Source organism: Peribacillus asahii (assembly GCF_003570725.1).
Classification (GTDB): Bacteria; Bacillota; Bacilli; order Bacillales; family DSM-1321; genus Peribacillus; species Peribacillus asahii.
Genome location: NZ_QWVS01000028.1, coordinates 1 through 57,671, shown reverse-complemented (window position 1 = coordinate 57,671; position 57,671 = coordinate 1). Strand labels below are relative to the sequence as shown.

Annotated in this window: 52 protein-coding genes, 1 pseudogene and 2 riboswitches (1 of these 55 running past the window's edge); of the genes and pseudogenes, 50 read left to right on the top strand and 3 right to left on the bottom strand. The window is 36.3% G+C overall.

Translation table 11 applies throughout. The features are described from left to right. The 25 genes and pseudogenes from D1953_RS14530 to D1953_RS14405 form a co-directional block, all read left to right on the top strand. Nucleotides 1-520: the 3' portion of a substrate-binding domain-containing protein gene (locus D1953_RS14530; RefSeq protein ID WP_119117910.1), read on the top strand. 689 nt of this gene lie to the left of the window's left edge; only the last 520 of its 1,209 coding nucleotides appear in the window; its start codon lies off the left edge, out of view; its stop codon occupies nucleotides 518-520. 91 nt (nucleotides 521-611) lie between these two features. Beyond that, complete coding sequence (locus D1953_RS14525; RefSeq protein ID WP_119117909.1) at nucleotides 612-1,385, top strand: ABC transporter ATP-binding protein; 774 nt, start codon at nucleotides 612-614, stop codon at nucleotides 1,383-1,385. After that, a complete protein-coding gene (locus D1953_RS14520) occupies nucleotides 1,363-2,070 on the top strand; it encodes an ABC transporter ATP-binding protein (protein WP_119117908.1) in 708 nt (235 codons plus the stop codon). Before D1953_RS14525 ends, D1953_RS14520 begins: the two co-directional genes overlap by 23 nt. A 10-nt stretch (nucleotides 2,071-2,080) precedes the next feature. Next, complete coding sequence (locus tag D1953_RS14515; protein ID WP_119117907.1) at nucleotides 2,081-2,941, top strand: branched-chain amino acid ABC transporter permease; 861 nt, start codon at nucleotides 2,081-2,083, stop codon at nucleotides 2,939-2,941. 4 nt (nucleotides 2,942-2,945) lie between these two features. Further along, nucleotides 2,946-3,953 (top strand): branched-chain amino acid ABC transporter permease, encoded by a 1,008-nt coding sequence (locus D1953_RS14510; protein ID WP_245980163.1) that lies wholly within the window; start codon nucleotides 2,946-2,948, stop codon nucleotides 3,951-3,953. Between the two features lies 1 nt (nucleotide 3,954). Further along, a complete protein-coding gene (locus D1953_RS14505; protein ID WP_119117906.1) occupies nucleotides 3,955-4,134 on the top strand; it encodes a hypothetical protein in 180 nt (59 codons plus the stop codon). Between the two features lie 54 nt (nucleotides 4,135-4,188). After that, entirely contained in the window at nucleotides 4,189-5,079 is an 891-nt protein-coding gene (gene phaZ / locus D1953_RS14500; protein WP_119117905.1) for an intracellular short-chain-length polyhydroxyalkanoate depolymerase, read from the top strand. 70 nt (nucleotides 5,080-5,149) lie between these two features. Next, a riboswitch (TPP riboswitch) is annotated at nucleotides 5,150-5,264 on the top strand. A 123-nt stretch (nucleotides 5,265-5,387) separates the two neighbouring features. Further along, nucleotides 5,388-7,121, top strand: a complete 1,734-nt coding sequence (gene thiC, locus D1953_RS14495) for a phosphomethylpyrimidine synthase ThiC (RefSeq protein WP_119117904.1) — start codon at nucleotides 5,388-5,390, stop codon at nucleotides 7,119-7,121. Nucleotides 7,122-7,379: 258 nt separating this feature from the next. Further along, complete coding sequence (locus tag D1953_RS14485; RefSeq protein ID WP_119117902.1) at nucleotides 7,380-7,760, top strand: hypothetical protein; 381 nt, start codon at nucleotides 7,380-7,382, stop codon at nucleotides 7,758-7,760. Between the two features lie 5 nt (nucleotides 7,761-7,765). Further along, entirely contained in the window at nucleotides 7,766-8,047 is a 282-nt protein-coding gene (locus D1953_RS14480) for a YwqI/YxiC family protein (protein ID WP_119117901.1), read from the top strand. Next, entirely contained in the window at nucleotides 8,047-9,378 is a 1,332-nt protein-coding gene (locus tag D1953_RS14475; protein ID WP_119117900.1) for a ribonuclease YeeF family protein, read from the top strand. Before D1953_RS14480 ends, D1953_RS14475 begins: the two co-directional genes overlap by 1 nt. A gap of 27 nt (nucleotides 9,379-9,405) precedes the next feature. Next, a complete protein-coding gene (locus D1953_RS14470) occupies nucleotides 9,406-10,113 on the top strand; it encodes a hypothetical protein (protein WP_119117899.1) in 708 nt (235 codons plus the stop codon). 50 nt (nucleotides 10,114-10,163) lie between these two features. Next, the gene (locus D1953_RS14465) at nucleotides 10,164-10,439 is read left to right on the top strand and encodes a DUF4176 domain-containing protein (RefSeq protein WP_119117898.1); all 276 of its coding nucleotides are present in this window, start codon (nucleotides 10,164-10,166) and stop codon (nucleotides 10,437-10,439) included. An 83-nt stretch (nucleotides 10,440-10,522) separates the two neighbouring features. Beyond that, nucleotides 10,523-11,230: a hypothetical protein gene (locus tag D1953_RS14460; protein ID WP_119117897.1), complete on the top strand. Its 708-nt coding sequence runs from the start codon at nucleotides 10,523-10,525 to the stop codon at nucleotides 11,228-11,230. 180 nt (nucleotides 11,231-11,410) lie between these two features. Further along, a complete protein-coding gene (locus D1953_RS14455) occupies nucleotides 11,411-11,884 on the top strand; it encodes a PCYCGC domain-containing protein (protein WP_245980161.1) in 474 nt (157 codons plus the stop codon). Nucleotides 11,885-12,194: 310 nt separating this feature from the next. After that, nucleotides 12,195-13,418, top strand: coding sequence for an MFS transporter (locus D1953_RS14450; protein WP_119117895.1), 1,224 nt, complete (start codon nucleotides 12,195-12,197; stop codon nucleotides 13,416-13,418). A gap of 62 nt (nucleotides 13,419-13,480) precedes the next feature. Then, nucleotides 13,481-13,659, top strand: a riboswitch (cobalamin riboswitch). A gap of 66 nt (nucleotides 13,660-13,725) precedes the next feature. Further along, complete coding sequence (gene bluB, locus D1953_RS14445) at nucleotides 13,726-14,382, top strand: 5,6-dimethylbenzimidazole synthase (RefSeq protein ID WP_119117894.1); 657 nt, start codon at nucleotides 13,726-13,728, stop codon at nucleotides 14,380-14,382. A 150-nt stretch (nucleotides 14,383-14,532) separates the two neighbouring features. Continuing rightward, nucleotides 14,533-15,297 carry a 3-hydroxyacyl-CoA dehydrogenase gene (locus D1953_RS14440; protein WP_119117893.1) on the top strand — a complete coding sequence of 255 codons (765 nt, stop codon included), beginning with the start codon at nucleotides 14,533-14,535 and terminating at the stop codon, nucleotides 15,295-15,297. A gap of 37 nt (nucleotides 15,298-15,334) precedes the next feature. Then, nucleotides 15,335-16,480 carry an acyl-CoA dehydrogenase family protein gene (locus D1953_RS14435; protein ID WP_119117892.1) on the top strand — a complete coding sequence of 382 codons (1,146 nt, stop codon included), beginning with the start codon at nucleotides 15,335-15,337 and terminating at the stop codon, nucleotides 16,478-16,480. A 21-nt stretch (nucleotides 16,481-16,501) separates the two neighbouring features. After that, nucleotides 16,502-17,653, top strand: coding sequence for a thiolase family protein (locus D1953_RS14430; RefSeq protein WP_119117891.1), 1,152 nt, complete (start codon nucleotides 16,502-16,504; stop codon nucleotides 17,651-17,653). A 33-nt stretch (nucleotides 17,654-17,686) separates the two neighbouring features. Beyond that, nucleotides 17,687-19,246, top strand: coding sequence for a fatty acid--CoA ligase (locus D1953_RS14425; RefSeq protein WP_119117890.1), 1,560 nt, complete (start codon nucleotides 17,687-17,689; stop codon nucleotides 19,244-19,246). A gap of 418 nt (nucleotides 19,247-19,664) precedes the next feature. Continuing rightward, nucleotides 19,665-19,826, top strand: a pseudogene (locus D1953_RS22200) (transposase); the annotation flags it as partial. Nucleotides 19,827-19,845: 19 nt separating this feature from the next. Then, nucleotides 19,846-21,294: a transposase gene (locus D1953_RS14415; RefSeq protein ID WP_119117889.1), complete on the top strand. Its 1,449-nt coding sequence runs from the start codon at nucleotides 19,846-19,848 to the stop codon at nucleotides 21,292-21,294. Between the two features lie 204 nt (nucleotides 21,295-21,498). Continuing rightward, entirely contained in the window at nucleotides 21,499-22,095 is a 597-nt protein-coding gene (locus D1953_RS14410; RefSeq protein ID WP_119117888.1) for a DedA family protein, read from the top strand. Nucleotides 22,096-22,265: 170 nt separating this feature from the next. Then, nucleotides 22,266-23,150: a fumarylacetoacetate hydrolase family protein gene (locus D1953_RS14405; protein ID WP_119117887.1), complete on the top strand. Its 885-nt coding sequence runs from the start codon at nucleotides 22,266-22,268 to the stop codon at nucleotides 23,148-23,150. Between the two features lie 104 nt (nucleotides 23,151-23,254). Here the strand turns inward: D1953_RS14405 and D1953_RS14400 are convergent, their stop codons facing one another. After that, nucleotides 23,255-24,577 (bottom strand): UDP-glucose dehydrogenase family protein, encoded by a 1,323-nt coding sequence (locus D1953_RS14400; RefSeq protein WP_119117886.1) that lies wholly within the window; start codon nucleotides 24,575-24,577, stop codon nucleotides 23,255-23,257. A gap of 463 nt (nucleotides 24,578-25,040) precedes the next feature. Here D1953_RS14400 and D1953_RS14395 point away from each other — a divergent pair, with 463 nt between their 5' ends. The 9 genes from D1953_RS14395 to D1953_RS14355 all read left to right on the top strand — a co-directional run bounded on the left by D1953_RS14395 (nucleotide 25,041) and on the right by D1953_RS14355 (nucleotide 35,501). Further along, nucleotides 25,041-26,228, top strand: coding sequence for a hypothetical protein (locus D1953_RS14395; RefSeq protein ID WP_119117885.1), 1,188 nt, complete (start codon nucleotides 25,041-25,043; stop codon nucleotides 26,226-26,228). A gap of 121 nt (nucleotides 26,229-26,349) precedes the next feature. Then, on the top strand, nucleotides 26,350-27,297 hold the full coding sequence (locus D1953_RS14390) for an SDR family NAD(P)-dependent oxidoreductase (RefSeq protein WP_119117884.1): 948 nt from the start codon (nucleotides 26,350-26,352) through the stop codon (nucleotides 27,295-27,297). Continuing rightward, nucleotides 27,281-28,222, top strand: a complete 942-nt coding sequence (locus tag D1953_RS14385; protein WP_119117883.1) for a lysylphosphatidylglycerol synthase transmembrane domain-containing protein — start codon at nucleotides 27,281-27,283, stop codon at nucleotides 28,220-28,222. The genes D1953_RS14390 and D1953_RS14385 overlap by 17 nt, the downstream gene beginning before the upstream one ends. After that, the gene (locus D1953_RS14380) at nucleotides 28,219-29,679 is read left to right on the top strand and encodes an alkaline phosphatase family protein (RefSeq protein ID WP_119117882.1); all 1,461 of its coding nucleotides are present in this window, start codon (nucleotides 28,219-28,221) and stop codon (nucleotides 29,677-29,679) included. Before D1953_RS14385 ends, D1953_RS14380 begins: the two co-directional genes overlap by 4 nt. 5 nt (nucleotides 29,680-29,684) lie before the next feature. Continuing rightward, nucleotides 29,685-30,482, top strand: a complete 798-nt coding sequence (locus tag D1953_RS14375) for a glycosyltransferase family 2 protein (RefSeq protein WP_119117881.1) — start codon at nucleotides 29,685-29,687, stop codon at nucleotides 30,480-30,482. Between the two features lie 39 nt (nucleotides 30,483-30,521). Continuing rightward, nucleotides 30,522-31,277, top strand: a complete 756-nt coding sequence (locus D1953_RS14370) for a hypothetical protein (RefSeq protein ID WP_119117880.1) — start codon at nucleotides 30,522-30,524, stop codon at nucleotides 31,275-31,277. Between the two features lie 45 nt (nucleotides 31,278-31,322). Further along, the gene (locus D1953_RS14365) at nucleotides 31,323-32,225 is read left to right on the top strand and encodes an FTR1 family iron permease (protein WP_119117879.1); all 903 of its coding nucleotides are present in this window, start codon (nucleotides 31,323-31,325) and stop codon (nucleotides 32,223-32,225) included. 95 nt (nucleotides 32,226-32,320) lie between these two features. After that, on the top strand, nucleotides 32,321-33,787 hold the full coding sequence (locus D1953_RS14360; protein ID WP_119117878.1) for a glycosyltransferase family protein: 1,467 nt from the start codon (nucleotides 32,321-32,323) through the stop codon (nucleotides 33,785-33,787). 166 nt (nucleotides 33,788-33,953) lie between these two features. Then, nucleotides 33,954-35,501, top strand: coding sequence for a phosphodiester glycosidase family protein (locus D1953_RS14355; protein ID WP_119117877.1), 1,548 nt, complete (start codon nucleotides 33,954-33,956; stop codon nucleotides 35,499-35,501). Nucleotides 35,502-35,606: 105 nt separating this feature from the next. On the opposite strand, the gene D1953_RS14350 is transcribed toward D1953_RS14355, so the two are convergent. Beyond that, nucleotides 35,607-36,968 (bottom strand): S1C family serine protease, encoded by a 1,362-nt coding sequence (locus D1953_RS14350; RefSeq protein ID WP_245980158.1) that lies wholly within the window; start codon nucleotides 36,966-36,968, stop codon nucleotides 35,607-35,609. 673 nt (nucleotides 36,969-37,641) lie between these two features. Between D1953_RS14350 and D1953_RS14345 the strand changes: the two genes are divergently transcribed. The 5 genes from D1953_RS14345 to brnQ all read left to right on the top strand — a co-directional run bounded on the left by D1953_RS14345 (nucleotide 37,642) and on the right by brnQ (nucleotide 44,884). Continuing rightward, complete coding sequence (locus D1953_RS14345; protein WP_119117876.1) at nucleotides 37,642-39,720, top strand: sigma 54-interacting transcriptional regulator; 2,079 nt, start codon at nucleotides 37,642-37,644, stop codon at nucleotides 39,718-39,720. A gap of 520 nt (nucleotides 39,721-40,240) precedes the next feature. After that, nucleotides 40,241-41,611, top strand: a complete 1,371-nt coding sequence (locus D1953_RS14340) for a CoA-binding protein (protein WP_119117875.1) — start codon at nucleotides 40,241-40,243, stop codon at nucleotides 41,609-41,611. A gap of 31 nt (nucleotides 41,612-41,642) precedes the next feature. Beyond that, complete coding sequence (locus D1953_RS21990; protein WP_281271559.1) at nucleotides 41,643-41,765, top strand: hypothetical protein; 123 nt, start codon at nucleotides 41,643-41,645, stop codon at nucleotides 41,763-41,765. Nucleotides 41,766-41,830: 65 nt separating this feature from the next. Next, nucleotides 41,831-43,102, top strand: a complete 1,272-nt coding sequence (locus D1953_RS14335) for an MFS transporter (protein ID WP_245980155.1) — start codon at nucleotides 41,831-41,833, stop codon at nucleotides 43,100-43,102. Nucleotides 43,103-43,534: 432 nt separating this feature from the next. After that, the gene (brnQ, locus tag D1953_RS14330; RefSeq protein ID WP_119117874.1) at nucleotides 43,535-44,884 is read left to right on the top strand and encodes a branched-chain amino acid transport system II carrier protein; all 1,350 of its coding nucleotides are present in this window, start codon (nucleotides 43,535-43,537) and stop codon (nucleotides 44,882-44,884) included. Between the two features lie 141 nt (nucleotides 44,885-45,025). On the opposite strand, the gene D1953_RS21735 is transcribed toward brnQ, so the two are convergent. Then, entirely contained in the window at nucleotides 45,026-45,220 is a 195-nt protein-coding gene (locus D1953_RS21735; protein WP_245980153.1) for a hypothetical protein, read from the bottom strand. 341 nt (nucleotides 45,221-45,561) lie between these two features. On the opposite strand from D1953_RS21735, the gene D1953_RS14320 reads away from it, so the two are divergent. The 11 genes from D1953_RS14320 to D1953_RS14270 all read left to right on the top strand — a co-directional run bounded on the left by D1953_RS14320 (nucleotide 45,562) and on the right by D1953_RS14270 (nucleotide 57,459). Beyond that, nucleotides 45,562-46,335 (top strand): alpha/beta fold hydrolase, encoded by a 774-nt coding sequence (locus D1953_RS14320; RefSeq protein WP_119117873.1) that lies wholly within the window; start codon nucleotides 45,562-45,564, stop codon nucleotides 46,333-46,335. A gap of 255 nt (nucleotides 46,336-46,590) precedes the next feature. Further along, nucleotides 46,591-49,122: a putative bifunctional diguanylate cyclase/phosphodiesterase gene (locus D1953_RS14315; protein WP_119117872.1), complete on the top strand. Its 2,532-nt coding sequence runs from the start codon at nucleotides 46,591-46,593 to the stop codon at nucleotides 49,120-49,122. A gap of 212 nt (nucleotides 49,123-49,334) precedes the next feature. Next, nucleotides 49,335-49,988, top strand: coding sequence for a GTP cyclohydrolase I FolE (gene folE / locus D1953_RS14310; protein ID WP_119117871.1), 654 nt, complete (start codon nucleotides 49,335-49,337; stop codon nucleotides 49,986-49,988). Nucleotides 49,989-50,058: 70 nt separating this feature from the next. Beyond that, on the top strand, nucleotides 50,059-50,607 hold the full coding sequence (locus tag D1953_RS14305; protein ID WP_119117870.1) for a 5' nucleotidase, NT5C type: 549 nt from the start codon (nucleotides 50,059-50,061) through the stop codon (nucleotides 50,605-50,607). After that, nucleotides 50,604-51,572: an NAD(P)/FAD-dependent oxidoreductase gene (locus D1953_RS14300; RefSeq protein WP_119117869.1), complete on the top strand. Its 969-nt coding sequence runs from the start codon at nucleotides 50,604-50,606 to the stop codon at nucleotides 51,570-51,572. The genes D1953_RS14305 and D1953_RS14300 overlap by 4 nt, the downstream gene beginning before the upstream one ends. A 151-nt stretch (nucleotides 51,573-51,723) precedes the next feature. Then, on the top strand, nucleotides 51,724-52,509 hold the full coding sequence (locus D1953_RS14295) for a CPBP family glutamic-type intramembrane protease (protein ID WP_119117868.1): 786 nt from the start codon (nucleotides 51,724-51,726) through the stop codon (nucleotides 52,507-52,509). A gap of 111 nt (nucleotides 52,510-52,620) precedes the next feature. After that, nucleotides 52,621-53,388: a CPBP family glutamic-type intramembrane protease gene (locus D1953_RS14290; RefSeq protein ID WP_119117867.1), complete on the top strand. Its 768-nt coding sequence runs from the start codon at nucleotides 52,621-52,623 to the stop codon at nucleotides 53,386-53,388. Nucleotides 53,389-53,508: 120 nt separating this feature from the next. Next, complete coding sequence (locus D1953_RS14285; RefSeq protein ID WP_119117866.1) at nucleotides 53,509-53,850, top strand: metal-sensing transcriptional repressor; 342 nt, start codon at nucleotides 53,509-53,511, stop codon at nucleotides 53,848-53,850. Nucleotides 53,851-53,864: 14 nt separating this feature from the next. After that, complete coding sequence (gene copZ, locus D1953_RS14280) at nucleotides 53,865-54,071, top strand: copper chaperone CopZ (RefSeq protein WP_119117865.1); 207 nt, start codon at nucleotides 53,865-53,867, stop codon at nucleotides 54,069-54,071. A gap of 89 nt (nucleotides 54,072-54,160) precedes the next feature. Continuing rightward, a complete protein-coding gene (locus D1953_RS14275; protein ID WP_119117864.1) occupies nucleotides 54,161-56,602 on the top strand; it encodes a heavy metal translocating P-type ATPase in 2,442 nt (813 codons plus the stop codon). After that, nucleotides 56,599-57,459 carry a hypothetical protein gene (locus D1953_RS14270; protein ID WP_119117863.1) on the top strand — a complete coding sequence of 287 codons (861 nt, stop codon included), beginning with the start codon at nucleotides 56,599-56,601 and terminating at the stop codon, nucleotides 57,457-57,459. Before D1953_RS14275 ends, D1953_RS14270 begins: the two co-directional genes overlap by 4 nt. Nucleotides 57,460-57,671: the final 212 nt, after the last annotated feature.

Genomic DNA, 57,671 nt, shown 5'->3' with positions numbered 1-57,671 from the left:
CTATTTATTTGTTGTGTGGGCGGGTGCTAATTCTCCTTGGAATCAAATCTCTGATATGAAAGTACAAGACAAAGGAATTACTATTTCGACTGGTGCTCCAGATATTGCTGCGTTAAAAACAATGAAGCCATTAGTAGGAATGGAAGGATTTAGCGTATACTATCACGATCTGCCCAACAATGAAGTCAATGATTGGTTAGTAAAAGAGCATAAAGATCGTTTTAATGGTGAGCTTCCTGATTTGTTTACACCAGGCGGGATGAGTGCGGCTATTTCGATTGTCGAAGCTTTGAAGAAAACAGAGAATAGTACGGATTCTGATAAGCTGATTGAGGCGATGGAAGGAATGAGTTTTGAAACACCGAAAGGAATGATGACTTTCCGTAAAGAAGATCATCAAGCCCTTCAAACTCTTTATTCTATTAAATTAGAGAATAAGAAGGGCGTGGATTATCCAGTGCCTGTTTTAATTAGAGAATTAAGTCCTAAAGAAACAGCGCCGCCAATCCGGAATAAGTAAATGTAGTTGTACTCCCCTTACGCCTTTGGACCAGAATGTGAAGGTGTAGGGGAGTTTTTTAATAAAACATTTTTAAAAGGATGGTGAGTGGGTGGTGGCGATTCTTGAAACAAAAAATCTTGGCATTACATTTGGAACACACCAAGCTGTACAGGATGTTAGTTTTTCGGTTGAGAAAAATGAATTTAAATCGATTATCGGTCCAAATGGAGCGGGGAAAACGACTTTGTTCAATCTCTTAAGTGGACAATTGAAGCCAACAAAAGGAGAAATATATCTGAAGGGTCAACAAATAACGGGGAGCTCTGTCGTTGAACGAACACGATTAGGAATAGGACGTTCTTTTCAGATTACAAATGTTTTCCCTAATTTAACTGTATTAGAAAATGTAAGATTGGCTGTCCAGTCACAAGCTAAATTGCGCTATCAAGCTTTTACGCATTATCGCAGCTATCAAAAGTTTGAAGAAAAAGCATTGCATTGGCTGCATGTAGCTTTACTAGATCATAAAGAAAACACATTAGCCATTAATCTTGCTCATGGAGAGAAACGAAAGCTAGAAATGGCCATGTTGCTTGCACTTGAACCAGAGTTACTTTTATTAGATGAACCGACAGCAGGAATGTCATTGGAGGATGTACCGGCTATTCTGCAAGTGATTAAAAAAATTAAAGAAGAAGGAGATAAAACGATTTTATTGATTGAACACAAAATGGATATGATTATGGACTTGTCCGATCGAATTATGGTGTTATTTAATGGGAAACTTCTGGCGGAAGGAACACCGAGGGAAATCATGGACAATGAACTGGTGCAGTCCGCTTATTTAGGAGGTTTGTACGATGAATTCACTTCTCAGTCTTAAAAATGTTGAAACGTATATTGACCAATATCATATTCTTCAAGATGTTTCATTTGAAGTACCAGCTGGAGAAGTAACGGTGCTATTAGGTAGAAATGGAGCGGGGAAGACGACAACTTTACGAACGATTATGGGCTTAAATCCTCCGAAAAAGGGAGAGGTAGCCTTTAAAGGAGCAATCATGAACGGTTTGCCTCCGCATGACATTGCCAACAGAGGGATTGGGTATGTGCCAGAAGACCAAGGAATCTTTGGAGCGTTAACAGTTGAAGAAAATATGAAAGTAGCGATGAAAAAAGAAAGCGATGATGTGATGGAGAGAATGGAATGGATTCTCAATCTTTTTCCAGACTTAAAAACATTTTGGAAAAAGCCAGGCGGACTATTAAGCGGCGGGCAAAAGCAAATGCTTTCTATTGCCAGAGCTTATGTCAATGAAACCGAATTGTTACTGATTGACGAACCAAGTAAAGGATTAGCGCCCATTGTTGTGGAGAAAGTTATGCATTCTATTCAAGAAATGAAGCAAAAAACAACGATTATTCTAGTTGAACAAAACTTTTTGATGGCCAGTCAAATAGGAGACTATTTTTATATTATTGACGACGGCAGAACGGTATTTAATGGACGGATGCAGCTTCTTCGTGAAGATGAAAGTCTTCGTCGGAAATATTTAGGAATCGCTTAGGGGGCATAATATGGAGCTATTCATTAATTTAACGATTAATGGTCTTGCAACAGGAATGTTAATTTTCCTTCTAGCTGCAGGTTTAACATTAATTTTCGGTTTAATGAGTGTTTTGAATTTTGCTCATGGGGGCCTTTTTGCTTGGGGATCATATGCCGGTGTCTGGCTGTATCTATTAACAAATAGTTTTATAGCAGGAATAATAGGAGCTATTTTCATAGGTATCCTTCTCGGTTTTATAACGGAAAAGTGGATTATTCAGCCTGTGTATGGAAATCATGTTCAGCAAATATTGATTACACTCGGTTTTATGATTGTTCTCTCGGAATTGTTGAAAGTAATCTGGGGACCTAATCAAATTGCCGTTACACCTCCAGCTTATTTAACAGGAAGCTGGGAAATCGGGAATATTTTAATTATTAAATATCGAGCCTTTATTATTGTGGTCGGCCTCCTTATGTATGGCTTGATTTATTATATGTTAAAACATACGAAGATTGGGCTGATTGTACGTGCAGGAGTAATTAATAAAGAAATGGTTCAGTCATTAGGTATTAATATTAAGCGGATTTTTTTATATGTGTTTATGGCTGGAGCGGCTATGGCAGCATTAAGTGGCATGTTGATTGCTCCATATGCGGGAGTGATTCATGGAAATATGGGGATGGAATATGCGATTCTCGCTTTTATCGTTGTTGTCATTGGCGGGATGGGAAATATTACGGGTTCAATCTTAGCAGCTACGCTTGTTGGAATTATTGGTTCCTTTATGGCTTATTATGTCCCTGAGCTTTCGCTAGCCGTTAATATGCTGATTATGGCTGTTGTTTTACTATTTAGGCCGCAAGGATTATTTGCGCTAAAGGGGTGATGAGGTGAGAAGGAACAGATTTACTGATAAAGAGTCTTTGTTATTTTTGATTATAGGTATCGCTTTGTTCGTATTTCCATTTATTTATGAAGATCGAAGCATGTTAATCCTTTTTACACAAATTTTTATCTTTGCGATTTTTGCGATGAGTTATGATATTTTACTTGGTTTTACCGGCATTGTTTCTTTTGGGCATGCAATGTTTTTTGGCATTGGAGCTTACTGTGTCAGTGTAATGTTAAAGCATCATGAACCAACGATGCTTCTTGTTACTGGAGCGATTAGTTTGGGTGTTTTGTTTTCTCTAATTATCAGTTTTGTTGTAGGGTTGATGACGCTTCGTTTAAAAAGTCATTATTATGCGATGTTGACGCTGGCTCTTGCTGGTTTATTTCTTGTCGCTGCAGAAAAATGGCGGACCCTTACGTACGGAAATGATGGATTTACGTTTCAAGTTCCTGAGTTTTTCCATGATCGACTTCACTTTTATCTTGTTTGTCTTGTGCTAATGGTCATTGTCTATTTCGGATTAAAACGATTTATTCAGTCTCCATTAGGAAGAATATTGCTAGCTATTAAGGATAATGAACAACGGGCAGAATCGCTTGGCTATCAAGTTTTGCATTATAAAATCATTGCTAGTATCGTAGCTGGCGGAATTGCGAGTTTAAGTGGTTCTTTATATGCTTTATCGCTGCGGTTTGTCAATACGAGTGTATTTACGATGGACATTACGCTTGATGCTTTATTAATGACGATTATTGGTGGAGTGGGTACATTAATTGGTCCTGTTCTAGGGGCGGCTATTATTGAATTGGCTCACCATTGGCTGACAGGGCTTGCAAAGGTGCATTGGATTTTTGAGCGTTGGCTTATTTTGTTTGGCATTGTGTATATCCTTGCAGTAATGTTCTTTCCAAATGGGATTGTCGGTAGTGTCCGAAAACTTGTTTCAAAAAAAGAAAAGAAGGAAGATGTATCGACTTCAGAGAATATAGTGAAGGAGGGGTGAGATGAGCGGGCAAACAATCGTTTCATTTATCTTCCGCTTCCATCTCGTAAACACGGAAATATGGACAGAGGAGAAGCAGTGGAGGATTAAAGTGACCCATATTCAAGACGATGATGAAATGACCTTCGAAAATCTAGATGATGCCGTAAATTTTGTAAGACAATCGCTTACGAAACGATAGAGAAAAGAAGTCGAGGGGGATGTTTAGCAAATAGTAGATGAGGAGATGAAGTGAATGAATAAAGTGGGAGTGGAATTGAAAAGAACAACTTTAGCAAATGGAGAAACATTAGGATACCGTGAAAGGGCAGGCGGAGATAAAGTGTTACTCCTTGTTCATGGAAATATGACCTCGTCTAAGCATTGGGATCTTTTAATCGATGTTATTCCTTCCTCTTATAAAATATTAGCTGTGGATTTACGAGGTTTCAGTCATTCGACGTATATACGTCCGGTTGAAAGCATCAAAGATTTTTCAGATGATCTCAAACTTTTTGTGGATCAGTTACAGCTGTCCAAGTTTAGTATGATTGGCTGGTCGACTGGCGGTGCAGTTGCAATGCAGTTTTGTGCGGATTACCCAGGGTTATGCGAGCAATTAATTTTATTAGCCTCTGTCTCAACAAGGGGCTATCCAATGTTCGGAAGCCCGGACTTGACGAAACGACTGCAAACTCAGGAAGAAGTCAGAAATGATGCTAAAACAATGGCTGTGCAACAAGCATATGATACGAATAATCGAGACTTTTTGAAGTCTGTATGGAATACTTTAATTTATACAAAGAAGCGGCCTAATGACAAGAAGTATGAGGAATATGTGGACGATATGCTTACACAGCGTAATCTTGCCGAAGTCTATCATACTTTAAATATTTTTAATATAAGTGATCAACATAATGGATTGCTTCAAGGTAGAAATCAAGTAAAGGATATTCAAATACCTGTCCTTATTTTACGAGGAAGTGATGATTTAGTCATTTCTAAACAAATGGCTGATGAAATCATGGAGGATTTCCATGGTCGAGCAGTTTTTAAAGAATTGCCGGATTGCGGTCATTCTCTATTAATCGATAATCTGGATTTGTTATGTGATGAAATTGTTCAGTTTTTAGATAATAAGGTTTAATAGACAAAATTTTCAATATTCTCTTTACATGTCTATAAGTTTATTTTATAGTGTAGTAGAAAAGTTAATATTTTCATACTAGGGGTGTCCAATAAGTTGGGCTGAGAGAGAAACACGATAAAGTTTCTTAACCCTCAGGACCTGATCTGGCTCATACCAGCGTGGGGAAGTTGCTATCTGCTTTTTTAATGGCTTTATGCTGTTTAAAAAACTGACTACTACCGGGTTCTGTTTATACAGAGTCCGGTTTTTTCATGCCGCTTGGGAATCGGATTTCGTCCTGTAACTAAAGGAGGAGGAAATGGATAATGAGTGAACAAAAGAATGTTGTAATGACAAGTTTTCCAGCTAGTAAAAAAGTGTTTGTAGAAGGATCACAACCAAGTATAAGAGTGCCTTTTCGTGAGATTGAACAGTCTCCAACTGTGACAGCACGAGGGGAAGAAGTAAATCCGCCTATCCGTGTCTATGATACGAGTGGTTCTTACACAGATCCACAAGTGAAGATTGATATTGAAAAAGGTCTTCCATCTGTACGAAGTGAGTGGATTCGTAATCGTGAGGATACCGAGGAGTATAGCGGGCGTGAAGTAAAGCCTGAAGATAATGGTTATAAAAATCCAGATCAGGGAAAAGAATTTGTATTTCCTGGATTAAAAAGAAAGCCGCTTCGCGCGAAAAAAGGGAAAAATGTAACGCAAATGCATTATGCTCGTCAAGGAATCATTACACCTGAAATGGAATATATCGCATTGCGAGAAAATATGGACCCAGAATTTGTTCGGAAAGAAGTAGCAGAAGGGCGAGCGATTATTCCTGCTAATATTAATCATCCAGAAAGTGAACCAATGATTATTGGACGTAATTTCTTAGTAAAAATCAATGCCAACATCGGCAATTCTGCGGTTACTTCGTCGATTGATGAAGAGGTAGAGAAAATGACGTGGGCTATTCGTTGGGGAGCCGACACGATGATGGATCTCTCTACAGGGAAAAACATTCATACAACGCGAGAGTGGATTATCCGCAATTGTCCTGTTCCAGTTGGGACGGTTCCTATTTATCAAGCGCTTGAAAAAGTGAATGGTATTGCCGAAGATTTAACATGGGAAGTGTTCCGGGATACGTTAATTGAACAAGCGGAACAAGGGGTGGATTACTTTACGATTCATGCGGGAGTACGCCTTCCATATATTCCACTAACAGCGAAACGCACGACTGGCATTGTGTCTCGGGGCGGCTCGATTATGGCGCAATGGTGTTTAGCTCATCATCAAGAAAGCTTCTTATATACACATTTTGAAGAAATATGTGAAATTATGAAAGCATACGATGTTGCTTTTTCATTAGGAGATGGGCTTCGTCCAGGTTCGATTGCTGATGCGAATGATGATGCCCAATTTGCGGAGCTGGAAACGCTTGGTGAATTAACGAAAATCGCCTGGAAACATGATGTGCAAGTGATGATTGAAGGGCCAGGTCATGTGCCGATGCATAAAATTAAAGAAAATATGGATAAGCAATTAGATATTTGTATGGAAGCGCCCTTCTATACGCTTGGACCATTAACGACTGATATTGCACCAGGCTATGACCATATTACGTCAGCCATTGGCGCAGCGATGATTGCTTCATACGGAACAGCTATGCTTTGCTATGTAACACCGAAAGAACATTTAGGCTTGCCAAATAAAGACGATGTGCGCGATGGGGTTATTACGTATAAAATTGCCGCTCATGCAGCCGATCTTGCCAAAGGACATCCTGGAGCAGAACTTCGCGATAACGCTCTTTCAAAAGCACGATTTGAATTCCGTTGGCGTGATCAATTTAATTTATCACTTGATCCAGAGCGAGCGATGGAATACCATGATGAAACGTTGCCAGCAGAAGGAGCTAAAACCGCTCATTTCTGTTCAATGTGCGGACCAAAATTTTGCAGTATGAAGATTTCTCATAACATTCGTGATATGGAAATAGATAAAGCGCTAGAAGAGAAAGCGGAGGAGTTCCGTCAGAGTGGTTCAAAGATTTATCAATAATAGCAGCAAGCTTCTTTCTTTTGAAGGGAGCTTGTTTTTTTATAATGAATCGTTTCATAGATTTGGAGCAATTTTCCGATTCTATAAAAAAACAGCTTGGTTCTTTATTCCTGTAAAAAAAATTTACTCTAATAGGGAATATGACTCATTTTTGGTATATCCTTCAGCAATGGCATTGAGACTTCTAAATTTTTTATGATTTAATAGATTTGTGAGAAAAATTAATTATAGGATTTAATAGGTGAGGTGCTTGATGCCGTGTTCGATTCTTCGCTTTCCTCCTTATATAGTAAACTTGCTAAAAAGCAGGAGGAGCTTCGACGATTACAGGAAATAATCCCAGAGCTAGAACAACTGTTTAGTGATTTTGTCTTAAATTCGGCGGTTTGTTTAGAGCCGAGTTTAGCTGCTGATGCTTGGAAAGGGGACATAGCCAGTGATTTTGATGAATTTCGAAATAAGGAAGTGTATGATTCTTATAAACAAATTTTAGATGAGCAATTTCCACAACTTTTCTTGATGATTCAGACAAAGATAGAAAGTTTGTTGGAGAAAATTAGTGATTTACATAGCGCGATTGCCGCAGCAGAGGCAGCGGATCTGGAAGAAAAAGAAGCTAAGGCCTTACGAGGGAAGTGACGCAGGTGAGTAAGGAAATCAAAATTCGTTATGATGAAGTGGAAAAAGCACTGAATAAGGTAAAAACATCAACTGGTCTTATTGGGCTTACAGCACCATCTATTGAGGGCAGCAATGAATTAAATGCTGTAACAAAGATCATCGATATCAATAAGGATTTGGTGACATTGGCTCAAAGCTATCAAGCTCTTTTACTGGCAAATATCGAAGCTACTCAATCGTCGGTGGAAACGATGAAAGAAACGGATGAGGCCATTTCAGCGAGTATCAAAAGGGGTCATGCTTGATGAAAGTATTAGATGTGGAGTCATTGGTTAGTGGAATGGAGGCAACAGTCAAAGGGATAGATGACCAACAAGAAAACATCACGCAATTATCAAAAGATGTGAATGACGTGATTAGCTTAGGTGAGGCTTTTAGTGGAAAAGGTGCGGAAGCGATTAAATCCTTTTATCAAGATTGTCATGTCCCCTTTTTACTCTATTACAGCGAGTTTCTGAAAAAATACCGCCGTGTCCTGAAAGAAGCGGATGAGGCCTATTCGACAGTAGAACCAAATAAAAAAGGGTTCGTTCGAGAAAGTTTTTTGGACGGTGAATTGAAGCAGGGTTTACGAAAAGTTAAAAATATAACGATTGATTTGGTAGATGAAGTCAATACACTAACAGCAAGAGTAGATGATATTGTGAACCTGCCTCAACTGCGTGATGATAACGTCATCATCGGAGTTGAAGATTCACAAAAGAAAATAGAAAAAACGATTGAGAACTTGAACACATTTGATGAAGAACAAACAAAAGCGCTGAAGGAAGTAGAAGAAGAACTGAAGCTTCTCATTGCATATGTAAAAGAACTAGAATCGAAGTTTAAGAGTGGAAAAATCTCCATCGACAGCTTCAATAGCAAGCAATTAGAAAAAATGGACAGTTATCGTGATATGAAGAAAGAAATGGAAAAAGTAGACTGGAACGCTCTATCTACACCTTTTGGGGAACATGTCGTATGGGATGCTACAGCACCTTTTGCTTCCAAAGGGGCTACATTTGGAACGGTTTCAGAAATCCAAGCATTTGCAGAAACCGCTTATAAGGTGAAAAAACATGGAGTGGGCATCGAAAAGTATGATAGTGGTTTTAAAGTTATAAATGGAAAGCATCTAGATATGTCCGGTAAAGATTATAAAAATAGCTATATTGATTCTCAGGTTAAATTAGGGAATGGTCATAAATTAAAAATTGCTGAGCATGTGCGACCTTCGGCTGCCGTGAAAAGTACGTTTATGAGTAAGTCAGGAATCATAGGGATTGTCTTATCAACGGGAGAGAATGTTGTGAATAATGTTCAGGTGAATGCTTCTGCCGAGAAAATTGTTGGAGATGCAGTTGTGGATGCAGGTATTGGGGCTGCGACATTAGCTGGCGGTGCTGTAGTTGTTTCCGCAGTTGTCGCAGGCGGTGTTCCTTTACTTGGAGCAGCTGTAATAGGATTTGGATTTTCTATAGCTAGTACCTATGTGTTGGACGGAATTAAGATTGGAAAAGATGAAAAGAACGTTTCTGATAGTTTAAAAGATGGGGTTCAAAAGGGAATCAAAACAGTTGCAGGGTGGCTGAAGTAATAGAATGGAAAATAGGTGATTTAGTACATGTTAACAATCAGCAAAGATATAAAACGAAGAGATTTACCCGATCATATTCAGGAAGGATTAACCCCTTTTTCTACAGTGCAAATTAAAGGAATGATTTTTGCTTATACCTTCCTTCTTCTTGATTTTCTTATTATCATGCCACTTCTTTTTCCGGTTATCAAACCGATTCTTTATGTAACATTTCCTTTAATGGCCATGATTAATATTTGGGCAATCGCGCTTCTGATTAGAAAACCAGAAAAAACCGAAATGGCATCCCTTTTATTTATAGGTGGTTTAGGCATCATCGGATCATTTTGTTACTTTATGTTAATTCTTAAGTATTCGTATATGTTAGGATTTGCATCACCAATTTATTATGTAATCTGGTTTATGATTTATGCAGTGTTGATTTATTTTTTTGTGCGTCAACAAATAAAAAAATATTCGTCTTTGGAAAAACAATCAGAGAAGAAAACACCGGCTTGGCAGTATACCTTGGTAAGTATATCAGTACCAGCAGGATATATTGTGGCACAATATGTAATGAGCTTTTCTCAATCAATCCTCCTTTCGATTATGATGTTGGTCTATTGGGTTTTTTGCATCTTTTTTATTTTTATAATGGCTAGGTCGTTTCATAAATATTTTTTTATTAAGAAAAACATGCATGTAGCGTACTTTGCCAACAAAGAACTGTATCGGAAAGTAAGAGGATTGGATTGAGAGAATGAAAATGTAGGTTGAAAAATGTGAATAAAAAGTGAGGATATAACATGAAGCAGAAATTATTACCTAATGGTTCGATTGTAGTACTAGAAGGTGGGAATATAAAGTTAATGATTTATGGGAGAAAACAAATTCTGATTACGGAAGATAATGAACAAGGAACGATGTATGATTATTTAGCTGTCCCTTATCCAGAAGGCTATATATCACCAGAGTATACGTATGTGTTTAATCATGCTAATATCGCGGAAGTCATCTTTGAAGGTTTTTCTAATGAAGAAGAGGAAGAATTCCAAACTGTATTGGAGCAGGTTAAACAATAGTATCCATTCGATATAAAACGAAAAGGTGAGTTACAACTCGCCTTTTTATTTTGATAATACTTTAAAAATTAGGTAGTTTATATATGTTGAAAATACCACAACATAAAAGATTTAATCAGTTACCAGAACATATTCAAGACCAGTTACAGCCTTTACCTGTTTATCAGATTAAATTTGTTATTGCAGGTGGTACATTTTTATTGCTGGATGCTTTTGTTCTTATCCCTTTGCTTTTTCCGTATATGAAGGCTTTCCTGTATGTCATTTTACCTTTATTAGCAGGAATAAGTATATGGGCGATCTGGCTTTTGTGTAAGAAAGTAGAAGATATAGAATTAGATTCTGTATTATTTAGTGGATATTTAGGTGTAGTTGGTGCCATTAGCTATTTTCTCATGGGTCTAAAGTACTCCTATATAGGTGGAATCCAATCACCCATCTATTATATTGTGATGTGTGTATTATTTCTCGCGACAGTCTATTTTTCTATTCTTCAGCAATATAAAAAATATGATTCGATTGAAAAACGACCAAAGAAGAACACACCAGCTTGGCAATATACATTGGTCCGTGTTTCCGTTCCTGTAGGATATATTATTGCTCAATACATAATGGGACTTTCTCCAACCTTAGTTCTTGTTGTCATGACTATTGTTTGGTATGGTTTTTCTTATCTTTTTATTTGGATACTAGCGAAATCTTTTCATAAATACTTTTTTATAAAAGAAAATATTCACCTTGTTTATTTTGTTAATAAGAAATTGGGGAGAAAAGCAAGAGGAGCGGATTGAAGGAATGGAAGGCAATCAAAATTCATTCCTGTGCCCATTTTCGATAAAGGAATCCTATCAATTGAATGTTGATAAATTCGCTTCAAGAAAACATTAACTTTGAAGAAACACCTCTTTTTCTAGTAAAATAAGAAAAACCAAATTTTTCTAGAGGTGTATATGATGAGATGGAGAAAAGCAATGCTAACATTAGGAATTTGTTCCACCTTATTACTTGGAGCTTGTTCTAGTAAAGAAGAAAGTCATGATAATCATTCAAATCATACGGAACATACAGATTCAGGTGATATTCGTGAAGAAACAAGCGGGATCGAACAAATCCCTGAATTTCTAGCAGATAAATCAGAAGATATGCAGACAATCTATGTAGCTGCTGCTAAACATCAAAAGCTATTAGAACAAATTCCTTGTTACTGTGGATGCGGAGAATCGGCCAATCACAAAAACAATTATGACTGTTTTGTGTTTGAAAACAAAGAAAGCGGAGCGGTTGTCTGGGATGACCATGGGACTAAATGTGGTGTCTGTTTAGAAATTGCCGCTCAGGCAGTAGTTGATTTTAACAACGGAAAAAAGGTAAAAGAAATACGAGGGGCGATTGATCAGCAATATGAGAAAGGATATGCAAAGCCAACGAATACTCCGGAAGTGTAAAATTTTATTGGTAATTTAATGAAAAAATGTATTGAAAAAGAAGAAAAAACAATGTAACATAGGTACATCATAAATCGAAAGGGTGACCATAGGGCGATGATTAACTAATCCTGTTTTAAAGAATAGATTCGTTATACAATACGAAGTTATTTTTGAATGGGATTAGTCTGTACTTTTAAAAAATCATCGAAGTTGTAGTACATGATGTACTACGTCTTTTTCCATGGTTTTAGACGACCTCCTATCCAAAAATAACGGATGGGAGGTTTTTTGCTGTCTCTCATAATCATAAATCGAAAAGGGGAATGTTATGTCACAATTATTGAAAAGTCGATTTGTTCAAGCCATTTTTCTATCCGCTTTGTTTCTTCAAATAGGCATCTGGGTGAGGAATTTTGCGATTTTGTTATTTATTATGGAAAAAACAAATGGAAATGCTTTTGCTGTTTCCATGATCTCTGTCGCTGAGTTTGCTCCGATTTTTATTTTTTCTTTTATTGGCGGGACATTTGCGGATCGTTGGCGGCCAAAAAGAACGATGGTATGGTGTGATATATTAAGTGCTATTTCGGTTTTTGCGGTAGTACTCACGCTGGTGTTTGGTTCTTGGCATATTGTCTTTTTTGCTACATTGATTTCGTCGATTTTATCGCAGTTTTCTCAGCCATCTGGGATGAAGCTATTTAAGATGCATTTAAGCCCGGAATTGCTGCAGTCAGCGATGTCGATTTACCAAACCATTTTTGCGGTCTTTATGGTGCTTGGGCCTGTTCTTGGTACGATGATTTTTCAACAATTTGGAATTGTTGTATCGATGATTGTTACAGGAATAGCCTTTCTTCTTTCTGCAGTGATGCTTCTATTCATTCCAGCTGACCATAAAACAGAGAATAAACAGAAAGCTACAACCTTACTTGAAGAGATGGAAAGCGGCATTCGTTATGTTCTTGCTAAAAAGGAATTGAAGCTACTTGGAATTTGTTTTATGGCTGCAGGACTTGCAATTGGACTTATTCAACCTTTAGTCGTTTTTCTTGTAACAGAACGATTAGAGTTAGCAAAAGAAAATTTACAATGGCTGTTAATGGTGAATGGAATCGGAATGATTTTGGGAGGAGCGGCTTCTGTTATATTCTCTAAATCTCTTCTTCCGCAAAAGCTTTTAGTAATCGGGATGCTAGCCAATGCAATTGGGATGAGTGTGATTGGTTTTTCAACAGACCTTACATTAACTCTTGTCGCTGAATTTGTGAACGGATTTTTCCTCCCATGTATTCAAGTCGGTATTAATACGATGATTTTACAAAACACAAAATCAGAGTTTATTGGAAGAGTGAACGGTACGTTAAGTCCGCTTTTCTCTGGAGCGATGGTGTTAACAATGAGTATTGCTGGTATTTTAAAAGAAATGTTTTCAATTATTATGATTTTTGAAGTAGCAGCGATTTTATTTATTATCGGGCTTTTGTTTATTCTGCCACTCTATAACATGCAAGCATCAGAGCATGTTGAAGGAGTGCTATCAAAAGAGTAAAATCTTGACTTATTATAAGAGTCATGGTAATTTAGTTTCGGATAACAATAGTATTAGACATATTATCTAAACGCCATATTGGTGCTTCCATGTGGAAGAGAATAGGGAAATCGGTAAGACGATGCGGAGCCCGCCACTGTAGTTGAGGAGTCGCTGTCATATCCACCGGGATTATTTCTGGGAAGGAGACAGACTGACGTTGAATCAGAGCCAGGAGACCTGCCAGTATTGGATGTTCTGAGATTTGGCAAATTCTCAGCCTATTTAGGCTGGGAATTTTTTATGTCTAAAAATTGGAGGGATTAGTGTGAATAAGTTAAGTGAAGCAGAAAAAAATGGAGTGTATAAAGCGATTTTTAATCGAAGAGATATTCGTACCTTTTTACAAACACCGATTCCGGATGAAACATTATATAAACTATTAGAAGCGGCTCACAGTGGCCCATCAGTTGGATTTATGCAGCCATGGAATTTTATCATTATCAAAGATGACGAAACAAAGAAAAAACTAGCTGCCATCGTTGAAAAAGAACGACGCGCGCTTGCGATTCATTATGAAGGAACGGATCGCGAGTTAACCTTTTTAGATTTGAAAATTGCCGGAATTCTTGAAGCGCCTGTTACCATTTGTGTGACATGCAACCCATTCAGTGCCGGTGACCATGTATTAGGAAGAAACTCAATCCCTGAAACGGATTTAATGTCCACAAGCTGTGCCATCCAAAATATGTGGCTTGCTGCTTATGCAGAAGGACTAGCAATGGGTTGGGTAAGCTTTTATAAAAAAGCCGATGTTCGAACGATTTTAGGTATTCCATATCATGTGGATCCAGTCGCTTTACTTTCCGTTGGTTATACGGAAAATTACCCTGACCGACCTTTGTTAGAAATTCATAATTGGGAGAAACGACAACGGTTGGATGGGTTGGTTTTTGAGGGAGAGTGGGGAGAGCGGTCTAAATAAGTACAAAAATATGCATCTTGTTTTACAAGATGCATATTTTTATTAACGAAATAAAATATTTACATAAATTCCAAGTTTAAAAAGGATATATTTTCCATAAGGTATGTTAATATAAAGTATATTCTAAATAATCAGAAATGGGGTGTTCGTATGAACATACAAGATTCAATTGCCATTGTAACAGGGGGAGCTTCCGGTCTTGGGAAGGCAACGGTACAACATATTGTGGAGAAAGGCGGAAAGGCCGTCATTCTTGATCTTTTTGAAGAGAATGGTGCGCAGCTTGCTAAGCAATATGGAGAGTCTGTTTTGTTTGTGAAAACCGATGTAACGAAGGAAGAGGATGTACAAAGAGCTGTCGATCAAGCTGTTCAGCAATTTGGTCAGATTAATACTGTTGTCAATTGTGCGGGAATTGCTATTGCAAAAAAGGTTTTAAGTCGCAGAGGAGTTCATGAATTGGAAGCGTTCTCAAAAGTGATTTCTGTTAATTTAATTGGCACGTTTAATGTGATTCGTTTAGCTGCAGAGAAAATGGCTCAAAATGAAGCAAATGAATCGGGAGAAAGAGGAGTTATTATTAACACTGCTTCAGTTGCCGCTTTTGAAGGTCAAATTGGACAAGCTGCATACAGTGCTTCAAAAGGCGGAGTTGCTGGGATGACGCTTCCGCTTGCCCGTGAATTTGCTTCAAATGGCATTCGTGTTGTGTCCATTGCTCCAGGTTTATTCCACACACCGATGGTCGATGCACTTCCGGAAGAAGCGATGATTGCTTTAGGAAAAACAGTGCCATTTCCAGCTCGTCTCGGTTATCCAGAAGAGTATGCGAAACTAGTAGAAAGCATTATGACGAATCCGATGCTCAATGGAGAAACCATTCGTTTAGATGGCGCGATTCGCCTGCAGCCGTAAACAAAATAGACTATGCTGCCCAAAGGGGGACTGACTGTTGAAGCATCTATATTTAACAGATGATCATGCTATTTTTCGTCAATCACTGCGTAAGTTTTTAGAAAAAGAGGCTGTTCCTTTTTATGAACAGTGGGAAGAAGATCGAATCATTCCACGTTCATTTTGGAAAAAGCTCGGTGAACAAGGCTTCTTAGCTCCAGATTTACCAGAAAAGTATGGTGGTTCAGGTGTGGATTGGGGCTTTTCTGTTGTGGTCAACGAAGAACTTGAACGAGTTGGTTCGAGTTTAATTGGAGTGGGACTTCATAACGATATCGTTGTGCCGTATATTTCTGCTTATGGAACCGAAGCGCAAAAATCTCGTTGGCTGCCAAAATGTACGACGGGAGAATGTATTACTGCAATTGCGATGACGGAGCCGGGAGCAGGATCGGATCTTGCCAGTATTAAAACAACAGCTGTCTTAGATGGCGATCATTATGTTGTGAATGGACAAAAAACATTTATTACAAATGGGATTCATGCGGATTTAGTAATCGTCGCTTGTAAAACGGATCCGAATGCAGTTCCTAAGCATAAAGGGATTAGCTTGTTAGCGATTGAAAGAGATACGCCAGGTTTTTCAAGAGGCAGAAAATTAAACAAAGTCGGTCTACATAGTCAAGATACAGCAGAGTTAATATTCGAAGATTGTCGTGTGCCAAAAGAAAATTTAATTGGTGTAGAAGGCAAAGGTTTTACTTATTTAATGGAGAAATTACAGCAGGAGCGGCTTGTTGTTGCAATTTGTGCGCAAGCAGCATCAGAGGATATGCTCCAAGAAACGATTGAATATGTGAAAAGTCGCGAAGCGTTTGGAAAATCCATTAGCAAGTTTCAAAATACCCAATTTAAAATCGCTGAAATGGCAACAGAAATTAAAATGGGAAGAGCTTTTCTCGACCAATTAATTGCAAAGCATATCGCTGGTGAACAAGTAGTAACCGAGGTATCTATGGCTAAATGGAAATTAACAGAGATGGCTCGAAACATTTCAACTGTCTGTATGCAACTTCACGGTGGATATGGATATATGGAAGAATATAAGATTGCTAGACGCTATCGAGATATTCCTGTTGCCAGTATCTATGCTGGGACAAATGAGATTATGAAAACAATCATTGCCAAAAATCTAGGGTTATAACAGAACAGAGGGGGAAGTAGTATGCGCGAAGTGGTCATTGTTGAAGGAATACGTACACCAGTCGGGAGAAGAAATGGGGTTTTGAGAGATATTCGTCCAGATGATTTAGCCGCAGAAGTGTTGAAGAAGTTAGTGGAGAAGACAGGTATTGATGCAGCGATAATCGAGGATGTCATTCTCGGTTGTGTCTCACAAGCAGGAGAGCAAGCGGGTGATATTGCGCGCGTTGCTTCGTTAATTGCGGGATATCCAATTGAAGTTCCAGGTGTAACGCTGGACCGCCAATGCGGATCGAGTCAACAAGCTGTTCACTTTGCTGCTCAAGCGATTCTTGCTGGCGATATGGATGTAATAGTTGCAGGTGGAGTAGAAAATATGTCACGCGTACCAATCGGTTCGAACTACCAAGGTGCTAAACGAAGTCAAAAATATTTAGACAAGTATGAAGTGATTCATCAAGGGCTTTCTGCGGAGCGAATTGCTGAGAAATGGGGAATCACCCGCGAAGAATGTGACCAATTATCTGTAGAAAGTCATGAGCGCGCTCTTCGTGCACAACGTGAAGGATATTTTGAACGAGAAATCATCCCGATTGTTGGAAGCGATAAAGAAGGAAATCTAATCGAAGTGAAGGAAGATTCCGGTCCACGACCAGGAACGACGCTTGAAGTGTTAGCGGGATTAAAAACGGTGTTTAAAGAAGATGGTGTTATTCATGCGGGAAATTCAAGCCAAATTAGTGATGGTGCAGCTGCGTTACTTTTAATGGAACGAAAGAAAGCAGAGGAGCTTGGCTTAAAGCCTCGTTTTAAAGTACACACTCGTGTTGTTGTTGGTTCAGATCCAACCCTGATGTTAACGGGTCCGATTCCAGCAACTCAGAAAGTATTAGAGAAATCAGGACTTTCCATAGACGATATCGATGTGTTTGAAGTGAATGAAGCATTTGCGCCCGTTGTGTTAGCTTGGTTAAAAGAAACAGGAGCAGATTCGAAGAAGGTAAATCCAAATGGTGGAGCAATTGCACTTGGTCATCCGCTTGGCGGAAGCGGTGCTCGTTTAATGGTGACGCTTATGCATGAACTAGAACGTACAGGTGGAAGATATGGGCTGCAAACAATGTGTGAAGGCCACGGTATGGCGAATGCAACGATTATTGAAAGACTAGATTGATCATTTATTTATATTGAAGGAGGGAAAAAAGATATGTCCAAAACGATTAGTGAGATTTTCGAAAAGACAGTAAACACATTCCCTAACAAAGAAGCACTATACGATGTCAGAAGAAATAGACGCTTCACCTTCAAAGAATGGAACAATCAAGTAGATGCCTTGGCTAGAGCTTTAAAGAATGAAGGAGTTAAAAAGGGAGATCGGGTGTCAACGTATCTCTATAATAATGAAGAGTTAGCAACCGCTCTGTTTGCTTGTGCTAAAATTGGAGCGGTATTTAATCCAATTAATTTTCGTCTAATGGCCGAGGAAGTTGCTTATATTCTACAAGATGCCGAGCCAAAAGTAGTCTTATTTGAACAATCGTTAGAATCGGTTGTTTCTGCATTAGAAGAGCGTTTTCCAACAATAGCATTTTGGTATATTGACGAGGATACTCCGTCCTATGCAGCCAATTATCATGAAAAACTATCATCAGCCCCAAATCTAGTGCTAGATGAAACAGTAACAGAAGACGATTGGTATGCGATTATGTATACGAGTGGAACGACTGGAAGGCCAAAAGGAGTTGTTCATCTTCATAAAGAGATGGTTATCCAAAGCGATATTTTATCCAAGGCACAAAAGTTAGACAGTGATGATGTAGGCTTAATTACAGCTCCAATGTTTCATTGTGCTGAGTTGCATTGTGCTTTTTTGCCGAGAATTCAGGCCGGCACTAAAAATGTCATTTTACATCAATTTAAGCCGACAATGGTATTAGAATTGGTTGAAAAAGAAAAAATTTCAAAGCTTTTTGCCGCTCCAACGATGTGGAATATGCTGCTGCAGGAAGAGTTATCAAAGTATGATTTACGCAGCTTAAAAATAGGTTTATATGGTGCAACTCCAATGGCACCAACGCTTGTACTCGCTTGTCAAGAAAAGCTAGGTATCCAGCTTGTTCAAGCATATGGAATGACAGAAATGGGGCCAGCGATTACATTGCTGCTCGAAGATGACCAAGTAAGAAAAGCAGGCTCAGCAGGTCAAGTCTGTTCTGAACATGAACTGATTATTGTGCGGCCGAATGAAGATGGGCCTTCAGATCCTGATGACCGACTTCCTCTAGGAGAAAACGGCGAAATTCTAGTGAAAGGTCCTTGTATGATGAAGGGATATTTTCAACGAGAAGAAACAACCGAAAAAGCGCTTTATAAAGGGTGGTATCATTCTGGTGATATTGGCTATTTAGATGAAGAAGGTTTCTTATATGTCAAAGACCGCGTGGACGATATGATTATTTCAGGCGGTGAAAATGTTTATCCGCGTGAAGTAGAAGATACACTATATGAACATAGCGATGTCCTTGATTGTGCAGTCATTGGATTACCTGATGAGCACTATGGAGAAACGGTTGTAGCCTTTGTTGTGTCTAAAAATTCATTGTTAACCGATAGTGAATTAGAAAATTGGTGTAAAAATAGCGATACATTAGCTAATTATAAGCGACCACGCAAATATATTTTCTGTGATGCTCTACCGCGGAATGCGAGCGGAAAAATTCAAAAGTTTGTGCTGCGGAAGCAATTAGATGAACTGTTTGCTGAATAGAATCATAATTAGTTAACTAGACGAGGGGGACGCAATAGGTCGTTACATAACGATGCTTTTGAGTCGCCCTTGTCTTATTAAACCTGAAGTATACTTATCCTATTTTTAGCACCATATTAATTGGAGGTGATAGAGGTGAATAAGAAAAACAATCAACAATAACCAAATAAGGATTTGAAAGAGATTTTCGGCTTCGGATAGGGCGTGGCTTATGCCACGTTAACTATCCGACATATGTTCAGCTAAACATGTACAAAAAAGTACTAATATAATGCCCTTATTTTCCTTAAATCTTTTAACATATGTTATCGTTATCATGAGGTGAAAGATTGGGCGGACGTAAAACATGGTAGGGGATATGTGTACGCCATTCAGTACCAGATTGTATTGTATGGTGCGTCAAATATCGCCATAAAGATTAAAAGGTGTCTCTGCAAGATGACTATTTAAAGAGTTTCCGAGCTTAAAAGAGAAACTGTGGGGTGGTCATTTGTGGAATCCTCGTTACTTTGTCGCAACCGTAAGTGAAAATACAGAACAACAGATACGCCAATACATTCATAATCAACAAAAGAAATAGCGAAAGGAGCTGAATCTAGATGGCAACACCAACATACGTGATGACTTTGCCTTTAAAAGTTGAAACATGGCAAGAACACATCTTAGAAAAACGCTTAAACATTGGGCGAAATATCTACAATGCCTGTCTAGGTGAAGCATGGCGTAGATATAAATACATGATACGAAATCCCGGGTATTGGCAAGTGGTTCGTATGCCGAAAGGGCAAGAACGCAATCAACTTCTGAATCAATTAAAAGAACAATACGGCGTTCGTAAATTCGACTTAAATATGTACGTTCAAGGAATGGGGCGTAAGTTTAAGCAAAACATGGGTTCTCAAATGGCTCAGAATATCGCTGAACGAGCATTTCAAGCAATTGAGAAAGTCATGTATGGGAACGGTAAGAAAGTACATTTTTGTTCAGTAGGTCAGTTTTTTTCGTTAGAAGAAAAGACAAACAAGACTGGTTTTCGTTATTTTCCCCAAAACAAACGCATGGAATGGTTAGGGGTGATCCTGCCTGTTATGATGAAAGATCAAGACACATACGCACATCTTGCGCTTCAAGATAAAATCAAATATTGCCGACTTTTAAAAAAGCAAATTCGTGGTAAAAATCGTTACTTCGTTCAATTTGTATTAGAAGGTTTTCCGCCAAAGAAACGTAATCAAAACTATTCCGAGGATAAAAACGCTCGTGTTGGATTAGATATTGGCACATCCACGCTCGCCATTGTTTCAGAAAATGAAGTGAAGCTGCTTGAGCTGGCAGAAGGTTTGTCCGTAGAAGAACGCAAAAAACGTATCTTACAACGTAAATTAAATCGTCAGCGTAGAGTGAACAACCCTAACAAATACAATGAAGACGGCACAATCAATAAATCAAATCGAGAGAAATGGATTCAAAGTGAAAATTACAAGAAAACTCGAAAAGAATTAGCGGAAGTGAGCCGAAAGGTAGCTGATAAGAGAAGACTTGCGCACAACCAACTAGCAAACCATATTCTGTCGTTAGGTTTGGATGTCCGAGTTGAAACAATGAACTTCAAAGGGCTTCAAGCAAAAGCAAAGAAAACAGAGGTTAGTGAAAAGACTGGACGGTACAAACGGAAAAAACGTTTTGGAAAGTCATTAGCGAATCGTGCGCCATCGATGCTTCTTTCGATTATCGACAACAAACTAAAATATTTCGGCTTATTCCTAAAGCGGATTGACACCGCTAAAGTAAAAGCCAGTCAATTTGAACACTTCACGCAAACTTACGTGAAGAAAAAACTCTCAAAACGTTGGAACCACTTCGAACAAGGTGATGTTCAACGTGATTTGTATAGTGCCTTTCTAATCATGAATACAAAAGATAATCTATGCGAGATAGATGTTAGACGAGCAAATGAAACATGGAACCACTTCTTTGATAAACACGAACAGGAAATAGAACGAATGAAATATTTGAATAAGAAACAATTAAGTAGTATCGGTTTGTAAAACTTCGATACAAAAGGGTTTTGAACCGAGCCCACAGGGCGATAATGGTAACAATCGTTGCCTTGCCCATGAAAGTCTAAGGGAAATAGCTTAGTGGCTGATGTCAGCCGAAAACGAGTTTTCGGTCATTCAGACGAAGGCTGAATGAAAGTACCTTAGAACCTCGTGACTTTAGTCATGAGAGGTTCAGAAAGGTTGTGTACTATGCAAGAACAGTTAAATTATTTAATAGAACATTATGGATATTTAGGAGTAACGGGTGTTTTAATAGCTGGAATAGTTGGCGTACCGCTTCCTGATGAAGTTATACTTACATATGTTGGCTATAATGTATCTAAAGGGGAAATGTCCTATATATTAGCCTTAATTTGTGTGTTTATTGGAGCAATCGCAGGAATTTCTATTAGTTTTCAGCTGGGAAATAAATTAGGTTTGCCGTTTATACGTAAATTTGGTCCTAGGTTTCATTTAACAGAAAAAAGAATTCATACAACCGAAAAGCTATTCAATAAGTTTGGCCCTTATTTATTGTTTATTGGTTATTTTATTCCTGGTGTTCGGCACATAACAGCTTATCTTGCTGGTATTAACTCTTTATCATTTAGAAAATTTGCTTTATATGCTTACTCTGGCGCTATTGTATGGGGCTTCACTTTTGTTACTTTAGGTAGAGAACTAGGGGGGAATTGGCATAAGGTCGAATTTTATATGTCTCAATACAGCATTTATTTTATTTCTTTAGTTCTCATGATTTTATTATTCGTTATATATGTGTATTGGAGAAAGGGATTAATAAAATAACAATAAAATCATTTTTTATTTGGCTGCTAGGAGTACTATGAATTATTCTATCATTTATAATTTTTAAATGTTTTCAATAAAAAATAGTGAGAGAAGATAAGTAATCTGAAAATGGTAAACATCACCATGGTATAATAGATATATTCGACAAATATAGAAGGTGAAAAATAATGAAGTTTATAACAGCTCGAAAAAATGGACAATCTTTTGTAGGTGTTTTAGATGCTTCAGAGACATTGGTGTTACCATTAACAAAGAAAGAAAATGGATTTGATTTTCCTCAAAGCATGATTGAATGTATTGAATTAGGAGATGAATTTGTCAAGCAAGCAGAGAGAGTATTACAACAAGCAAGTCAATCTGATTTTCTTGAGCTTGATGCAGTTGAGCTGTTAGCTCCCATCCCTCGTCCTCGAAAAAACATCTTTTGTGTCGGAAAAAATTACCGAGAACATGTCATTGAAATGGGAAGTAAGGATGATATTCCTGAACATGTGATGGTGTTTACAAAAGCGCCAACTACTGTAATTGCTTCTGGAGCACCGATTTTATCTCATCAAGAGGTAACTGAACAGCTGGATTATGAAGGAGAGCTAGCCGTTATTATTGGAAAAGAAGGGAAAGCGATTACGAAAGAAGAAGCGTTAGATTATATATTTGGTTATACAATCTTAAATGATGTCACAGCGCGAGATTTGCAGTCGCGCCATAAACAATTTTTTATCGGAAAAAGTTTGGATACTACTTGCCCTTTAGGTCCATGCATTGTGCACAAATCAGTTATTACAGATCCGAGTGCTTTGCAGATTGAAACAAAAGTAAATGGAGAAGTTCGGCAATCTTCGGAAAAAGAAAAAATGATTTTTCCGATTTCTGAGATTATTTCTGTGCTATCACAAGGAATGACCCTTGAACCGGGAGATATTATTGCAACAGGCACACCATCAGGGGTAGGAAAAGGTTTCAATCCACCGCGCTTTTTACGAGCTGGCGATGAAATTGAAATTACCATTGATCAAATTGGTGTGTTAAAGAACACCGTTGCCAATTTGTAAGGGTGCTGTATACATAATGAATGAAACCCACCATCAATGGTGGGTTTCATTCATTTGCGTAAAAGAGCCGTGAATTTGTTAGTTTTAAAAGAATATAACATAAATTATTTCTTTGTCTTTACTATGGCAGGTCTGCCGACTGAATAATAATCAAGGTTATATTTAGAAACTACCTTCAAAGGATAACAATTTCGACCATCAAATATTACTGGATTATGCATCAATTTTTCATATTTTTCTAGTGAGAATTCTTTTACTTCATCCCAATCAGTCGTAATAAAAACCATGTCTGTATTTGTAATAGCTTCTTCAATAGATTGAGCGTAATGAATCTTTTCGCCTAATATCTTCTTTGTCTCTTCTAGGGCTAATGGGTCGTAAGCTGTAACAAATGCTTCTTCCGTAACTAGCTCGGAAGCGATATCAATAGCAATTGATCCGCGGACATCATTTGTATTTGGTTTAAAGGCTAATCCCAAGATTGCAATTTTTTTATTCTTTAAGTGACCAAAATGTTGCTTTGCTTTATGAATTAATACATATCTTTGGCGTTTATTTACTTTTATGACGGATTCTAAAATTTCAAGTGGTTGCTCTACTTCAGTGGCTTTTTGAAGTAAAGCATGAGTATCTTTAGGAAAGCAAGAACCTCCAAATCCAATTCCTGCTTGTAAGAATGGAGTACCGATTCGTAAATCTAGCCCCATTCCATAGGCTACTTCTTCTATATTAGCACCAACCTTTTCACATAAGTTTGCAATTTCGTTTATAAAGCTTATTTTAGTTGCTAAAAAAGCATTGGAGCTATATTTAATCATTTCTGCGCTTAAGATATCTGTTTTAACAATAGTAGTGTCAAAAGGTCTATTGATTTCTTCGATAATAGCTGCTGCTTTTTCACAATCTGCTCCAATAACAATCCGATCAGCAGAAAAGGTATCATAAATAGCAGCACCTTCTCTCAAAAACTCGGGATTAGACACCATTTCAACATGAACTGCATGTATTAAATTTTTTTCAATTAATTGCTTAATTAATTTATTGGTGCCAACTGGAACCGTACTTTTCGTGACGACGATTACTTCTTGCTTCGTCACATGCTCACCAATGGTTTTTGCGGCCTCTTCTATATATGTAAGATTAATGTCTCCATTTTCATTAGTAGGTGTTCCAACTGTAATATAAATAATCTCTGCATCGACTAATGCTTCTTTTGGATTAGATGTAAAAAGTAATAGGCCTGTGTCAAGATTCTTTTTCAATAAATCATTCAAATCAGGTTCATAAAAAGGAGATATTCCTTTATTCATTAATGCAATATTCTTTTGATCAATATCATAACATACAACTTGATGACCTATTTCTGCTAGGGTTACACCAGTTACCAGTCCTACATGGCCTGTGCCGACAATTGTTATATTTCTCATAGCTATTTCCTCTCAAAACCTTGTATTCTGCAATGTATCAGGGATTCACAAGTAATACCCTTTCTCACGTCTTTAAGAATAACACAATCGAAAGGTGGGAGGGGAAGTATTCCCCGTCGCTTAGGGAAAATTTGTTTAATCATAAAAATAAACATAATTGGAAATTAATGTATATTCTCCTTTTAAAATTATATCAGAATAACTTTGTGATGGATGCTGATGTACATATTTACGTTCCTTTGAAATCTATATATTGTTTTTTTTATTGACATAAGAACAGTATTTAGTTTTTAAGGGTGGATTTTAAACAATTTATTTAGAAAAAGAGGGTTATTTATAATATGTAAATATGCCGTTTTTACTTTTTAAAAATTATATTGACGATAATAATTGTTCTCTACTATAATCTATATGTGAATGAAATTCATTATCAATAATATATGAATAGACGGGGGATATTATAGTGAGAAAAAAAGAATTATCAGCGATCTTTGCTAGTTTTTTAGTAGCAGGTACAGTTTTGACAGGTTGCAATACAAGTGAGACAAGTAATAATGCTAAAGAGGAAAAACAAGAACAAACTGAAAATAAAGAGGAGAAAAAGGAAAGTTCAGAAGCAGCAGAAGTGAATTATGCTCAAGTTTTCCAAGAAGCCGTTACTGAGTTGGAAAAAGCAAAAGAAGGCAAAGAGGTAGATTTTGATAAAGTAATTGAGCTTTATACGAATAATCTGCAAAAGCTAGCACAAGATAGAGATGCTGAGTTTGAAGATAAGGTTGATCAGCATATTACAACTGCCCTACAAGCAGGGAAAGATGGATCCATGGATCGGGTAGTTGTGAAGCAAATTTTTGATAAATTAATGCAAAAAGTATTTTATACAACTATGAAACATGAATTTATAGAAGTAGAAGAAAACTGGGATAATAAAGAAGCAGTAAAAGAAGAAGTAGAAGAAGCAAAAGAGTATTATGAAATCCTTCAATCTACAGTAGAAAAACGTGATGCTGCTAATGGAACGAAGATGGTTGATGTCATTGCCGGTGGATTTGCCGAGATTGACAAAGCTGTTGAAGCGAATGATCAATTAGGGTTCCAGCTTGGTAAGCAAGTAATCGATAAAACTTTGATTAAGACTTTCTATTTAGCTACAGGTAATATTCCAAACGGTTATGCCGCAAAAGCAGCCGAAGCAGCGAAGAAAGACAAAGAAGAAGCAAAAGTGGAACAAGCTGAAGGCTGGGCATTTTATCAGTCTATCTATGGGTATTTGAATGGGCATGCCCCGGAAGAAGCAGCTTTTATTCTACAACAATTTGATTTACAGAACGATGTAACAAAATTGGATCCTAAGCAAGTGAATAAGGCATTCGTTCGTGGATATGCAAAAATTGCTTTAGATGAATATAAAGAAAGCCAAGAATATTGGGGAGAAGATAAATCTCCTATCACTGCATTAGAAGGTGCTTTATTTATAGAAGTTATTGATAAAGATTTGAAAGATATGCTAGGAGAAGAAGCTTATAACAAACTTACTCAAACAGCACAACAATATCTTGAGGCAGCAAAAGCAAAAGATAAAAAAGCTGGTGAGCCATTAATCAAGGAGCTTCAAGAAACGTTACAAACAGTAGTGGAGCAAGCAAAATAAGTGTGACTGCACTAGGGGAAACCTTGTATAAACAAGGTTTTTTCCCGTGTGAAGTGTCTTTTAGATGAAATTCACCTCACTAAGTGAAGCCTCACTTTATGATAATGATTGAGGTGATACTATGAAAATTATTGTTACTGGCGGTGCAGGATTTATCGGAAGTCATCTCGCTAAAAGATTAATACGGGAAAATCATGAAGTATATGTAATAGATTGTCTTCATCCCTATTATTCAATTGAAAGAAAAAAGAAGCAATTAGAGCATATAGCGAGTTTTGGTTCGTTTCACTTTATCCAAAAAGACTTATTGGATCGAGAAGAGATAGAAGCTATATTCGAGCAAATCTCTCCAGATGCAGTTATTCATTTAGCAGCATTACCTGGTGTGGCGTATTCCATTGAACAACCTCTTACATATGTTGATTATGATATAAAGGCTACCATTAATGTTCTTGAGGCTTCCGGTAAAGCGGGGATTTCCAAGGTTGTATTTGCTTCTTCCTCTTCCGTTTATGGAAACCAACCCGGCCCTTTTACAGAAGAAATGGCGAATGGAAACGTCATTTCGCCCTATGCAGCATCCAAATTTTCAGCTGAATCTTTCTGTCGGGTTTATGAGCACTTATATGGGTTTCAGGTGAATATTTTAAGATTTTTTACGGTTTACGGTCCTTGGGGACGCCCGGATATGGCCATTGGGAGTTTTATCAAAAAATTATTGCGTGGCGAGGAAATAACAGTTTTCGGTGAGGGAAGGGAGCGAGATTTTACCTATATAGATGACATTATAAACGGTATTTATCTATCGCTAATGAATTTATCGGACAGTGAAGTTATTAATCTTGGCTCGGGAAGACCGATTTTAATGGAGGACCTTTTACATGAATTGAAGTTTCATTTTCCTAATATGAAAATGAAAAAGGAAATATCGCGTATTGGGGATGTAGTGAAAACCTGGGCAGATATAGGAAAAGCGCAACATCTGTTAGGATATGAACCAAAAGTTGACTTTCACCAAGGAATCGCTGAAACGGTAAAGTGGGCAAGAGAAAATGAAGGCATCCTTTAAAGGTAGAGTCAAACTAATAATAGCTGTGTTGATCCTTATAGGATTCATTGTCTTAACGCTGCATTACTTTGATGGTGAATATGTTTGGAATAGCTTGATCAAACTTTTTCACCATCCTTTTTTGATGGTATTGATCTTCATTGTGTATTGGATGTCTTTTTGTTTTAAAGCGATGGCTTGGAAGCTTTATTTACAAGGCAGAGCTCGTTTTTCAACATGTTTGTTGGGAATCTTATATAGTTTATTTGTTAATCACTTGATTCCCATTAAAATTGGGGATTTAGTTAGAATGAAAATTTTAAGCATGAGAGATTGTCATATAAAAAATGAGGAAGCCATTCATTCGGTTATTGTACTTCGAATACTCGATATGCTTTCTTTAATAGGAATTACATTGATTGGTTTATTAAGCTTAGAAGTAAGGTTTGTCATACCTTTTTGGACGATTATTCTTGGGATTGTAATCTGTAGCTTAACGTTATTGATTATGAAAAAATATGCCCGAGAATTTTTGAAGAGACATGTTTCTCTATTTAAACATGCTTTTTTAGGCAAAAATGGCTTCGTTATTATTTTCATGACAGTCATAAGCTGGACTTTAGAAGCTGGAGTTCTTTATTTTACAGTAATCGCCCTTTCAGGGGACCTATCGTTTTGGGAAGCTGTGTTTGCAAATAGTGTGACCATTGCAGGACAGGTTTTTCAGATTACTCCGGGTGGAATAGCTAATTATGAAAGTTTCCTTGTATTTGCTTTAAGCGTTGTAGGGTTTACTGTGAAGGATGGATATACGATTGCCATTTTGACGCATGCTATAAAATTCTTTTTTTCTTATTTAGTGGGTGCCGTTGCTTTTGTTAAATATCCTATCTCATTGAAAACAGTTAAAGAGTGGATCAAGGTAAGAGGGGTGACAGAAAAATGAAAAGTGCGTCTAAATTTGAAAAAGTAGCTGCACGTTGCTGGAATTTATTAAATGAGGGAAAACCCTTTACGCCAATATTTGTTTTTGGAACTTTTGTGTTGTTTCATGCTGCTGTTTTAGGATCGGTAGAAGGAATTCTAGATCTTTTAGGAGCATTTCTGTATGTGATTCCATTATTAATTCTCTTTTTTATTTATGATTTCCCACTGTTGTTAAGAAATTATTTATGGATTCCTTTTGTTGTTTTTTTAATTGTTTTTAAAGAAGTAAATATTGGACTGCTTTTATTTTCAGCAGCTCTATATTTCTTTTTTACGGTATTTTTTTGGGGAACCTTATATTATCACTTGAGAATAGGTACGTCTTGGCTTAATTTCACCCGCTTTTGGAAGCTCGTATTAAAAAATAGTGACTCTACAAGTGGAAATGCACAGGAACAATTGCCAAAGTTTTTATTAGTTTTATCGATTTGGGAAATGGTTTTTAAAACACATAGAGCCGGACAAGAAATCGAATTACTAAGTTTAGTTCTTTTTTATGTTTTTATCTTAGTTTTTGCGTACATACTTCATCGTAATTTATTTGACTGGAGACCAAAAATTTATAACAGCTATACAAAAAATAATTTTCCACAACCGAATGAAGCTCTCTCAAATAAAGTAGTTGTTATTGTAGTGGATGGAATGAGAAAGGAGCGTTTTTATGAAGCAGAAACTCCTTTTATGGATTCATTAAAACAAAACGGTACAGAATATACAAATATGGAAACGGTCTATCCTGCAAGAACCGTTGTATGCTTTAGCTCTATGTTCACAGGTACCTATCCATTTGAACATGGTATGACTTCTAATATGGTGTGGAAATTAGGAATTAAAGTAGAGAGTATTTTTGATTCATTAAGAAAGGTTGGGAAAAAGGGTAGACTTCTTGGAATCGCTCATTTGGTTGATTCGATGGGGAGTGATGTTGAAACAGTTACAGCAGTTATGCATAACGATAAAGCAGATCCTAACATCATGCAAAGGGCAAAGAAAATTATGAAAGAGCAAGACCCGGATTTGTTCATTGTTCAAATGATTGCTACAGATCAAACCGGTCATAGCCGAGGCGTTTTATATGATGAATATTTACAAAAAATCCATGAAGCAGACGTGTTAATAGAGGATTTTATATCTTGGCTTGAGAAAGAAGGTAAGATGGAGAATACGACCTTGTTTATTTGCGCCGATCATGGGCAAGCGGATGGAATTGGAGGACATGGACATTTAGATGAAGGTGAAAGATTTGTACCTTTTATTGTACATGGTCCAAATATTGAAAAAGGGAAAAAGGTTGAAGAAAAGCATAGTCTTGTTTCATTAGCGCCAACATTATCCTACTTGTTGGGAGCTCCTTTTCCTAGCCATAGCCGGGGAAAAGTATTATTAGATGCAATCATTAAGAAGAAAGAGGATTAAAGCGCATGAAGAAGCAGCGAGTTATTGTCTTTCTGCCTGCTTTTAATGAGGAAGAGTCAATTGGAGAAGTTATCAAAGGCATCCCCAGACATTTTCATAATCAGGTAGATGTTAAAGTTTTAATTATTGATGATGGGTCAAACGATCAGACCGTAAATGTGGCAAAAGAAGCGGGTGCTGATTATATTGTTAGTTTTGAAAAGAATCGTGGATTAGGAGCGGCTGTTCGAGCAGGGTTAAAAGAAAGCTATGAAAGAGGGGCGGATATTGCCGTTATGATTGATGCCGATGGAGAATATCCCGCGAGTGAAATTCCTAATTTATTGTTTCCTATTTTCCGAGGTGAAGCTGATTATACAATGGGCTCCCGTTTTTTAGGAACCATCAAAGGAATGAAGCTTCATCGTCGTTTGGGTAACTATTTCTTTACTTTCCTTCAATGTATTTTACTTCGAAAATTGATTTTTGATGGACAGTCAGGGATGAGGGCTTTTACAAGGCAGGCTCTGGAGCATGCTGAAATCGTACACGACTATAATTATGCACAAGTTTTAACTTTAAACCTTGTTAGAAAAGGTTTTCGAGTAAATGAAGTTCCTATTTCTTATCGAGTTCGCTCAACAGGAGAATCTTTTATTACGTTTAAAGGTTATCTTTCATCTGTTTTACCGGCAATATGGAAAGAGCTAAAAAGACCTATACAAAAGGTACATGTAGAGACGGATGCTCACAAGTTAGAAAATATGAATCATTATCAATTAAAAGAGAGACATAAAGGGAAAAGTGTATTAATTGCAAAATAGAAACGAACATAATCATGATGGATGCAGGAGGATTGTAAGATGAAAAGATTAGTATTTTGTTTCTTATTGATATTTGTTTTAAGTCATTTAATTTCATTACCTGCCAATGCCTACAGCTATGGAGATCCGAATGAAGAGGAACTAGCTAATGTTTATAAAGAAATGCTTATTGAATTAGATAAAAATCCTTCAGATTATGCAACAGCACAAAAGCATTTCGAAACTGTTAAAAAAGAGGTCGATATGCATATGGGGCCTGAGCCAGCCGAAATTATTCTGCAAAATTTAGAAGATGAAGATAAAGAAGAAACAATTAAGAATATGGAGAAGCTCCTTGTGTTGAATATTGCAAGACGTTTAGAAAATATTGAAAAGAATTTTACTGAATATGAAACGAGCAAGCGTCTGCTGGCAAAAGGATTTGCTACGTATGAAGCGTTATCTCCCAAGGTAGAAGCAAAAAATCCAGAATTGCATAAACAAATTGATGCAGAATTCGATAAAGCTCTAACTTCTTTAGGAAATCCGGGACTTTTTGGAGTAGGGGAAAAAGAAGCTGATCAAAAGGCTTTTACAGAAAGCAAAGAGAAAATATTATCTTCTCTTCAAAAAGAATTTAAGTTGAAGAGCTTAGAAGTGGGGCATTTCTCAGAAAGCGCTACTGAACCAGCTAGTCAAAAAAAGAAAGAATGGACGGATATTTCCAATTTACGAAATTGGATTCCGCTTGTATTAATCATCGGTGTAATTGCTGCTATAGTTATTGTTACTATACGCAAGAGATCTAGACGATAACAGTGTTTGTAGAATAAACAACTAGGGAAGAGGGGGAAGGCGTCTGTGGAGATACAAGCTTTATTAATTACCTTCCGTGAAGTGCTTGAAGCATTGCTTATCGTTGGGATCATTACAACATACTTAAAGAGAATGGACAATGGACAATATACAAAGTATGTTTGGTTGGGTGCAGGTCTTGCCGTTTTAGCAAGTGTAGGTGTGGCCATGTTATTCCAAGTCGTGTTAACAGGCTTTGCTTCAATGGGAAGTGAAATGTATTTAAAGATAAGCATCATGATTATTTCAACTCTGTTGTTAACTCAAATGGTCTTTTGGATGGCCAAGCATAGCAGGGATTTAAAAGGAAATATGCAAGGGAAAATGGACAGCTTTATCTCAACAGGAAACATTGTGGGTATGGTCATTCACTCATTTTTAGTCGTATTGCGTGAGGGAGTTGAAACTGTATTTTTCTTTGCTGCCATTACCGGTGGAAACATCGGCGCTGCTATGCAGGGCTGGGGTGCCATTACGGGGGTAGTTATTGCAGCAATTGTAGCTTATTTATTCTTTAAAGGAACGATGAAAGTGCGTCTTAGTACTTTCTTTAAGGTAACGGGTGTCTTCATTATCCTGATTGCAGCCGGGCTTCTAGTTCAAGCTATTTCAATGATGCAGGATCTGGAGATTATCGGAAGTGTAATTCCTCATTTATATGATATAACATGGTTTTTACCTGAGCATCCAATTGATTATGATCATTATTTGCGCGATCATGGGGTAGCACCATTGTTGTCAGGAGATATCGGTATTTTCCTTAAAGCATTATTTGGTTATTCTTCTATGCCATCTCTAGAAGAAGTCGTTGCTTATATTGGGTACTTTGTAGGCATTTATCTATTAACGTCTAATAAATCGGTAAAGAAAACAGAAAGTGCCGAGCAGATAGAGCGAATGGAAAAATAATATTATAAAATTCCTCTCTAATGAAAAGTACAAGGTCATCGCCTTGTGCTTTTCCATGTATATAGTAGTTCATTTATCAAAGAACGGTGGAGTTTATGGGCAAAAATAATGCTATTAAAGAGAAAGCTGCCATTGCTTTTATTAGTATCATATCTATATCGTGGATATTTTGGATGCAAATCACTCATGTAAATCGATATGCAGCTTCATGGGATCAAGTTGATTTTGTCCTTGCGTTGGAACGATACGATTTAATGGCGATGCAGCCCCATTTTCCAGGCTATCCTTACTTTATTTTAGGTGGTTATTTTATTCACTTTTTTCTAGAAAATAAAGCGGCGTCATTGACAGTGTTTAATATTTTGTTTTACTTTAGTGCTCTTTTTCCAATGTATAAACTGGCAAGGGAGTATGTTTCGAAATCATATAGTTTACTAATCGCTGCGATTCTTTATTCTTCAACTTATATCATGATTATTGTCAATCAACCAATGTCGGAAGGAGCTGCAATAGCAGCTTTATGGTGGTATTTTTGGAGTATTAATCATGCTATTAAAAAAAATAAACTATTGTTTAATATTTTACCGTTATTTGTTTTTAGTATATTGTTAGGGATTCGTTTATCTTATCTACCTTTTGCAATAGGGTTGCTTCTCCTGTTTTATATAAAGTGGAGAAACAAACAATATAGATTAAGACATATTATTGCATACCTGCTTATTGCGGGTGCTTTTCAATTCATTTGGGTAGCAGGTCTAGTATTGTCTGAAGGAAGTATAAAAGGGTTCTTAAAACTGTCATTGGCATTTACAAGCGGACATTTTAACAGTTGGGGCAACACAGCGGTATCCAGTGATGTACCTTTTCTAACAAGGCTTAAAACGATAGTGATTAATAATGTTTTATGGACGGGAATTTCTTCTCAAATTATTTGGTTAGCGATAGTATATGCTGTTGCTATAGGCTTGTTTATTCATTATTTCAAATGGAATGATATAAAACGTGATTCAAGTATGCAACTAGCAATAATTATGAGTAGCAGCTATTTTATATGGGTAGTAATTGGTCAAAATATTGATAAGCCAAGACATATTCTTCCTTTAGTCATATTTTTGCTCTTTATCATGTTGATAAACATTTTGAGGAATTCTAGGAACACTATGCTAGTGCTATTCTTTATTGTCCTTCTGATTTCACAAATTTATCATTCATATACGTTAGTCATTGAACAAGCGCAGGCTAATCCAGCCGCATATCAACTTGCTGATTACTTAAAGTCACACGAAGAATCGGCAATTGTATATACTTGGGAGGAAACAAGAGTTTTGGAATATGTTAATGTTCCCACTTCTCATAAAAGGGTAAAAACCTTTGAAATTTTTCTGCATGATATATCTTATTATCCCAATAAAAAAATTTTAATAACGAATAAGGTAGTAGAAGGGTTTAAAGCACAAGGTATAAACGTGAATGCAAATATTAAACAAATAAAAAAGTTTCATTCTAATTCTATTTTTGACCCCGTGTATCACGATATTGTGCTGTATGAATGGATCAAATGATTTGAATTACAACCTTAACATTAGAAAAGTAAACGAAAAGATGATTTCAGCATTATACAAAGTCACCTTTTTTTATAATTTTATTTCCTTTTTTTACATGTAGTTCATCTTTGATTAGTATTGCTGGGATAGGATGAAACTAGAAAGTAGAAAGGGTGATGAATAAATGAATCAGGCTATAACTTCAATTGTTTTACGTTCACTCATTTGTACCACTATCTTTCTGTTTATATCCGTACCTTCTAGTACTTTTGCTCAATCAACTAACCAAAATGAACTTCCTTTAGGCATTTCTGGACTTCCTGAAACTCGCTTTGTTCAACAACTAACACCAGGAGTCACTTATACTTCTATAAAAAGAGGGAAATCGTCATTTAAAGAGTACTATTCTGTAGATATGGGGTTTTTTTCAGATTTAAAAAAAGCAAAAGTAACGAAACAAACATTAAAAAAACACGGGTTCGATTCGTTTATACTGCCGATTTATAATGAACGATATAATGATTTATATAAAGACGTGCTAGGCTATGTCATTAAATCGGGGGAATTTAAGACACAATCCGAAGCTATTCAGTTAAAAGAAGAATTAGTTGAAAAGGGATTTTTAAACGTAAAAGTCTCATATAGTGGATGGGAAAAAAGAAATATAACAGGCCCTTGGTCTATCCATATTATTGAAATCGACCGAAACCTTATCCATCGCATGACTGCATCTTTAGCATTAAACACCGTACAAGGCAGAGAAACAGTCTCAAGTATCGCTAAGCGGATGAATTCACTTGTAACCATTAACGGTGGATATTTCATTATGCACAAACATGCTGGAACTCCTGGAGATTTAATAGGTATCTCTGTTGTTAGTGGAGAGCTAAATAGCGAAGCCATTAATAACCGTTCGGCCTTTGTGCTAGGCGGAAAGTATACAGTCATTACTCCAGTATCTACTTCTTTATACATTCAATCTTCAAAAGGTGCTGTAAGAACTATAGACGGCTTGAATCGTACGATTGGAAAAATAAGAGGGTGCGGAAGGCGTTCTAATCAACAACTCAAGCATAATATTACTTGTATCAAGCATAATGAATTAGTCCAGTATCAGCCTATTTATGGAACGAGAACCCCTGCTGGTAAAGGAACAGAAGTAGTATTAGACAGCAAAGGGACGGTCATTAAAATAAGAAATTCTCGCGGACAGTCTATTCCCGCTAAAGGGTCTATTATTGCTGGAATAGGCGAAGGTGCAGAGTGGTTAAAGAAGCACGCTGTAATTGGAGAAAAACTGATGATTTCAACAAAAGTAATGAGTAATCAAATTCCAATTTCCCTTACTAAAGAAACCCACATTGTAAATGGCGGGCCGCTTTTATTGAAAAATCAACAGTATATGATTGCAGCTAAAAAAGAGGGATTTGTGCATAGTGATAAGTCTTTTTATAAGTTTGGCATTAAGCGAAATCCGCGTACGCTAGTGGGCATTAAACCGAATGGGAATATTCTGCTTGTTGTAGTAGACGGTAGAAATGAGCAAGTTAGTGTAGGACTTAGTTTGGAGGAAAGTGCTATATTAATGAAAGCATTAGGCGCACAAGATGCCTTGAATTTAGATGGCGGAGGTTCTACAACGATGGCGATTAACGGAAAAGTCGTAAATCATCCATCCGATGCAGCAGGAGAGAGGACTGTCGGCGATGCAATTTCGTTGATTATGGAGTAATATGTAAGCGTATTTAAATGAAAAAAGCCAGTTTCCTTGTATGTAAAGGAATACTGGCGTTACCTATTTAAAGAAGAATAAAGTTTTACTTAATCTTATTGAGTTTCAAATTCTACCGTTCTGTTCCTCGTTTTTCTCTTCCTTTCCTTCCTCTTCTTTTTGTTTCTGAAGTGCAATCAAGGCGTCTTGTTCATCGATTTTCCCGTCTCCATTTAAATCAGGAATAATATTTTCACTTGTTGTTGCTAGAGTCGGGGCTGCCGTTACCGTTGTTTTTGGTTTTATAGCAAAAGTAAACACCATTAACAGGATAATCAGCAATCCAGCTACACCATCGATAATATAGAATATCGTTTTATAGTCGGACCAGAGGATTTTACTGTCATCGATTTTTTTCTCGGAATTAGCAATATAATGTTTTACTTCGGAGTGATTTGGGAAAATCCTTTCGACAGCTTCAAACTTTTCTAATGCATTTTTGTAGTAACCGCCCCAATATAGTGTTAAGCCTTCTTTATAGAGCTGATCTGTACGACTTCTTGTATTTTTTGCTCCTGCCTGATTAACGAATTCTTTAACGGTATCGACAGGTACGGCAAAATTGAAGCCTTGAACCTCCTGACCATTTACGGTATCTCCTCTAAATGTTAACAATCCAATAATTTGCCCTTTTTCATTGATTACCGGTCCACCGCTGTTTCCATGGGTTGCCGCAGCATCTAATTGAATAACGGGGCTGCCTTGTTCTGTTTTCTTGGAAGTAGCGGTAATTTGTCCTGCGTTCATGGAAGATTCTAAAGATGAATCAGGGGATAATAAATCTGAATCTGCTGCTGCAGGATATCCAATGACCCAAATATCATTTTGGTCCTCTATCGTTTCTGAATTTCCAAGTGGTAAAGTAGGAAGGTTCTTTCCTTCAATTTTAAGAACGGCCACGTCTTTTCCTTGGTTTATAGGGGCCCCATAGCTTTTTACTTCACCGTCAAGAACATCTCCACCAGGTAAAATCACTTTTAATACTCGAGTGATTTTCGTGTATTTCGTGTAGCTGAGCATATAATTATAGGTCCATTCATAATCCTCTTGGAAGTAGTCAGCAATTCCAGCAACTAATTGTTGGAAAGCGGCGTTAGCGAGGTCATCATCTTCCATCTCAGAGCTTTCGACAACATGAGCATTGGTCACGACATAGCCATTAGGGCTAATAATGGCACCTGAACCAGATCCACCGATAAGGGTCTGATACTCTATTTCTTGCAGGTATGCATCAACTAGAGGTCCAGCTTGGGTCAAATAATCATTAAATTGCCATTCAACAATTGAATAGTCGATAATGCGTACGACTGCTGGTTTTGAATATTCAGATAATTTTTCGGCTTGTTTAATGTTTGACGTGTCAGGCTTGATGCTTAATAAGAAAAACGACGTCACAATCATGGCGATAAGTAAAATACTAATCGGCACAGTAAAAAGAGCTCTCTTTTTCAGTACGACCACCTCTTTTGGTATGAGAATAGGAATTGCAAATCACATACAATATATTCATAGACAAGGTCCGATAAATTTTGTACCAAAAAATAAAATAAGCAGTAAGACTCTGCAATTAGTGGGTGTTAAATTCCGTTAAAACAAACAGGCAGAAAACGAGCTAAACAGGGACTAGTAAGATAAGAGATAGTAACTGAATAGAATAAAAGAAATTATTGATTATAATTATTTTATGTTAACTAACTATTTTATAAAGGAAAAATAAATTGATCGAATGTTTTGCTATATAAACGGAATTCTTTGCAGAATCAAAAATTATAATATATTTCATAATTTATCTCGGTAGAATATATATAATCTCTTTACTAAATATATTAAAAATGATATTTTATTTTTATTATAATCCAATATTTGGATTTTTTTACCCTCTCATTGTAGGGGAATTCCTTTTTTTTGAAAATGTAAAGTGATATGATTAACTTATTCCTATTATGTTCGCATCGACGCTAGTAGGAGGGAAAGAATATATTGGGTGGAATTAGAAGTAAATCTATCAAGGTCGGCCAAATGAACATTGAAATAGCCATCCTGACTATACAGTCGATGAAAAGGTGTTCCACATTAAAAAAGACTAATAGGGGGATGGTTCATGAACATGCTTATTAAGGATATGATCATGAAAACGTCAATACGGGTCAAGGAAAACCAATATCTAAAAGAAGTATTAACATATTTTGAACAAACTGATGTCAATAGTTTACCGGTATTTAATATTTGTAATCAATTAATAGGTATTTTAACTAAAGATACTGTAATGATTGGAATTCAGAATCATGAAAATGTAGTGTCAAACTTACACTTGGATCAGGACTATATGATTGTTTCAGAGAATGATCATATTCAGGATATTATAAAAAAACAGAAAAAGTTTTATTTAGTGGAAAACAAATATAAATCTATTATTGGGATTATTAGCCACAATGATCTTAACTATGTGCATATAAGTACACTAGAGCGACGTTTAAAAGAATTAGAAGCTGTATTTGAACATGCCCATAACGGAATTGTAGCTATTGATAAAAATGGTATCATTACTTCATTTAATCCTGCCACGGAAAAGATAAGTGGGGTAAAGAGAGAGGGTGCGTTAGGTAGGTTTTTAAATGATGTCTTTATTCCGAGTGGTATGCTTGAAGTTCTTCGTACTGGAGAACCACAATATGGAACGAAATATCAAGTTGGGAATCGAAAGTATATTTCGAATCGAACACCTATTATAGAAAATGATGAAGTGACGGGTGTTGTAGCAGTTTTTCAGGATATTTCCGAAATTGAAAAAATTTCAGGAGAGCTGCAATCTGTTCGTGAATTAAATCAACAATTAGAAGCGATCATAGCTGCTTCATATGATGGGATTGTGATTACAGATTCAACAGGAAAAATCATCAGATATAATCAAGCGTTTCTCACATTCATTCAAGGTGACACCAATGATAATCTTAATGGGAAGGTTATTTTTGAAGTTTTTCCTTCTTTCAAAATTGAAAATATAAAACAAATGTTAGAAGGGAAACAATCTATAGCTTTATTGAAAAAAACTGAAGACAATGTAACCTTAATTATTACGGCCAATCCTGTTTTTAATAAAAATGAACATATAGACTTTGTTGTAATTAATATTCAGAATATTACGAAGTTCATTCGGTTGCAAGAAGAAGTTGAAAATAATAGGAGATTAACAGAACGTTATAAAGAGGAATTAGAACAATATCGAGTAGAACTCAAATCTCGTGCTAATTTTATTGCGGATTCCCCAATCATGAAAAAAGTAGTCCATATTGCTAAAAAGGTATCGGCCTTCGATTCTACGGTCATGATTTTTGGGGAATCAGGAACGGGAAAAGAAGAGCTTGCAAGGATTATTCAATTAAACAGTGTGAGGAGCGAGGGTCCTTTTATTACAATTAATTGTGGAGCTATACCAGAAACCTTGCTTGAATCTGAATTATTCGGTTATGAAGCGGGGGCATTTACGGGTGCGGGAAAGAGTGGAAAGCCTGGTATGTTTGAGTTAGCTCATAATGGAATTATCTTTTTGGATGAAATTGGAGAATGTCCTCTTTCTATACAGATAAAGCTGCTGAGGGTGATTCAAGAAAAAGTAGTAACTCGCTTGGGTGGTACTAAATCTATTAAGATAGATGTTCGGATCTTGGCAGCTACGCATCGCAATTTGGAGGAACAAGTTAAAAAAGGGGAATTTCGCGAAGATTTGTTTTTCCGTTTAAATGTAATTCCTATTACATTACCGCCGCTTCGAGAAAGAACAGAAGATTTACTGCCCTTGATTGAAATGTGTTTAAATGAGTTGAACCAAACATATGGGATGTCTAAACAGATAGCATCGGATGCCTTTGAAATACTTTTTCGCTATAAGTGGCCAGGAAATATTCGAGAATTACGAAATGCTATTGAACGTTCTTTTGTGCTGTCTGAAGGAGAATACATTAATGTAAAAGATTTTAGTTTTTTACAAAGTGAAATGATTGAGCAAGATACGGAAATAGATGATGAAGAAATTCTTCCGTTAAAGGAAGCAGTTATGAATTTTGAAAATAAGCTCATTAACAGAGCGTTGAAGAAGTATGGAAGCACATATAAAGCTGCTAACATTTTAAATGTAGATCAATCAACTATTGTTCGTAAGTTACAAAAAATGAAAACGTAAACAAAATCAGAAGGAATAAGGAGTAACAAAACAGCCTACAAAAATATGGATGAATCCGTTTAAGCTAGCTATTCATATAATCGGAAAATTTCTAATAGAATTTTTGATAGACTTTGAATTAAAAAGACAATGAATAAATGAAGGAACGTATCACAAGTCGATTTTTTTGCTTGAACACGCTCCTTTTGAGTAACAGGAATGTTGATAACAGCATTCCTGATTTTTTATTTCTATAAAATTCCTATATTTGTGCCCCTCTTATATAGATCTTTTGATTTTGAAGCTACATACGGGCAGAGGGAGTAATCTTACTTTCAAGGATAAAAGGAATGATGTATGACTGATGTATTATTACATTAGATGATGAAAGCAGACATTGTTTTTTAGAGGAAATGTTTGAAAACCTCCGTATATCAAGTGTTGAGAAATGGCATGATTCTTGCAAATAATTAAATAAAGACATTAAAAATTCTCAAGAATAAAAGGTGGTGATCATCTGGTTGTTCAAAAAGTATCTAACTTGTCATACTTACTTACTTCACGTTCGATTGCAGTCATAAGTGAAACTTTCAATCCTCATCAGGTTGGCGGAAGAGTATTATTAAACTTACAGAAATCTAAATATCAAGGTAGAGTTTATCCTGTTACTTCTGAGTTTGAAGAAACTTTCGGAATGAAAACGTTTTCAAGCTTGAGCAGCATACCTGAAGAAGTAATTACAGTAGTTATTACGTTACCTCCCAATTCTGTTTTACCTATTCTAGAAGAGTGTGTAGAAAAGAAAGTGAAGTTTATTATGATTACCAGTACAGATGTTATTGAGAGTGAAGATGAGAAGTTTGCTTTTGAACAATTATTGAAAACTTTTACTGAGGAAACGGATATTCGGATTCTAGGTCCGGATTGTTCAGGAGTATTTAATATTGGTAAATCTATTGGCATTTCTGGTGTTGCAGATTATGAACCAAACCGGTTACAAAACGGCAAGATTTCACTTATTACGCAAGGGGAAGGGTTAGGGAGAGCCGTTTTAGATGCAAACGACTTAGAAATTGGGTTTAATTATTGGATTTCTACGGGGAAGGAAGTTGATTTAGAAACAGCTGATTTTATCCAGTATTTTTCCCATGATGTTTCCACTCAAGTTATTTTAGTGATAATCGAAAGATTAAAAGACAAATGGAAATTTCAAAAAGCTGCAGAGAAAGCAAGAAGGTTCGGAAAGCCTCTTATTGTGCTAAATATAGGACAGGGAGAGGAGGAGATTTCCACTAAAGAAGAATGTAAGCAAGTTCATTCTGATTTTTTTAAAGAACTGGATATAATCCAGGTTTATGATCTTGATGAACTTCTTAATGTAGGTTGGTTATTCTATAAATATGGACATCCGCAAGGAAATCGGATTGGTATATTTTCTTACTCTAATGGAGTATCAGCATTACTAGCTGAGAAATGTAGACAAGCTAATCTATCTGTTCCGGATATTACAGGTGAAACAAAATCAATAATTCGGGATTTTTTTCCGAATCTGAAGACTCCTGCCAATCCAATAAATATGAAAATATCTGTCTATCAAGATATGAGTGATGTTAGTGAATGTCTAGAGCAGTTTACGAATGATCCTCATCTAGATATAGTATTTGTTCTTTATTCGTATAAATTAGGAGTTTATACAGAAATGTTAGTGAGGCACACTATAAAATTGGCACAGCGGGTGAATAAACCAATTATTCCATTATGGTTATCTTTATCAGGTGAATTAGAGGTAAGTTATGAAATTTTGAAAGAAAGTGGACTTCCATTTTATTCGTCCGCTAATGCTGGTGTCAGTGCTATCAAACATTTTACAGATTATCATATGAAAATAAATCGATTAAACACTCTTATGTGAAAGATTTAAAAATACCAGGATTCCCAGTTAAATGATCGAATACACCATCTATCAGCGATATCCGCCACTGCTTGGAGAACATACTGATGAAGTATTAAATGAACTTGGCTGCTCCGATACACAAATTAAAGAGAGCGAAGCTATTTTGACTTAGAATAATTCATCAAAGACAAGCGATTGCATATGTGATGCTACGCAATAAAAAAGGGGGACATATGTATGATGGAAAAAAGCCAATCAAATCGAAATTGGATTATTGTATTCGTCGCTTGTTTTTTAGGTCTTATGGTAGATGGAATGGATTTGCAAATGCTATCGTTAACAATTCCTTCTTTAATGGAAGAGTTCCAAATTACAAAAACACAAGCAGGGATTATTAGCACATGGTCTTTAGTCGGTATGGCCGTCGGTGGCATTATAGGTGGTTGGCTATCTGATCGATTTGGTCGGGTACGGATGGCAACCTATATGATGATTGTTTTCTCTGTAGGAACTGCTTTACTTGGTTTAGTGCAAACATATGAGCAATTTATCGTCGTTCGATTTCTTTCTGCTATCGGGATTGGAGCGGAATATTCTATAGTCACGATGCTTATGGCTGAATATGTACCAACGAAAAAACGGACAACTATTTTAGGTTCATTGCAAGCTGCTTATTCAGTCGGTTACTTAGTAGCGGCCTTATTGGCAGGAGCAATCTTACCGATTTATGGATGGCGGCCCCTTTACTTCATTTCTATTTTACCGGTAGCTTTAGCTATTTATATCAGATTTAAGATACCAGAACCTCAAGGTTGGTTAGAAGCAAAACAACAACCGAAACAATTCAAGAAAAATGAATGGCTTACAATCTTCAAAGAGCCGAAAACAAGAGCAATTTTCCTTTTCTGGATTATTACTTCAACCTTTTTACAGTTTGGCTATTATGGTGTAGGGACTTGGTTGCCGACTTATATTATCGAGGATTTAGGGTTCAATTTTAAGACGATGACAAGTTATCTTGTTGGAAGCTATACAGCCATGATTTTAGGTAAAATTCTTGCAGGTTGGTTAGCAGATAGATATGGCCGTCGTAATGTATATATTCTAAGTGGTTTATTGACAGCTATTTCTTTACCGGTCATTTATTTGTATAACACACCAGGCAATATTATTATCTTACTTACAATTCTTGGATTTTTATATGGTGCACAGTATGGAATTAATTCAACATATATGAGCGAAAGCTTCCCGACACACATTCGGGGTACAGCTGTAGGCGGTGCCTATAATGTCGGGCGATTTGGAGCAGCGATAGCACCTATTATTATCGGTATTATTGCCGAAGCTCAATCCATTGGGTTCGGTCTAGCTACGCTAGGTATAGCCTATGCTTTATCCGGAATTATCCCAGCCCTATTTATTCGAGAAAAAATGTACGATCCATTTAAAAATAAAGAAAACAGTTTGGATAATGAAAATGAAAACGTTTCCGAAGATCGGGTTATGTGATGTGAAAGTTGAGTAGGTTAAATAGAATTGTGAGTGTTAGATTTGTCCCGTTTAATTATACTAGTTTAAGAATTTGAAAAGAGAGTGAAAAATGATGTAAGAGAATGTGTTTAATAAACAAAACATACCCATCAATACATGAAAATATACTAGTAGTTTAAAACCGTTGACGCTCTAAGCGTCAGCGGTTTTTTTATGTTTTGGCCATAAGAGTGATATCGGAGAGAGTGTGGGAGTTTGACCAAAATATGAATTAAATTGGTCAAAATTAAGAAGACTAATCTCATGCTCTTTAAACTTTGTCGTATTTATCCAATCTAAGGTGTGATTAGTATTTAAAGGTTGCCTTGTTTTAGTTTTGATAATATAATATTTCGGTATATAAAATTCGGAAAAGTTTAATTACTTAAAGTTAACGTGTGGAGGACAACTATGTCGGGGAAATTTCCAACTTCTTATATTATTGTTATCGGTTTAATGTTGTTTGCATTATTTTTTGGGGCAGGTAACCTCATTTTCCCTGCTATGCTTGGTCAATCTGCCGGGGAAAATATTTGGGTCGCCAATGCCGGATTTTTAGTTACGGGTGTCGGTTTACCATTGCTTGGTATTCTGGCTTTTGGATTTTCGGGTAAAGATAATTTACAATCGTTAGCTAGTCGTGTTCATCCGATATATGGTATTGTTTTTACAATAATTTTATATTTATCTATCGGTCCTTTTTTTGCAATTCCTAGGGCAGGGACTGTATCATTTGAAATTGGCGTTAAACCATTCTTATCACAAAATGGGGATTCGGTGCCTTTGTTAATTTTTACCGGTATTTTCTTTGCAGTAACGTGTATTTTGTCTTTGAATCCATCTAAAATTGTTGATATTGTTGGAAAGTTCTTAACGCCAATCAAATTAACTTTTATAGGTATCCTAGTAATAATTGCTTTTATTTTTCCTATCTCTCAATTTCAAGCACCTATACCTGATTATCAAGTTAATCCATTTTTTAAAGGATTTCAACAAGGATATTTGACAATGGATACTTTAGCTTCTTTTGTTTTTGGTATTATTATAATTAATGCGATTAAAGAGAAAGGTGCTACGACTAAGAAGCAAATTATGAGTGTTTGTATTAAAGCGACAGGAATCGCTGCAATCATACTCGTTCTTTTTTATACAGCTATTGCTTATATGGGAGCATCAAGCGTAGGGAAACTTGGATATTTAGATAATGGGGGAGAAGTTCTAGCGGGTGTTTCCCATTATTACTTTGGTTCATATGGTAATGTACTTTTAGGCCTTCTTATAACAGTGGCTTGTTTAACAACAAGCGTTGGTCTAGTGACAGCTTGTTCGTCATTCTTTCATAGTCTATTTCCTAAAATCTCTTATAAAGTCATTACGATTGTTTTATCAATTTTTAGTGCTATGGTTGCTAATATTGGTTTAACGCATCTTATCACTATTTCAGAGCCTGTCTTAACGGTGATTTATCCACTTGCTATCGTACTGATTGCCTTAACCTTCTTACATTCATTATTTAATGGCCATCGGAAGGTCTATCAAATCAGTTTGCTATTCACATTTATTATTAGTCTATTTGATGGACTTACTGTAGCTGGTTTTCAATTTCATAGTGTCGATGATTTCTTTAATCAATATGTGCCGTTATATAGTATCGGTCTAGGTTGGGGACTTCCAGCTATCATTGGAGGCCTAATAGGATATTTTATTAGTAAATTAAAACATAAAAAGTATACAGTATTAGAAGATATTAAACAGAAATAACCATATTTGAATATTCTCAAAGAAAAGGCGTTCATAAAAGTATAATACTTTATGAGCGCCTTTATTTTTAAACAATTAAAATAAAGATGTTTTAAAATGCATACCCTGTAGGAGAGTCAATGGGATTCACTGCCACTTTATTCACTTTTTTAGCACCACTAGGTTTCCTTTCATTCCTGTTTGATGCTCTAACTCTAATAAAAAAGAATGTAACGCTTCTAGTCCTTCCACCGTATGTTCAATCTTCACGCTGCTTTTATAGGGCACTTTTTTATGCAAGAACACTTGAACTTGAATTTCACCTTTTGAGACATCCAGACCCACAACTGGATTCATTCATTATCTCCTCCTTATTCAGTAGATGATTGACCGTTAACCTCTGTCTCGCTTGTAATACGGAATCACAATGTCCCAACGAGCCTAATCATGTGTTAACAAGGTAGATGTGTAATAGACATATCTTTTTTATTTTGGACTGGGAATTTTAGTGGTGTCTATGTTGATGGTTTTAAAGTACTATTAATCACGTAATAATGGTGTTTATACTAAAAACTTACTAAATCATTGATGAATGACTATTTTCTAAACGTAATCGATAATGTATTATTATATAGAAATACTTTCGAAGGTACGCGTGCAAGTAGATAAAATTAAAGAGTCCATTAAAAAGAGGTTTTATGAATTTGAAGGAAGCTATAATATTTTTGCATGGGGTAGTGGGAAATAAAAATGTATTTAAGACAGAAATAGATACATTAAAAGGTAGATATAATTGTATAGCTTACGACTATTATAATTCCGAAAACTTAGGAGCGGATTGTCCTTTTTCTTTGGAGCTATTACTTCAACAGCTTTATGATCAATACAAGAGAAACGGAATTCAAAAGGCTCATTTGTGCACATTAAGTTTTGGTTGTATAGTTGCCATGGCTTTTAATAAAAAATACCCTGAAATGGTAATGAGTTTGACTTTTGTAGGGGGATACTTTTGTGGTGTTCCTTCAACATTGCATAAGAACCGTATTAAATTATTAAAAGAAAAACCACAATATGATCATAAAGCATGGTTGAAACGATATGCATCCGCCATAAATCCAAATAAAAAGCAAATACAAGAAAACTCAGAGGCTATTTTTGTAAAGAATGCTTTGTTGCTTCATCCAAATGTTTTCGAAAAAGCCATTAGGGTGCAACTTGAATATGATTCGAGAATGGATTTAATGAATGTAAAACGTCCAATTTTATGGGTAATGGGCGAATATGATGAATTATATAAAGAAACATTAGCGGATTTAGAACAATATGTTCCGCATGTTGAATATCACGAGCTGCAAAATGCTGGACATGTAGCCCATATTCACCAGCCTGATCAATTTATGTCTATATTTCAACCTTTTCTAAAAAAAGCGAGCAATCAAAGAAGCTTAGCTTTAGAACTTATAGAGATATAAATAACAACCGTGTAGTGTTTTTACCTATCTTTAAATTGGGCTTTGCTAAGTTAAAGATACGTTTTGGTGGGCTACTTTGTAATAGTGTGATTAAAATATGCTTGTTTTGTCGAATTTTGTCCATTTGTGTAATAATCTTCTTGCAGAAGAGAGTTTTGGCTAAAAATCTATGTTGATTTTTAACTATGCTACTCACAATACTTAATGAACTAAACGATAATTAACGGTTAAATATCAGCAGGAGGTAGATCGATAGTGTCCATCAAGAAGAAACTTCCATTAATTTTCACTTTGTTGGTATTATGTATTTTAATAGCGAATAATGCTTTACATTATTTACGATCTAAACAGCAATTAATAAATTTTAATGAAAAAGAAATAGCGTTAATTACTCAGGAAGTATCGTATCAGGTGGAAAGTGCAAAAAAGGGATCTTTATTTGTAGAAAATATTCTTGGGAGAGAATTAAGAACGGCTTCTATTGCTATACAAAACTCGTTACCTTCTAAACATGAAGAGATAACTAATGAACAATTAAAAGCATTGGCTGATGAGCTGATGATTTCACATATTACTTTATTAGCTCAAAAGGAAAACGATATTATCGGTGTAAAATCATCCGATTCACATGAAGTTAACATGTCAACAAAAGAGTGGGGATATTGGTATGATGCTTTTCAACAGCTTTTCTCTTTATCGCCGGTTAATGTAAAAGAAGGGGTAGCCCTGCCAAATTACTGGACAGGTCCAACTGAGATTGCTTCCAGCAACCCTGATCATACAGATAAATGGGGTTACTTTTACGATGGCTCTACTAATTTTATTATTAATCCCTATTTTCGTGACAATCAAGTATTAGAGTACGAAAAGCAATTTGGTCCCAGCAATGTTATGGAGAGGTTTACGAAGGAACTTGATGGTGTAGTGGAATTGACTGTTTTCAACCCGGAAAAGTTCGGGAAAAAGAGTAGGATTATTAATAAAAATGGATACAATTATATTCGAATTGCTGATCAACCGATTTGGTATGGTACGTATAACTATAGCAACCAAGAATTAGATACAGAGATGATTCAAAAAGCTATAAAGACAGGAGAGACACAGCACTACACTGAAACGATAAACGAAAAAAATGTTAGGAAGACATTTGTTCCTATTAATACCGATGTAGATGTACCATATGTTATTGGTGTAACCTACGACTATGGGTTAATGCAGAAAGAACTAAACCGTGAATTGCTGAATCATCTTTTATTATTGATTCCGTTTATACTTGTTGTGTTAATTACAAGTTTTGTGTTTTCTCGCTCGATTACAAAACCGATTGGTTATATAGTTGGACAAGTAAACGAGATTGCCCAAGGAAAATTTGGGAAAAATTTAATTTTGAAACGAAAAGATGAGTTAGGACTTCTTACACGAAATGTAAATGCCTTATCGAATTTTTTGCAAGCTTATGTAACGGATTTAAAGCAGAGTCAAGAAGTCATTGAGTTTCAAGCATATCACGATTCTCTTACTGGACTTCCTAATAGAAGGTATCTTCAGGAAGAGCTAAATAAGATGATTGTAAATACAAAACAAACAGATGGTTCGGTAGCAGTGTTATTTATTGACATAGACCGATTTAAAGATATTAATGACTCATTAGGGCATGCGCTCGGTGATGAATTAATCAAGCTTGTATCAAATCGATTAAAGAGCTGTCTCTCTAGTACAAACAGTTTTGTGACCAGACAAGGCGGGGATGAATTTGTTATTTTATTTAAAAACCTTAAATTAGAGAAGGTAAAAGCGGCAGCTGAAACGATTGTTACAGTCATTAAACACCCTTTTATTATTGAAGGAAATGAAATACATGTAGGTGTGAGTTGTGGTCTAAGTTTATACCCAATGCATACGGAGAATCAAGATACTCTGATGGTCTATGCCGATATAGCGATGTATGAGGCTAAGAAACAAGGGGGCAGCAAAGTTGTTGTATATAACGATACAATCAATATAAAAAATGAAGAGAAGCTGCGTATAGAAACTCGATTAAGAAAGGCTATTAAAGAAGAAAAAATTGAAGTTTATTATCAGCCGAAAATAAATGCTAAGGAAAATATCATAACTGGGGTAGAAGCATTGGTAAGGTGGACAGATGAGGAACTTGGATTTGTGTCACCAGATAAGTTTATTCCTGTTGCAGAGAGTACAGGATTGATTCATTCTTTATGGGAATTAGCGATGAAGAAAGCTTGTTTCCAGGTAAGCAAGTGGAATGAAGGTCGTTTAGAGCCGTTAAACCTTGCTGTAAACTTTTCACCAAAGCAATTTCAAGATTCTAGTCGACTAATAAAACAGGTCGTAGACATTCTTTCTGAGTCCAAATTGTCACCTGCCTATTTTGAAGTGGAAATTACAGAAAATATTTTATTTGATCATTCAGCAGAAACTATAGAAGCTTTGGAAAAGTTACGAAACTACGGAGTTTCTGTTTCAGTGGATGATTTTGGGACAGGGTATTCTTCATTCAGTTATTTAAAAACATTACCTGTTGATAACCTTAAGATTGATCGAACATTTATTCAAGATATTCAGGAGGATTATAGCAATTCCGAAATCTCTGAAGCTATTATAACGATGGCACGCGGCTTACGGTTACATGTAATAGCGGAAGGGGTTGAGGAAGAGCATCAAAAGGAGTTTTTATTAAAGAACGGATGTTATCATATGCAAGGCTATTTGTTTAGTAAGCCACTTAGTAAACAGGATTTCGAAAGATTCCTTAAAGAGAACTATTAACTTAATTAATACTAATTAATTATAGAAAGAATCAATGCATACTACCTTTACATTCTTCTTTTAATTATTTATGATTAGCTAATGTTAGTAGATAGCGAGGATATCGATTCCTTGTATATATTTCAAATAAAGGCTATGTTATATGACGCTGTTGATTTCGGATTAACGAGGTTATATAACATAGCCAGAATAAAAGAGAGGTACTTAAGAAAATGTCTTTCAATGAACAAAAATTAATTGCTCAAAAATTCCCGGATATATTTGAGCAAGATGATGCTACTGAAATACATAGAAAAATTGATCAATCTCAACATTTTATGGAAGCGGTTAAAGGATTAATTGAGCTCTGCGGTGATGATCCTAATCGAGACGGTCTTATAGAAACTCCATATAGAGTATTAAAGGCATTTTTAGAATATACAGAGGGCTATAGAGAAGATCCTAAAGCTCATTTGTTAAAGACTTTTGATGTAAATCATCAGGAGTTAGTTTTAGTAAGAGATATTGAATTTTATTCGATGTGCGAACATCACTTTGCTCCTTTTTTTGGTGTAGCCCATGTAGGATATATCCCTAATGAAAAAATTACTGGGTTATCGAAGATTGCTCGTATGGTGGAAGGATATGCGAAGAGATTTCAGGTTCAAGAACGATTAACAACCGAAATTGCAGAGGCCATTGAAGAAATTTTACAACCTAAAGGCACGATGGTAGTAATCGAAGCCAAGCATATGTGTATGTGTGGCAGAGGAATCAAAAAGTCGAATGCTTCGACTGCAACATCATCTGTTCGCGGAATATTTGCTGATAGATCCGAGACACGTGCAGAGTTTTTATCGATTCTTCAAAGACCTAGTGTTTTATAGGAACAGAAAAGGCGTAACCTAAATTAAATTGGGGTACGCCTTTTTATTAGTAAAAGAGGGGAGCAGTTTCATGCGAACATTACTAATTGATATGGATTCTGTCATATGTGATTTAATGTCAGATTGGCATGATCGATATAATAAAGACTATGATGATAATTTGACGGTTGATCGGTTAAAGTGCTGGAATTCTGAGAAGTATGTAAAACCTGAATGTGGAATAAAAATATATGATTATTTGAAAGAACCAGGTTTATTTAGTCGTTTAAAGCCGCTTCCGCATGCAGTAGAAGTTTTAAAAAGATTATGCAAAGATTATGAAATTTTAATCGTAACGAGCAGTGTTTCCAGTGCCTTTGCCGAGAAGGAAATATGGGTGGAAAAACATCTTCCTTTTATAGGGAAGCATAACATGATTTTTACTCATCGAAAAAACATGATTGTCGGTGACCTGTTATTTGATGATGCCCCGCATAATTTAAAAGAATTTGCTGCGACTGGAAGGCTTGCCGTCGCTATGGATTATCCTTACAACAGAAATATTGAAGTTCCTAGAATTGGAAATTGGTTAGAATTTGAAAGGTTCCTGCAAACAGAAGCTTGGGTGGAGATTTCATGAAACATATTGATGTTATCATTATTGGAGGAGGGCCGGCAGGAATGTCAGCAGCAATATGGTGTAAGAGGCTGGGGGTTGATCATCTTCTTCTCGAAAAAGAAGAGAAGTTAGGTGGACAATTAACTCAAATTCATAATGAAATTATAGATTATCCAGGCTTATATGCTAAAAACGGAAAGGTAATGCAACAGGAATTTGCCGCTTATTTTCATAATGCAGGATGCTTATATAGATTACATACAAAGATTTTATCCATCGATGCTTCATCAAAAACTCTTAAAATTCAACAGGAGAATAAGATAGAAAAACTTCACTTTCATTATTTAGTTTTAGCGATGGGGTCAGGACCAAAGTTGCTGGAAGTTCCGGGAGAAAGGGAGATGATTGCTAGAGGAGAAGTTTACTCTGCGACGGCGGATAGATATCGATTTAAAAATAAAGTCGTAGCCGTTGTAGGAGGAGGAGATCGAGCTTTAGAGGGGGCTATTCTTTTAGCGGATGCAGACGCTGCAGTTTACTTGATTCACCGATCTGAAAACTTTAAGGCAAGAAGTCAATATGTGGATATCGTAACCAAGAAAGAGAATATAAAAATAATCACAAATACTCGAGTGACCTCTATCCATGGAGAACAGTGTGTGACCTCAATCGATTTGTTAAATAACAAAGAGAAAGCGTTTTCTTTGAAGGTAGATGCTGTTTTCCTAAGGATAGGAAGTAAACCAAACAGTGAGCTTGTGAAAAGTCTTGTTAAAGTAGCGGAGAATGAATTGATTGTGACCGACCGTATAGGTCAAACAAGCAACAGTGCTATTTATGCTATTGGAGATATTTGTACAAATCCTTTATTTTCGAGTATAGCTTCATCAAATGGACAGGCAGCAATCGTTGCTAAGTATTTATCGTTACTATTAACAAATGAGCAAACTTCGAAACATAAGTTTATTTCTAAATTCAAACCTTAGCTCTGTATTTTATGGAGCTGAGGTTATTTTATTTGTTCAGATTTTAATTATTTAGAAGTCTCTTCATACAAGATAAAAGAAAAATATCTTTGTAGTGAACGAATGGATAGTGCTAAACGTCATAGTAATAAAGTTAGAGGAGGAATAGGCTGTGAAAAATTGGATATTTCAGAAAACATTTTTGGCCTTTTTATGTATAGGTCTTATAGGAATCGGATTTTTAGTGCCCGCTATGATTCCGTTATTGGAGGAACAGTTACAATCACTTCCGAATGTACCTGACCTTCCTTTTGAAGTGCTTGTTATTAGTTCTTTGATCAATCCAATGATTCTTTTAATTATTGCGATTATAGTTGGTCAGCTGACAGCTCCAAGATTAAAGCTGGATTCATATTTATATCACCATATGCAAGAGAATAAAAGCATATGGAAAACGTTTAAATCCAATCTTCCCATTGGAATTATTCTAGGAGTTATTGTATCTGCTATTTTCTTTAGCTTTGAACTGATATTTCAACCATATCTACCGGAAACCTTAAAAATGAGTGTAGAATCAAGAAATGTTGTAAACACGTTAAACGGAATATTCTACGGTGGGATAGTCGAGGAACTATTACTCAGATGGGGACTTATGTCCTTGCTTATTTGGATAATGTGGAAAGTTTTTCAACGGTCAAAATCAGCCCCTTCTGCAGCAATATTCTGGATTAGTATTATCATCAGTTCCATCTTATTTGCATTAGGTCATTTAGGCATTAATATGTTAGCTGCTCCATTAACACCACTTATTTTAACTCGAATGCTGCTTCTTAATGGAATTGCTGGAATTGTATTTGGCTGGTTATATTGGAAAAAAGGCCTCGAGATTGCAATGATTTCACACGCTGCCTTACACATTACTACAACAATTATAACGAATATTTGGTTTTTATTATGATGATTTAACTAGTTCCTTCTATCTTAAATAATGAATAATTAGCATAAACTGGTTAACTGTTCATATCCATTTTGAAGTGCGTACTATGTTTAAAATAAATGAGGTGGAGTTATGGACAATATCGATTTACAGAAAAATGGCCTTCATTTGACACGACCAACAGATTCGAATTGGAATTATCGAGTTTTCTTTTCATTAATGATGCGTACATTATTATTTATTGTATTTGGAGCTGTTTTTGTTGGTCTATTCTCCTTATTAGGAAGTGAAACACCTTTAAAAGCTGCAGAAAAGTGGTGGCCATTCCAAGCGATATTAGCTAACATCGCAACGTATTTTATTCTAAGGTCTTTTTTAAGAAAAGACGGAATTCCATATAAGAGTATGTTCAATTATCAAAAGGGGAGTCAAGGGAAATATGCTGTAGAAACATTATGGCTAGTGTTAGTAGGCTTTATTTTGGGTGGTGTATCATTATATGCAGCCGGTTATCTGTTATTTGGTACATTTAGTCTGCCTACGACGATGTTTCAAGAAATCCCTGTATGGGCACTAGTCCTTGCATTGATTCTGTTCCCTTTAACAAACGGGCTGGTTGAAACCCCTACTTATATTGGATATGCTCTTCCACGTCTCCATGCCATTACAGGAAAACAGTGGCTAGCCATTATTCTGGCTGGTTTGGCCCTTGCCTTTCAACATGTTGCCTTGCCTTTAGTATTTGATATACCTTATATGTTATGGAGATTTTTATCGTTCATTCCACTTGCCCTTGCATTAGGATTTATATATATGAAAACAAAGAGACTAATTCCTATTATGTTGGCACATTACTTAATGGATCTGCAATTAGTTATTCAATTAGTTCTGATGATGTAGATTAGCGATATCTAAAATATGTGTATCCATTTTAAGAGTAGAAAAAAATGGATACTTTTTTAAAAAATATGTAGCATACATTAGGGGGGTATAGTATATTATAAGTGGGGGGTGCTATAGGTGGATCGTGAAAACCAAGAGGACCTATTAGAAATTGAACCATGTTACTTGAATCACTCTGAGAGGGTAAGTCATCATTCTGAAAAGGTAAAGAAGAGTTTAATTAATCGTCTAAATAGAATAGAAGGTCAAATTCGCGGGGTGAAAGGCCTCATTGAAAAAGATACTTATTGTGATGATGTAATTACTCAAGTTTCAGCGATACAATCTGCACTAAATAGTTTTTCCAAAGTTTTATTAGAAAATCACTTGAAGAGCTGTGTAACAGAGCGGATTCAAGAAGGGGATTTAGAAGTAGTAGATGAACTGTTGGTTACTATTCAAAGATTAATGAAAAAATAAGGAGCGAACATAATATGGAAAAAGTAACGTTACTTGTAAGCGGAATGTTTTGTGGACACTGTGTTAATGCAGTTGAGGGTGCTGTCGGTAAACTGAACGGAGTATCCAGTGTAAACGTTCATTTAAGTGAAGGGAAAGTAGATGTAGAGTTTGATTCATCAGTGGTTTCATTAGAGACTATAAAAGAAACAATTGATGATCAAGGCTATGATGTAGCATAATGTGAATTTTATATACGTGCATAAACAAAAATGCACGTATTCTTTTTAATAAAAAACATACCTTGTAGGGGTATTTAGGAGGGGTGAAAATGACACAAGAGTTAAAAGAAACTGTACTTCCGATAACAGGCATGACTTGTGCCGCTTGTGCTGTGCGAATTGAAAAGGGAATTAAAAAAATAGAAGGCGTAGAAGAGGCGACAGTCAATTTTGCTTTGGAGAAAACTTCTATTACGTATGATCCTAATGTAGCTCATATAGAGGACTTTAAAAAGAAAATCCATGACTTAGGCTATGAAGTAATAGAGGAAAAAGTTGAGCTGGATATTATCGGCATGACTTGTGCCGCTTGTGCGACTAGAATTGAAAAAGGATTAACTAAACTAGAAGGTGTAACGAAAGCGACGGTCAATTTAGCGTTAGAGAGCGCCGCTATCGAGTATAACCCAGCACAAATTGGAACATCGGATATGGTAAAGCGAATTGAAAAGTTAGGGTATCAAGCGACTTTAAAAGAGGAACAAAAAGAGAGCATTAAAGATCTTAAAGCAAAAGAGTTAGAAACTCAAAAAGGGAAGTTTATTTTTTCGGCTTTCTTATCTGTACCATTATTATGGGCGATGGTCAGTCACTTTAGCTTTACGTCATTTATGTATGTACCAGAAATGTTTTTAAATCCTTGGGTGCAATTAGCGCTTGCGACACCTGTTCAGTTCATTGTTGGGAAGCAATTTTATATAGGGGCTTTTAAAGCGCTTCGAAATAAAAGTGCTAACATGGATGTATTAGTTGCTTTAGGAACATCGGCTGCCTATTTTTATAGTTTATATTTGTCTATAGCGTCTATTGGCAGCAATGAGCATATGATCGAGCTTTATTATGAAACAAGTGCTGTTTTAATTACATTAATCATTTTAGGAAAATTGTTTGAAGTTAGAGCAAAAGGCCGTTCATCAGAGGCCATAAAAAAACTAATGGGTCTCCAAGCAAAAACAGCAACCGTGTTGAGAGCTGGAGTTGAACGGGAGATTCCACTAGAAGATGTATTAGTAGGTGACATCGTTTATGTAAAGCCGGGTGAAAAAGTGCCGGTAGATGGAGAAATCGTAGAAGGAAGTTCAGCTTTAGATGAATCGATGTTAACAGGTGAGAGTGTTCCTATTGATAAAACAGTAGGTGACTCTGTGATTGGGGCCACAATCAATAAAAATGGATTCTTAAAAGTAAAAGCGAAAAAAGTAGGCCGTGATACAGCACTTGCGCAAATTATTAAAGTGGTAGAAGAGGCTCAAGGTTCAAAAGCACCTATTCAGCGATTAGCAGATCATATTTCAGGAATCTTTGTTCCAATCGTAGTAGGAATTGCTTTTCTTACCTTTTTAGTGTGGTTCATATGGGTCGCTCCTGGTAACTTTGCCGAGGCATTAGAAAAATTAATTGCTGTTTTGGTGATTGCTTGTCCATGTGCCTTAGGATTAGCAACTCCTACTTCAATTATGGCAGGTACAGGAAGAGCGGCCGAGTTTGGTATTCTTTTTAAAGGTGGAGAGCATTTAGAAAGGACCCATCAGTTAACGACGATCCTGTTAGATAAAACAGGAACAGTAACAAATGGCGCCCCGGTTTTAACAGATATTTTAATCGAAGAGGGCTTTGAAGAACAGCAGTTTTTAACGTTAGTAGCCGCTGCCGAAAAGCAATCAGAGCATCCACTAGCCCGGGCAATTGTTGCGGGGATAAAAGAGAAAAATATTGAACTTGTGGAAGTGGAAGAATTTGAATCCATACCAGGCTATGGGATTCAGGCAAAGGTAGATGGCCATGTTATTGTTGCAGGAACCAGAAAATTAATGAATAAGCACAACATTTATATTGAACATATGCTTAAGACGATGGAGGATTTGGAGGGAAAAGGGAAAACGTCAATGCTTATTGCTATTAACAATCAATATGCCGGTTTAGTAGCTGTTGCCGATACAATAAAAGATACTTCAAAAGAAGCAGTCCAACGACTTAAAGATATGGGCCTTGACGTGGTCATGATTACAGGAGATAACAAACGCACAGCCGAGGCGATTGCAAAAGAGGCAGGCATTGATCATGTTGTAGCGGAAGTTTTACCAGAAGGAAAAGCAGAAGCAGTGAAACAACTTCAAGCTCAAGGGAAAGTAGTCGCCATGGTTGGAGATGGAATTAATGATGCTCCAGCATTAGCGACGGCGCATATTGGAATGGCAATCGGAACAGGAACAGATGTAGCGATGGAAGCAGCTGATATTACGCTTATTCGAGGAGATCTAGGTAGTATTGCAGATGCGATTTATATGAGTAAAAAGACAATCCGAAATATTAGACAAAATCTATTTTGGGCGTTTGCCTACAATGCATTAGGAATTCCAATTGCTGCGTTTGGTTTCTTAGCTCCATGGTTAGCAGGAGCAGCGATGGCGTTTAGTTCTGTGTCAGTGGTGTTAAATGCATTGCGCTTGCAAAGGGTGAAACTTTCAGGTAAAGGGGAAGCAAACCGATGAAAAAGTGGGTGTTTTCAGCTGTTTTATATTTAGTCGTTGTCGTTGCGGGGTACGCTGTTTATGAGGCAGTATTTGGTGTAAATAAGGGTGTAGAACACAATACCCCGAAAAATGTAGCCGGGCAAAAAATCGAAGAACATAATTCACATGCTAATGCTGGAACAGAACAACGGCATGAAGAAGACAATCACGAACATGGCGAAACAAGTAGTAAAGAGAATGAAATACAGGTAACAATTAAAGAAGGAAACAAGCAGCTATTTCTAACACTAAAAGATAATTCAGGAAATCCCGTAACAGATTTAGAAATAAATCATGAGAAGCTTCTTCACCTTATTGTCGTTGATGAACATTTAGAACAGTATCATCATTTACACCCTGGAGAAATAGCACCAGGTCAATTTAAAGTGACAAGCAAATTGGAAGAAGGAACTTATAAAGCTTTTGTAGACATCAAATCAACGAGCTTACAATACGAAGTTCAACCAATTCCTTTTATAGTTGGCAATCCTGCAACGAGTGAACATGCACATAGTTCATTGCAAGTTGATAAAGAATTAACTAAAACAGTTGATGAAAACAAAGTATCTCTTATGACAACGGATTTAACGGCTAATGAACCTGTGACATTAACATTTGATGTTTATGAAGCTGTACTTGAGCCTTATTTAGGAGCAATCGGTCACGTTGTAATTTTAGATGAACAAGCGGAAGAATACCTACATGTTCATCCACTAAATGAACAAGATCCAATCTTTGAAACTCAATTTCCGCATCCTGGTATTTATAAAATCTGGGCAGAATTTCAACAAGATGGAAAAGTAACTGTGTATCCGTTTGTGGTGAAAGTTAAATAATTGCTTCTAAGGGAGCTAGTGTAAAACCCAGGATGCTTATGTTTTAAGTATTGTGGGTTTTATTTTTTTGTGGAAATGAAAACCCTAGGCTAGGCCTAGGGTTCAAAAAAGCTTAAAGCGTGGTATTAAAAAAACTCTTCTGTGGTGCTAAAATATTCTTGGTTCGCCAACCAGAATCAAGCATACAGAGGAGTTTTTTATGTCAAAAGACA

What these genes read in the sequence shown, in the direction of transcription:
- D1953_RS14320 (WP_119117873.1), top strand. Translation starts at nt 45,562, where the DNA reads ATGAATTTGAAGGAAGCTATAATATTTTTGCATGGGGTAGTGGGAAAT.
- D1953_RS14505 (WP_119117906.1), top strand. Translation starts at nt 3,955, where the DNA reads ATGAGCGGGCAAACAATCGTTTCATTTATCTTCCGCTTCCATCTCGTA.
- D1953_RS14375 (WP_119117881.1), top strand. Translation starts at nt 29,685, where the DNA reads ATGAAGAAGCAGCGAGTTATTGTCTTTCTGCCTGCTTTTAATGAGGAA.
- D1953_RS14300 (WP_119117869.1), top strand. Translation starts at nt 50,604, where the DNA reads ATGAAACATATTGATGTTATCATTATTGGAGGAGGGCCGGCAGGAATG.
- D1953_RS14460 (WP_119117897.1), top strand. Translation starts at nt 10,523, where the DNA reads ATGTTGAAAATACCACAACATAAAAGATTTAATCAGTTACCAGAACAT.
- brnQ (WP_119117874.1), top strand. Translation starts at nt 43,535, where the DNA reads ATGTCGGGGAAATTTCCAACTTCTTATATTATTGTTATCGGTTTAATG.
- D1953_RS14410 (WP_119117888.1), top strand. Translation starts at nt 21,499, where the DNA reads ATGCAAGAACAGTTAAATTATTTAATAGAACATTATGGATATTTAGGA.
- D1953_RS14470 (WP_119117899.1), top strand. Translation starts at nt 9,406, where the DNA reads ATGTTAACAATCAGCAAAGATATAAAACGAAGAGATTTACCCGATCAT.
- D1953_RS14400 (WP_119117886.1), bottom strand. Translation starts at nt 24,577, where the DNA reads ATGAGAAATATAACAATTGTCGGCACAGGCCATGTAGGACTGGTAACT.
- phaZ (WP_119117905.1), top strand. Translation starts at nt 4,189, where the DNA reads ATGAATAAAGTGGGAGTGGAATTGAAAAGAACAACTTTAGCAAATGGA.
- D1953_RS21735 (WP_245980153.1), bottom strand. Translation starts at nt 45,220, where the DNA reads ATGAATCCAGTTGTGGGTCTGGATGTCTCAAAAGGTGAAATTCAAGTT.
- D1953_RS14385 (WP_119117883.1), top strand. Translation starts at nt 27,281, where the DNA reads ATGAAGGCATCCTTTAAAGGTAGAGTCAAACTAATAATAGCTGTGTTG.
- D1953_RS14465 (WP_119117898.1), top strand. Translation starts at nt 10,164, where the DNA reads ATGAAGCAGAAATTATTACCTAATGGTTCGATTGTAGTACTAGAAGGT.
- D1953_RS14430 (WP_119117891.1), top strand. Translation starts at nt 16,502, where the DNA reads ATGCGCGAAGTGGTCATTGTTGAAGGAATACGTACACCAGTCGGGAGA.
- D1953_RS14415 (WP_119117889.1), top strand. Translation starts at nt 19,846, where the DNA reads ATGGCAACACCAACATACGTGATGACTTTGCCTTTAAAAGTTGAAACA.
- D1953_RS14390 (WP_119117884.1), top strand. Translation starts at nt 26,350, where the DNA reads ATGAAAATTATTGTTACTGGCGGTGCAGGATTTATCGGAAGTCATCTC.
- D1953_RS14355 (WP_119117877.1), top strand. Translation starts at nt 33,954, where the DNA reads ATGAATCAGGCTATAACTTCAATTGTTTTACGTTCACTCATTTGTACC.
- D1953_RS14275 (WP_119117864.1), top strand. Translation starts at nt 54,161, where the DNA reads ATGACACAAGAGTTAAAAGAAACTGTACTTCCGATAACAGGCATGACT.
- D1953_RS14345 (WP_119117876.1), top strand. Translation starts at nt 37,642, where the DNA reads ATGAACATGCTTATTAAGGATATGATCATGAAAACGTCAATACGGGTC.
- D1953_RS14360 (WP_119117878.1), top strand. Translation starts at nt 32,321, where the DNA reads ATGGGCAAAAATAATGCTATTAAAGAGAAAGCTGCCATTGCTTTTATT.
- D1953_RS14335 (WP_245980155.1), top strand. Translation starts at nt 41,831, where the DNA reads ATGATGGAAAAAAGCCAATCAAATCGAAATTGGATTATTGTATTCGTC.
- D1953_RS14520 (WP_119117908.1), top strand. Translation starts at nt 1,363, where the DNA reads ATGAATTCACTTCTCAGTCTTAAAAATGTTGAAACGTATATTGACCAA.
- D1953_RS14425 (WP_119117890.1), top strand. Translation starts at nt 17,687, where the DNA reads ATGTCCAAAACGATTAGTGAGATTTTCGAAAAGACAGTAAACACATTC.
- D1953_RS14455 (WP_245980161.1), top strand. Translation starts at nt 11,411, where the DNA reads ATGCTAACATTAGGAATTTGTTCCACCTTATTACTTGGAGCTTGTTCT.
- D1953_RS14305 (WP_119117870.1), top strand. Translation starts at nt 50,059, where the DNA reads ATGCGAACATTACTAATTGATATGGATTCTGTCATATGTGATTTAATG.
- D1953_RS14270 (WP_119117863.1), top strand. Translation starts at nt 56,599, where the DNA reads ATGAAAAAGTGGGTGTTTTCAGCTGTTTTATATTTAGTCGTTGTCGTT.
- D1953_RS14405 (WP_119117887.1), top strand. Translation starts at nt 22,266, where the DNA reads ATGAAGTTTATAACAGCTCGAAAAAATGGACAATCTTTTGTAGGTGTT.
- D1953_RS21990 (WP_281271559.1), top strand. Translation starts at nt 41,643, where the DNA reads ATGATCGAATACACCATCTATCAGCGATATCCGCCACTGCTTGGAGAA.
- D1953_RS14440 (WP_119117893.1), top strand. Translation starts at nt 14,533, where the DNA reads ATGAACATACAAGATTCAATTGCCATTGTAACAGGGGGAGCTTCCGGT.
- D1953_RS14475 (WP_119117900.1), top strand. Translation starts at nt 8,047, where the DNA reads ATGAAAGTATTAGATGTGGAGTCATTGGTTAGTGGAATGGAGGCAACA.
- D1953_RS14370 (WP_119117880.1), top strand. Translation starts at nt 30,522, where the DNA reads ATGAAAAGATTAGTATTTTGTTTCTTATTGATATTTGTTTTAAGTCAT.
- D1953_RS14515 (WP_119117907.1), top strand. Translation starts at nt 2,081, where the DNA reads ATGGAGCTATTCATTAATTTAACGATTAATGGTCTTGCAACAGGAATG.
- thiC (WP_119117904.1), top strand. Translation starts at nt 5,388, where the DNA reads ATGAGTGAACAAAAGAATGTTGTAATGACAAGTTTTCCAGCTAGTAAA.
- D1953_RS14450 (WP_119117895.1), top strand. Translation starts at nt 12,195, where the DNA reads ATGTCACAATTATTGAAAAGTCGATTTGTTCAAGCCATTTTTCTATCC.
- D1953_RS14290 (WP_119117867.1), top strand. Translation starts at nt 52,621, where the DNA reads ATGGACAATATCGATTTACAGAAAAATGGCCTTCATTTGACACGACCA.
- copZ (WP_119117865.1), top strand. Translation starts at nt 53,865, where the DNA reads ATGGAAAAAGTAACGTTACTTGTAAGCGGAATGTTTTGTGGACACTGT.
- folE (WP_119117871.1), top strand. Translation starts at nt 49,335, where the DNA reads ATGTCTTTCAATGAACAAAAATTAATTGCTCAAAAATTCCCGGATATA.
- D1953_RS14380 (WP_119117882.1), top strand. Translation starts at nt 28,219, where the DNA reads ATGAAAAGTGCGTCTAAATTTGAAAAAGTAGCTGCACGTTGCTGGAAT.